Below are 56,243 nucleotides of genomic sequence, written 5' to 3'. Positions count from 1 at the left end.
TCATGACGGCCTCGGTCGCCAACCAACCGCTGAGCGTGGCGTGCCCGCGCACCCGGTCGCGGACCGGGGTGGGCGCCAGGTCGGTCATCTCGACCATCGCGACGGTCTCTCGCTGGTGCGCGAGGTGATCGGCCAGGTGGCAGCCGACCGGCAGGTCGATCCGCAGCCGACCGTCGCTCGTCACGACGTGCCGTCCGACGACGTACGCCTCGACGCCCGGGATGTGCAGGGTGAGGGAGTCGGCGGCGACGAGCATCGATCGGATTCGGACACCTGCGTCGTCCGTGGAGTCCGCCGTGCTGGTCGAGGGCTTGCTCAAGGCGATCATCTCCTAATAAGGTTAGCCTTACCTTACTTGAAAGGCGAAGCATGAATCAGACCCGTCCCAAGGTCAAGCGCTCTCGCGCCCTGGGCATCGCACTGACCCCGAAGTGCGTGCGCTACTTCGAACGCCGTCCGTTCCCGCCCGGGCAGCACGGCCGTGCCCGACGCACCACCAGCGACTACAAGGTCCGGCTGTTGGAGAAGCAGCGGCTCAAGGCGCAGTACGACCTGCACGAGGGGCAGCTCCGGCGCGCGTTCGACCGGGCCGTGCGCCGGCCCGGCAAGACCGGCGAGGAGTTGATCGTCGAGCTGGAGAGTCGGCTGGACGCGCTGGTGCTGCGAGCCGGTTTTGCCCGCACCATCTACCAGGCCCGCCAGGTCGTCACCCATCAGCACGTCACTGTGAACGGCCGTCGCCTGGACCGGCCGTCCGCGCGGCTGCAACCCGGTGACGTCATCGAGGTGGCGGAACGCAGTCGGGGCAAGGCGCCGTTCGTCGTGGCGGCGGCTGGGGCGCATGCCCCGGAACGTCACGCCCCCTACCTTGAGGTGAGCCTGCCCGGCCTGACCGCTCGGCTGACCCGGCTCCCGCTCCGCTCGGAGGTTCCGGTGGTCTGCGACGAGCAACTCGTCGTCGAGTACTACTCACGCTGACCGAGGAGAGGGAAGGGCCCTGAGTGCGGGCATCTGCGCCGGGGCCCTCCGCGGATGATCGTGGCCCGAAAACCGTTATTCGATCTCACTTCACACGGTCGTCCCCTGACCTGCGGAGATAACGCTCTCACGGATGCTGGGAGAGTGCTTGACGCGCCCGTGATCCGACCGCAACGATGCATTCACATGTCTCGTCCCACCACCGCCTGGCGTGATCGGCGCACGCCGTCCCCCGCACCGCGAAAGGACCCCACTGTGCGCAGATCCCTGAGATCGTGGCTCGGCCTCGCGCTGAGCGCGATCCTCGTGGCGGGCGGCATCGTCGCCTCGCCACCCACTGCCAGTGCCGCACCGTTCACCGTGCTGGTCTTCAGCAAGACCGCCGGGTTCCGGCACGGATCCATCACCCCGGGCATCGCCGCGATCCAGCAACTCGGTGCGGCAAACGGCTTCACCGTCGAGGCCACCGAGGACGCCGCCCAGTTCACCGACGCCAACCTGGACCGGTTCGCCGCGGTGATCTGGCTGTCCACCACCGGTGACGTTCTCAACGCCGCCCAGCAGGCCGCGTTCGAGCGCTACATCACCGGCGGCGGTGGGTACGTCGGCGTGCACTCCGCCTCCGACACCGAGTACGACTGGCAGTGGTACGGGGGACTGGTCGGAGCGTACTTCGCCTCGCACCCGGCCGAGCAGAACGTCACGGTCAAGGTCGCCGACCAGGTGCACCCGTCCACAGCGGGGCTGCCGCAGCGGTGGAGCCGGTTCGACGAGTTGTACAACTACCGGACCAACCCCCGGGGCAACGCGCACGTGCTGGCCACCCTGGACGAGACCACCTACACCGGCGGCAGCATGGGCGCCGACCACCCGATCTCCTGGTGCCAGAACTACTCCGGCGGTCGAGCCTGGTACACCGGCCTGGGGCACACCGACGCGTCGTACACCGAGGCGAACTTCCGTCAGCACCTGCTCGGCGGCATCCGGACGGCCGCCGGCGCGGTCGACGCCGACTGTGGTCCCACCGTCACCAGCAGCTTCCAGCAGGTGGAGCTGGCCAAGGGCGCGGCCGAGACCGGTGAGCCGATGAGTCTCACCGTCCTGCCGGACCGGGGCGTGCTGCACACCTCCCGCAACGGCGTGATCCGGCACACCGACGCCGCCGGCAACACCAAGATCGCCGCCACCCTGCCGGTCTACACCGGCGACGAGGAGGGTTTGCAGGGCATCAAGGCCGACCCTAACTTCGCCACCAACCGCTGGGTGTACGCGTACTTCGCCCCACCACTGAGCACCCCTGGCGGTGGTGCGCCCGCCGAGGGCACGCCGGCCCAATTCGCCGTCTGGGAGGGTGTCAACCGGTTGGCCCGGTTCACCGTCAATGCGGACAACACCATCAACCTGGCCAGCGAGACGTTGATCCTCAACGTGCCGACCAGCCGGGGCATGTGCTGCCACGTCGGCGGCGACATGGACTTCGACGCGGCCGGCAACCTCTACCTGTCCACAGGCGACGACACCAACCCGTTCGACTCGGCCGGCTTCACCCCGATCGACGAGCGGGCGGGTCGTAACCCGGCGTTCGACGCGCAGCGCACCTCGGCGAACAGCAACGACCTGCGCGGCAAGGTCCTCCGGATCAAGCCGAGCGCGGCCGGCGGCTACACCATCCCGGCCGGCAACATGTTCGCCCCGGGCACCGCGCGGACCCGTCCGGAGGTCTACGCGATGGGCTTCCGCAACCCGTTCCGGATGAGCGTGGACAAGGCCACCGGCATCGTCTACCTCGGTGACTACGGCCCCGACGCGGGCACCGCCGACCCGAACCGGGGGCCGGCGGGCAACGTCGAGTTCGCCCGGATCGACAGGCCCGGCTTCTACGGCTGGCCGTACTGCACCGCCCGCAACGACGCCTACAACGACTACACCTTCCCGTCCGGGCCGTCCGGGGCGAAGTTCAACTGCGCCGGTGGGCCGGTGAACAACTCGCCAAACAACACCGGCATCACCCAGCTGCCGCCGGCCGTTCCGGCCTGGTTGCCGTACGGCGGCTCCGGCTCGCCGCCGGAGTTCACCGGCGGTGGCCTCTCGCCGATGGGCGGGCCGGTCTACCGGTACGACCGCAACAACACCTCGCCCGTGGCGTTCCCCGAGTACTACGACGGGACCTACTTCGCCGGTGAGTTCGGTCGCCGCTGGATCAAGAACATCAAGCTCGACGCGTCCGGCCAACCGCTGAAGATCAACCCGTTCCCGTGGACCGGCACCCAGGTCATGGACATGGAGTTCGGCCCGGACGGCGCGCTCTACGTGCTGGACTACGGTACCGGCTGGTTCAACGGCGACGCCAACTCGGCGCTCTACCGCATCGAGTACGCCCGCGAGGGCAGAGCACCCATCGCCAGGGCCTCGGCCACCCCGACCAGTGGCACCGCGCCGCTGACAGTGGCCTTCTCCTCGGCCGGCACCCTCGACCCGGACGGGGACCCGTTCACCTACGCCTGGGACTTCGACAACAACGGCACCACCGACTCGACCGCGGCGAACCCGAGCTTCACGTACACCACGAATGGAACCCGAAGCCCGACGCTGACGGTCCGGGACACCACCGGAAAGACAGCCACCGCGAGCGTGGTCGTCACTGTCGGCAACAGCGCCCCGGTGGTCACCGTCAACACCCCGTTGAATGGGCAGACCTTCACCTTCGGGGACGCGGTGCCGTTCTCCGTGACGGTCACCGACGCCCAGGACGGCGCGATCAACTGCGCCCGGGTGAAGGTGAACTACGTCCTCGGCCACGACTCGCACGGCCACCAGCTCGGCAGCGTGCAGGGCTGCACCGGGGTCATCCAGACCTCGAAGGACGGCGAGCACGACGCGGCGGCGAACATCTTCGGCATCATCGACGCCGAGTACACCGACCTGGGTGGAGGCGGCCAGCCGGCGCTGACCACGCACACCCAGGCCGTCCTGCAACCTCGGGTACGCCAGGCCGAGCACTTCGGTGACTCGTCCGGCATCCAGATCGTCGCCGGGGCAGCGGGCAACGGCGGCGCGGCGGTCGGCTACGTCGACAACAACGACTGGATCTCGTTCCGCCCGTACAACCTGACCGGCGTCCAGTCGTTCAGTGCCCGGGTCGGCGCACCGGCCGGTGGCGGCGGCACGCTGGAGTTGCGGGTCGACTCGCCCACCGGCCCGTTGGTCGGTTCGGCCACCGTCACCTCCACCGGCGGGTACGCCAACTTCGCCACGGTCACCGGTGGGGTCACCGCCCCGACCGGCACCCGGACCCTGTTCCTGGTCTTCAAGGGCGCCGGCCCGTACTTCGACATCGACGAGTTCACGCTCTCGACCAGCCCCGGCGGTCCCGGACCGGATCCGGACCCGGACCCGGACCCGGATCCCGAGCCGGGCACCAACCTGGCCCGGGGCAAGCCGGCGCGCGCGTCCAGCTTCGAGGGCGCGTTCACCGCGGCGAACGCCTTCGACGGCGTGGCCGGGACCCGGTGGGGCAGCGCCTTCGGAGACCCACAGTGGATCGACGTGGACCTCGGCGCCACGTACGCCATCAACCGGGTCAGGCTGACCTGGGAGGCGGCGTACGGCAGTGGCTACCAGATCCAGACCTCGCCGGACGGGGTCACCTTCACCACGATCCGTACGGTGACCGGCGGTGACGGCGGGGTGGACGACCTGACCGGGCTCAGCGGCTCCGGCCGGTACATCCGGCTCCTCGGCACCACCCGGGGGACCGCCTGGGGCTACTCGCTGTTCGAGTTCGAGGTGTACGGCGGCGGCGGTGGAACCGGTCCGCCCGGCGGCAACCTGCTGCTGAACAAGCCGACGTCGACGTCCAGCAACGAGGGGGCCGACGTGTCCGGCGCCCAGGCGGTCGACGGCAGCCTCACCACCCGCTGGTCGAGCACGTTCTCGGACCCGCAGTGGATCCGTGTCGACCTCGGCAGCCCCACCGCCATCGGTCGGGTCAAGCTGAGCTGGGAGGCGGCGTACAGCAGTGCGTACCAGATCCAGACGTCGATTGACGGCACCACCTGGACCACGGTGAAGACGGTGACCGGGGCCGACGGCGGCGTGGACGAGCACACCGCCCTCGGCGCCAACGGCCGTTACCTGCGGATCCTTGGCACGGCCCGGGGCACCGGTTATGGCCACTCGCTCTGGGAGTTGGAGGCCTACGCCAGCTGAACCACCACCGGTGACGTGGCCGGCACGGGGATCCGTGCCGGCCGCGTCTGTTCACGGCCTTGCATATACCGTCCATCGGTATATGCTCCCTGGCATGGCTGAGGCTCCACTGCGGGAACCGACGTTCCTGGTGCTCACCGCGCTGGCGGAGGCGCCCATGCATGGGTACGCCGTCATCGAGGACGTGCTGCGCATCTCCGACGGCCGGGTGCGCCTGCGCGCCGGCACCCTCTACGCCGCCCTCGACCGACTCCGCGCCGACGGCCTCATCGAGGTCGAGCGCGAGGAGGTGGTGCAGTCCCGACTGCGCCGCTACTACCGCCTCACCGCGTTGGGCGCGCGGCGGCTCAGCGAAGAGGCGGCCCGCCTGCGACACAACGCGGACGCCGCTCGGGTGCGGCTGCGCCGCGGCGGCCTACTGACCGGCGGGGGTGCGGCGTGAGCGGCGACGAGCTGGAGCGCGGTTACCGGCGACTGCTGGCCGTCTATCCCTGGGAACACCGGCGGGTGTACGAGGACGAGATGCTGGCCGTGCTCCTCGCTGGTGCGCGACCGGGTCAGCGGCGACCTGACGCCGCCGACGTGCGGAATCTGGTCGGTGCCGGCCTGCGGGCGCGGCTGCGGGTGGGCGCACGGGGGTTCACCGAGCCGAGCTGGGCCGACGCGGCGACGGTGACCGGCCTGCTGATCGGGGTCGTCCTGCTGGCCCTCGCCGCGAAGGGACTGCTCAACCAGCTCGTCCGTGCGCCAGGCCTGCCGCCCGGGTTCGCGCCGAGCGGCCCGGATCTCGTCGACTGGCTGCGCGTCGCCGGCTGGGCGGGCGTCTGCGCCGCGGTGCTGATCGGGTGGCGTTGGCTCGCCGCCGGTCTGGCCTGGGCCGGCGTGCTCGGCTGGGGTGCGCTCGTCGCCCCGCAGACCGGTGACAACCCGACGTACGTGGTGGACATGCTCCCGCAGCTCGCCCTCGCCGTGGTGGGTGCCGTCGCGCTCACCGTGCCGGCGCCGCGTCGCCGGGCGATCGCGCTGCTGGGCGTACGCCGACTGCTGGCACTGGTGCTCGCGCCAACCGCGATGGTCGCGCTGTTGGTGGCGAACCGGGTGGGCAGTCCCACTTTCGACTTCTCTGCCGATGGGGCGTCCTACCAGGTCTTGTACAGCCTTGAGGCGAGCAGTGAGCTGGTCCTCTGGCTCTACGTCGCGGGCCTGGCGGCCGCCGCGTCGGCCATGGTGATCGCGGTGGTCACGCTCCCTGCGGAGGTACGCCGACGGATCGTCGTCATGCTCCTGCCCGTGGCGGCCCTCGCCCTGGTGATCGACAGCGCCCTGGCCGGGTGGGTCACCTCGACGATGAACATGGGGCACGCCATCCCCCTGGTGCCGGCGCAGTGGGCGATGCTGGTGCTGGTCGCGCCGGTGACCTTCCTGGCCGGGGCGTTGCTCGTGCGACGTCGGGAGGAGACCCTGCGCATGGTCGCCCTCGGCCGCAACGCGGACCGTGAGCAGCCGATGGGTGAGTGAGGCGGAGGGCTGCTCATCCGACTGCGGGTCTGCTGTCACCGTCGCGGAAAACCGCTCGGCTGAGATAGTGCCGGGACTGCAGATCGAAGCTTTCGAGCAGATCACTGGCAGCGGGCGGGACAACGGAGGTTGACGGCTCGCCGCCGGTGAAGGCCGCCACCGCAGCGAAGTCGGTGAAAGTCATCGCGGTGAGAAATTCGCTGCCCCTGGCGGGATCCAGCTCCTGCGGGGAACGACGCAGAACCCGAAGCTCCTGTAGCCCAGCCACGCCCCGGGCGAGGATCGCGGGCGCGATGTCCTGCGTCAACAACCGCTCGTAAGCGTCAGCGAGAGCGGGCTGCGTCCATCCGCTCCACAGTCGAAGAATCATGACAGCATGCTGTCATTGCAGTAGTAGGGTGTCAATCTTCCGGTAAGGTCCAGCCGGTGGAGGAACGCAAGCAGGACCGGGTCGACGCCTACCGTCTGCTGATGGCCGACGTGTACGAACTGGCAGGCGAGTCCCGGCGCTCAAGCGAGGATCTCGCCCAAGAAGAGGGACAGACCGCCGCCCGATGGCACGTGATGAGCGTGCTCTCCGACGGCTCCCGCACCGTCGCGAGTGCGGCACGCAGACTCGGCCTCGCTCGGCAGAGCGTGCAGCGGGTGGTCGACGACCTGGCCCACGCCGGGATGGTGGAGTTGCACGACAACCCCGATCACCGCCGAGCGCCACTCGTGACACTCACGGAAGCGGGGCGCGTCACGCTCAGCAAGCTCGTGAAGCGCTCGGACGCTGACCGCCGCGATGCCGTGGACCGAGCCGGCCTCAGCCGTAACGATCTTGATAATGCTCGCGCGACACTGCGGAGGTTGGTGGATGCCCTGCGGAGCCGGTGAATCGGCCGACATCCACCTCGATCGCCCGCGGGTTGTCAGTCGTCGGCGACGGACACCGGCTCCGAGCCGATGCAGCGCACCTTCAACTCGTACTCCCGATTCGCCCCCTGGAACGTGACCTCGACGTCGTCGTCCGGGCCCCGGTCCACGTCGCGGACCCGGTAGCCCTGCGCGGGCGCCCAGGAGACGAGGCGTACGCCGCCGACGCCGCACTCGGCGACGGCAGTGCCGCCGTCGGTGGCGAACCCCCGGCGGGCCCCGGAGCTGGCGCTCGGCGCGGCGCTCGTCGTGCCCGGCGGGGCCAAGGCGGTGCCTGTCGTGCCCGGTCCGGCCGTGGGCACCGGCTCTGGTGAGGCGAGCGCCCGCTCGATGTCGGCCTCGCTGCGCACCCCACCCGGGGTGCCGGTGAGACTCTCGCCCACCAACCGGATCGCGCCCAGGCCGATCACTGTGGCGATGGCGGCGGTCGCCACCCACCCGGTGGCGACGAGGATCGAACGACGGCCCATCCCCTGACTATCCCCGATCCGGCCTTGTCGTTCGCACATCCGAACGCTAAGGCGTGGTTAACGTACGCCGCACCGACGACGGCAGCGGTTAGCCTGCCAGCTGTGGCCCGCCTGTTGCTCATCGAGGACGACCTGACGATCCGTACCCCACTGATCCGGGCCCTGCGCGAACGCGGCCACGCGGTCGCGGCGGCCTCGACCGCGATGGCCGGGCTCCGCGACGCGCTGGAGGATCGACCCGACCTCGTCGTGCTCGACCTGGGCCTGCCCGACCTGGACGGCCGCGAGCTGCTGCGGATGTTGCGCGCGGTCAGCGCGGTGCCCGTCATCGTGGCCACCGCGCGCGACGACGAGACCGAGATCGTCCGGGTGCTCGACTCGGGCGCCGACGACTACGTGGTCAAACCGTTCACCGCGGCGCAGCTCGACGCCCGCGTCCGGGCGGTGCTGCGGCGGGGCCCTTCCGGCACCGAAGGGCAGGTCCCGGCGCTGGTCGTCGGTGGGCTCCGCGTCGACCCCCGGGCGCGGCAGGTGACCCTGGACGGGGTCGCGGTCGAGCTGACGCCCCGTGAGTTCGATCTGCTGCACCACCTCGCCGGCCGGCCGGGCCAGGTGGTCACCAAACGTGAGCTGCTCACGGAGGTGTGGCAGATCCCGTACGGCGGCGCCGACAAGACCGTCGACGTGCACCTGTCCTGGTTGCGCCGCAAGTTGGGGGAGAACGCCCAACAGCCTCGCTACCTGCACACGGTGCGTGGTGTCGGGGTGCGTCTGGAAGCCCCGGCGGCGCAGCCGTGAGGGCGCGTCTCGCGCTGCTGGTCGCCGCGGTCAGCGTCCTCACCCTCATCGCGTTCCTCGTGCCGTTGGCGTTGCTGGTACGCACCGTCGCCGAGGACCGGGCCACCGTGCGGGCCACCGCCGACGCGCAGAGCCTGGTGCCGGTGGTCGGCACCGCCGACGCGGCGACCATCCGGCTCACCGTCGAGCAACTCGCCGCGGAGTCAGGTCGACCGGTGAGCGTCTTCCTGCCCGACGGCACGGTGCTCGGCGCCCAGACACCGCGTACGCCAGCGGTGGCCCTCGCCGCGCGCGGACAGAGCCTCACCGGTGAGTCGGCGGCCGGCCGGGAGGTGGTCATCGCCGTGCAGGGCCGGACGGACGGCACCGGGGTGATCCGGATCGCGGTGCCGCAGCACGAGCTGACCGCCGGGGTCACCCGGGCCTGGCTGGTGCTGGCGCTGCTCGGCGTGATCCTCGTGCTGATCGGGCTGCTGGTCGCCGATCGGCTGGCGCGCACCCTGGTCCGGCCGATCAGCGACCTCTCGGCCGTCTCACACCGGCTGGCCAACGCCGAGCTGGACGCCCGCGTCACGCCGGCCGGCCCGCCCGAACTGCGCGAGGTGGCCGGTGCGCTCAACCATCTCGCCACCCGGATCCAGGTGCTCCTGGTGCAGGAGCGCGAACAGGTCGCCGACCTGTCCCACCAGCTGCGTACGCCACTGACCGCGTTGCGGCTGGAGGCGGAGTCGTTGCGTGACCCGGACGACGCCGCCCGGATCACCGCCGCCGCCGACGGGCTCGAACGCGCTGTCACCGGGCTGATCCGGCAGGCCCGGTGGCGGCACGCACCGGCGCAACCGGCCTCCTCGGACGCGGCGGCGATCGTCGCCGACCGGGTCGCGTTCTGGTCGGTCCTGGCCGAGGACACCGGCCGGGCCGTCACCCTCGACCTGACGCCCGGCCCTCTCCCCGTCGGTGTGGCCGCCGACAACCTGACGGCGGCCGTGGACGCCCTGCTCGGCAACGTCTTCGCGCACACCCCCGACGGGACGCCGTTCACCGTCCGGCTCGTCCGTGAGGCGGGGGAGGCGGGCGAGGTGGTCCTCACCGTCGCCGACGAGGGGCCGGGCATGCCCGCCGGGGCGATCCGGCGGGGCGCCAGCGCGGCCGGGTCCACCGGCCTCGGCCTGGACATCGCCCGGCGTGCCGCGCAGGCCACCGGCGGTCGTCTGGAGTTGCGGGCCGGGCCGCACGGCGGCGCGCAGGTGCTGCTCCGGCTCGGAGCGTCGACGTCGCCGCCGGACGCATAGGCCCGGCGGTGCCGGGTAGCTGCCAGTCATGGCGCGGTATACGAAACCCGAGCTCAGAGAGCAGATCAAGGAAGAGATCCAGGCCTCCGACAAGGGCGGCAAGCCGGGGCAGTGGTCGGCGCGCAAGTCGCAGCTGGTCACGCAGGAGTACAAGCGGCGCGGCGGCGGATTCCTGGGTCAAAAGGACGAACGGCAGAAGGCGCTCCAGCGCTGGGGCAACGAGAAGTGGCAGACGAAAGAGGGCGACGCCCGGGCGCGCAAGGACGGAACGACGAGCCGCTACCTGCCCAAGAAGGCATGGGACGAGATGTCGGAGAGCCAGAAGCGGGCGACCGACACGAAGAAGCGGGAAGCCTCTCGAACGGGCAAGCAGTACGTCGCAAACACCGGGCCGGCCAAACGGGCGCGTCGGGACGCCACAACGGCCGGCCGGATGACGGAGATGTCGGTCGCGGAGGCGGCCAAGCTGGTCCGTGGCCTCGACACCAGACAGCTCAAGACCGCGCTGCGTAACGAGCGCGCCAGCAAGGACCGCAAGACGCTCGTCCAGCGGCTGGAAGCCGAACTCAACCGGCGCGGCTGACCCGGCCCTTGACCGCCTTAACCCGGCCTTAGCGTCCGGACAGCGCGGTGCTATCCCGATCTGGCCGATCCTCGGAGTCGACAACCGAGGAAAGGTGGACACCACTATGAAGCGCACCAATCTGCTTCTGGCGTCGGTCGGCGGGTCGGCGGTGCTGGCGGTGGCCGGGGTCGCGCTCGGCGTCAACGCCGCGAACGACTCGCGGACCGGCGGCACGGCACTCGCCGCGGCAACCGTCGCGCCGACCGCCACCGACGCGCCGGCAATCACCGGTACGCCGTCAGTCGGCACCCCATCGGGTACGCCGTCGAGCGCAACACCGTCCGGTACGCCGTCGACCGGCAGCGCGCCCGCGGGTAGCGCGGTCGATGAGAAGCGCGCCGGTGAGATCGCGCTCGCCAAGGCCGGTGGCGGTCAGATCGTCGAGGTCGAAGCCGAGAAGGAGAACGGCCGACCGGTGTGGAGCGTCGAGATCGTCGCTGGCGACACCGAGCACGAGGTGGACGTCGACCGGGACAACGGCTCGGTGGTCAAGGCCGAGCAGGAGCCGGTCGACGACGACAACGACGCTGACGACAACGACGCTGACGACAACGACAACGACGACGACGACGACGACAACGACGACGACTGAGCGCGGTCGCCGCTCACCCCGGGTGCTGCGGTGAGCGGCGGCGCGCTGTGACGCGGTGGTCGGACTGTCCCTCCCGGGCGGATCGACCACCGCGTACGTCATGTGGCGACGCGCTGCTCCTGGACCGGCGGTCGCTCCTGTGCTGTCGATTGCTCCTGGACGGTCGGCTGCTCCTGTGCTCTCGGCTGCTCCTGGGCGAACTGGGTGCGGTACAACTCGTGGTAGCGGCCACCGGCCGCGAGCAGGTCACTGTGTCGCCCACGTTCGACGATGCGTCCCGCTTCCACTACGAGGATCTGGTCGGCGGCCCGGATGGTGGAGAGCCGGTGCGCGATGACCACGCTCGTCCGGCCGGTCAGCGCCTCGGCGAGGGCGTCCTGAACCGCCGCCTCCGAGGTGGAGTCGAGATGCGCGGTGGCTTCGTCGAGGATGACCACGCGCGGGCGAGCCAGCAGCAGGCGCGCGATGGTGAGCCGTTGCCGTTCCCCGCCGGACAGGCGGTATCCGCGCTCGCCCACGACGGTGTCCAGGCCATCGGGTAGCGAGCGGATCAGGTCGTCGAGGCGGGCCCGCCGGAGCACCTCCCACATCTCGTCCTCGGTCGCGTCCGGCTGGGCGAACGCCAGGTTGGCGCGGATGCTCTCGTGGAAGAGGTGCCCGTCCTGGGTCACCACGCCCAACGCCGCCCGGATCGACTCGGCTGACAGCTCACGGACGTCGACGTCGGCCAGCCTCACCGCGCCGTCCTCGACGTCGTACAGGCGAGGCACGAGCTGCGCGATCGTCGACTTGCCCGCCCCGGAGGAGCCGACGAGCGCCACCATCTGCCCCGCTTCGGCGCGGAACGACACCCCGTGCAGCACTTCCTCACCGCCGCGCGTATCGAGCTTCGCCACGTCCTCAAGGGACGCGAGCGACACCTTGTCCGCTGAGGGGTAACCGAACCGGACCCCGTCGAACTCGACCGCGACCGGCCCCTCCGGAAGGGGTCGGGCGTCGGATCTGTCGAGGATCAGCGGCTTGAGGTCGAGGACCTCGAACACCCGCTCGAAGCTCACCAGCGCGCTCATCACCTCGACCCGAGCACTGGCCAGCGACGTCAGCGGTGCGTAGAGCCGCGACAGGAGCAGCGCGAGAGCGACCACCGTCCCGGCGTCGAGGCTGCCCCGTAGGGCGTAGAGACCACCCAGCCCGTAGACCAGGGCCAGTGCCAGCGAGCCGACGACGGTGAGCGCGGTGATGAAGACCCACTGGAGCATCGCGGCGCGGATGCCGATGTCCCGGACCCGGCGTGCCCGAGCCGCGAACTCGGCGGACTCCTCGGCCGGCCGCCCGTACAGCTTGACCAGCGTGGCACCGGGTGCGGAGAAACGTTCCGTCATCCGGGTGCTCATGGCCGCGTTGTGCTCGGCCGCTTCACGCTGCAACTGGGCGAGCCTCGAACCCATCCGTCGGGCCGGAAGAACGAAAATGGGCAGCAAAACGAGCGCCAGCAGCGTGATCTGCCACGAGAAGGTGAGCATCACGGCCAACGTCAGCATCAACGTCACGGCGTTGCCGACCACACTCGACAGGGTGTCGCTGAAAGCCCGCTGCGCGCCGATGACGTCGTTGTTCAGGCGGCTGACCAGTGCGCCCGTGCGGGTCCGCGTGAAGAAGGCCACCGGCATGCGCTGTACGTGGTCGAACACAGCCGTGCGCAGTTGAACGATCAGCCCCTCACCAATGCTGGCGGAGAGAAATCGCGTCACCAGCCCCAGCCCGGCCTCGGCGAGGGCTATCACGGCAATCAGTACGGCCAACCGGATCACCACGCCGCTGTCGGCGCCGTCGACGATCGCGTCGACCACCCGACCGGCGAGAACGGGCGCCGCCACAGTGAGGACCGCCGTCACCACACTCAGCAGCAGGAACCTGACGATCAAGGCGCGGTGTGGCCGTGCGAACTGCGCGATCCGCTTCAAGGTGGCGCGGGACAGCGGTCGCTCGTCCTGCGCGTTCATCGCGTGGTGCAGAGACGTCCACGCGGCAAATTCCATGCTCATGCATTACCTCCGATATTGGAGGCTAGGACCTCACCCGAGCTTGAGGTCAAGTCGCCACGCGATACTGGCGATATGGACCCGGGCGTGCGCGGCGACGACGGCTGCCGTCTGTGGGCGGAACAGGCCGGCGCCGGGCCGCCTCTGGTGCTCTGTCACGGGGGTCCGGGTCTCTGGGACTATTTCGCCCCGGTAGCCCGGCTGCTCGAAGAGCATGCCCGCACCATCCGGTGGGATCAGCGCGGCTGTGGGCGCTCGGAGCGGCGTGGACCGTATGGCATCGCCCGCTTCGTGGCCGATCTCGACGCGGTACGTGACCAGTTGGCCGGTCCGCGGACAGCCCTGTTGGGCCATTCGTGGGGTGCACACCTGGCGTTGCGGTACGCCATCGAACACCCCGAACGGGTCAGCCATCTGATCTACGTGTCCGGGACCGGCATTGATGCCGATCGCGGCTGGCACCCGCACTACAAGCGCAATCTGCGGTTGCGGCTCGGGCCTCATCTGGGTCGATGGGAGGCCCTCAGCGTGCGCGACCGCACGCCCACGGAGGAACGTGAATGGGCGGTACTTCAGTGGTCGGCCGACTTCGCCGACCACGGCACGGCACTGCGCAACGCCGATCGCATGGCCACGCCGTGGCTGGGCATCAACCACGAGTGCAACCAGGCTGTCAACGCCGAGGTCAAGCAAGAGCTCAGCACATTCGACATGGCCGAGCAGTGCCGAGCGCTCGACCTGCCCGTGCTGATCATCGACGGCACCGAGGACATCCGGCCCCGCTGGGCCGTCGACTCGCTGCACCGAGCGTTGGCCAACAGCCAGCGCGTGAGCCTCTTCGGGTCCGGCCACCTCCCGTGGGTCGAGAATCCGCACGACTTTCGTCGGGCGGTGGCCGCCTTCCTGAGGCAATAGGGTCGCCAAATCTCCAGCCGGTCCTGCCGCGACCTCCCGGATCCGCGATAGCGCCGCTGCGCAGCGGGGTTGGCTCCGATGGATCGGCTCACCGATGGCTGTTCCTACGTTCGTCGGTGGTAGTGGTTGCGGCGCGGGATTTGGTCGGGGTCCAGCCAGGCGGGTGGAGTGAATTCGGGGTGTCCGTCGCGGCCGAGTTGGACGGTCCAGTCGCTGTGGTGCAGGTGTCGGTGGTGGTGGCCGCAGAGGAGGACGGCGTTTGTCAGGCTGGTGGTGCCGCCGTCGGTCCAGTGGTGGATGTGGTGGGCGTGGCACCAGCGGGGTGGGCGGTCGCAGCCGGGGAACGCGCAGCCGCGGTCGCGCAGCACGAGGGCGCGGCGCAGCGGCCCGGTGATGAGTCGGCGTTGTCGGCCCACGTCGAGGATCTGGCTGGCGCCGCCGAGGATGGTGGGCAGGATGGTGGCGTCGCAGGCGAGTCGGCGCACCGTGTCCGGTGTGAGGCTGAGGCCGATGTCGAGAGCGCCGGTGGACAGCTGTCGGGTCAGCGCGTCGTAGCTGGTGGTGATGACGATCTGGGCGGAGTCGCCACCGCTGTCGGGCAGTTCGCCGGTTCGGAGGGCGAGTCGGCAGACCTCGGTGAGGGCGTCGTGGCGGCGTTGCCCGGGGGATCGGGTGTCGTCTGGTCCGGATGGGGCGGTCAGTGGGTCGATGGCGGCGCGGAACAGGCCGGCGGTTTCGGTGTCGAGGGTGCCGGTGAGTCGCAGTCGACCGTCGGTCTGCTCGGACAACGTGAGGTGTCGGTCGCGGGTGGCGCGGCGTGCTTCGGTGTCGAGGGCGGCTTGGGCGGCGGCGTCGGCGATGTCGGGGGCGACGTGGTCGAGGATGCGGGTGCCGAGTTTGCGCAGGTGGGTGGGGTCAAATTGGCTGGCCCAGTCGGTGAGCAGGCTGACGGCCTTGTCGGCGGCCTGCATGCCGGCGGTGGCCTGGACGGTGGCGGCGGTGTCGGTGATGACCCGGGCCTGGTCGAGGCTGAGGTGCCCGTCGGCTAGCGCTTGTCGTATCCCGGGGTTACCGGTGTCCAGGGCGATGGCGAGGTCGATCAGGCGGCGGGCGGCGGGAACGGTCAGCCGCAGTCGTTCGCGGAGCCAGACCGCGGTGCAGGAGGCCCCCTGCGCGCGGGGCGTGCTGCGGCCGTCGACCTCGCGAATGAGGGTCAGGGTGACGGCGGCGAGGCGGTGCTGAAGGCGGTGCGCGGCGTCGAGTGCGGCGATCAGCTCGTGTTCCGGGAGGGCCCAGGCGGGGGCGTCGACGCACGCGGCGACCGCGTCGTCTGCCTGCGCCAACTCCTCGAGCATACCCCGACACTAGAACAGGTGTACGACATTTTCAGTCACCATGATCGATTCGCTCGACCGCTCGTCGGAGGGTTCGTCGGTGCCGAACTTCTCCCAGGTGGCGATCAGGATGGCCTGCTGCTCGGCGCGCCGAGAGCTGGTGTCGACAGCGCTGGCTGTTGCCCGGAGTGAGCGAGGGCTGGGTGTCGACGGCACCGCCCGGCCTCGGTGTGAGCGAGCGCTGGATGTCGGCGGCGCTGCCTGGTGCCCGGGGTACGAGCGAGGGCTGGGACGCTTCGCTAGGAATTTTCTGACGGGCGTCGAAGAGCCTTGGCCCAGGCAATGACGTGATCGATGGAGCTGCGGGTGAGGCCAACCGTCGGGTCGGCGGTGATCAACAGCGTGGGGCTGCTGCGTGCTGCGGCCCAGTTGTGGGCTTGCCGCGTGTGGAGGTCGTCGATCCATGCCGCAGGCCGTCGTTGGGCGTAGGCGGCGATGACCGGAATCTTGTCGCTGGGATGGAACGGTGCGGGTGGCATGGTGATCACGGGCAGGGGAGCGATGCCCAGAAGTGGAGCGAGGAGTCGGTTGGCTTCGTCGTTCCAGCTCGTGGCCCAGGCGATGTCCAGGACCGCGCTCGCCTCGGTGATCCAGCCGCCGTGGGTGGGGTTGACGCGTACGGGTTCTTCGCCGGGGAAGAGGTGGTGCTCGGTGTAGCCGGCGGGAGGTTGAGGAGTCCCGTACGGGCTGAGGACACCGTCGACGTCGAGCAGGAGCAGAGGCCGGTTCACTCGGACGATCCTGCCGTAAGCGCCGGGTGGCGGGGCCGTCGGCGAAACGAACGACGACCCCGCCACCACTCAGCGAGCTAGCCGATGCGGAACTGTTCGCCGTAGACGGCGAACGTCAGGGGCGTGTTCAGGTTGAAGTTGCCGTTGTTGAGGAACACCCGCTGGGCGGTGTCGACGCGGGAGGTGTCCGAGTGGGCTGCTTCCTTCCTCATCTCGAGGACCCGCTCGTCGAGGAAGGCGTTCAGCCAGGTCCGCTCGTCGCCGCCCTGGGCTGGCGGCTTGGCCCGGTTCAGGGCACGGCTGCGGATCTGGCGCATGCCCTCGTACCCGTGCATGACCGCCGCGTCGTAGTAGGCGAACTGGCCGAGCGCCCGGACCTGGTCGTTCTTGCCGTCGCGTACCGATGGGTTGAAGTAGACCCGGTCGCGTTCGGCCTCCTGGGCGGCCTGGAACACCGGGTCGTTGGCCGCGGTCCGCCAGTCGCGGGGGAAGTTCGGGTCGAGGCCCGAGTGCGACGGGGTGCCGTTGACGTTGCGCAGCGCTGGCAGGTAGCCGGCGAGCACGTTGCCCGGCTTGGTGCGGGTGTACGCCTCGACCAGTTCGAGCATGTCGCCGGTGCCGGAGCAGAAGCCGATGATGCCGGCGGTGTAGCCGCGCCCGTCGCCGATGTCCTCGATGTAGGAGAACTGCGCGCGCCAGTCGAGCGAGGAGTTCTCGGCGGCCGAGACGAGCTGCATGGCGACGTCCTTCTTCGCCGGGTCGTCGAGGTTGGTGCCGGTCGGGGTGGTGGGCGGGGGAGTGGTGGGAGTGCCGCCGCCCGGCAGGGTCCACCGCTGGTTCGTGGTGCCGCCGCACGTCCAGATCTGCAACCGGGCGCCGTTGGCGGTGCTCCGGTCGGTGACGTCGAGGCACTTGCCGGAGGCGGTGTTGACGAGCGCGCCGTTGCTGGCGGTCCACTTCTGCGCGCCGGTGTTGTTGCAGTCGTACAGCTGCACCTTGGCGCCGTTGGCTGTCGACGCGGCGGTGACGTCGAGGCACTTGCCGAGCGCCCGGATCGAGTTGTCGTTGTTCCCGACGGTCCACGTCTGGGCCGCGCTGCCGTTGCAGTCGTAGAGCTGGACGGCCGTGCCGTTGGCCGAGCTGGCGCCCGCGACGTCGACGCACTTGCCGCCGAGGCCGGTGATCGGGCCGGCGGTCGCGGCGCTCGCCGACGGCAGGCCGTAGCCGACGGCGGCGACGCCGATCAGCAGGGTGCCCACGACGTAGGCGGCTGTTCTCTTGTGAACCATGGGTGTTCCTCGGGGAAGGGGCGGCGTGCCGCCAGCCGGTCAGTTCGCGGTGCCCTACGGCGCCGAACTGCCGCGCCGGGCCAAGCATCAGGAAACTGTATTAACAGATACCAGTACGTCGATTCGCCGTCAATCGACGACCGCGAGGCGTGACGGCCTCTGTTCATCCCGTCGTTGGCGGGACGTACCTGCCGGTGACTATCGTCGGGCCGTAACTGATCAACGGGCCGGTCCGTCGGAACCAGCACCGTCCGACGGACAGAAGATGGTCATGGAGTCGAGTCTGCGCGCTCGGGTACGAGCCGGTGACCCCGGCGCGTTCGCCGAGCTGTTCGACGCGTACGCGCGCTCGGTGTACAACCACGCGTTCCGGCTGACCGCCGACTGGGCCACGGCGGAGGACGTCATGGCTGCGACGTACCTGCAGGCCTGGCGCTCCCGGGAGCGGGTGACCGAGGAGGGTGGGTCGCTGCGTCCCTGGTTGCTCGGCATCGCCACCAACGAGGCCCGTAACCACGCCCGCAGCAACCGTCGCTACCGCAGGGTGGCCGCCGCGCTGCTCGCCTCCGACTTCACACTGCCCGACCACGCCGACGAGGTCGCCGGCAGACTCGACGACAGCCGCCGCATCGCCGCCGCCATCGACGCGCTCGCCCGGCTGCGTCGATCCGAGCGCGAGGTGCTGACCCTGTGCCTGTGGGAGGGCCTCGACTACGAGTCCGCGGCGGAGGCGCTGGGTGTTCCGGTCGGTACGGTGCGCTCCCGGCTGTCGCGGGCCCGCGCCCGGCTCCGTACCCTCGTCGACGCGCCGCCGCGCGCCGCGCGACCGCCGGTCGTGGACACCTCGCTCGTACGGGAGGGCAGCCAGTGAGCGCGCCGGACCCGGCCGAGTGGGCGAAGATCGCCCCCCACCCCGGCGACCAGGACCTGCCGGAGGGCCGGCACGAGGTGCACCGCCGTCGCCTGCTCGCGGCGATCACGCAGGAGCCGCGTACCCGAAGAAGGGCCTTCGTGTCGTCGCGGCCCGCGCTCGCGGCGGCCGCGTTGGTCCTGGTGGTGGCGGGGATCGGCGGAGGGCTCGCGAGCCGTTCCGGCGACGCGCCCCCGGCCGCGATCCCGTCACCCGAGGCGACCCGTCCGGCCGCTCGGCCGGCACCGCCGGGCACGGCCGCCAAGAATCGTGGGTACGGCACCGTGCGCCAACTCACCGACACGGCCGACCTGGTTGTCCGCGGCGAGGTGGCGTCGGTGACAAACGGGCGGGCGGTCTACCGCGTGGCGGAGGTGCTGTACCGCGCCCCGGCCGCCCCGGTGCCCACCGAGATCATCGTGGCCGCGGAACTGGCCGGGACGGCCGGCCGGCCGAGCGTCCTCTACCTGGGCCTCGTCGACCCGGCTGCGCGCGTCTACCACCCGCTCGGCGGGGAGTTCGGGATTTTCGACCTCGCCGGGGAAACGGCCACCAGTCGGTCACCATCGATGTCGGTGACCGGTCTGCGTAGCGAGGACGCCACCGCTGCGGGTCGCGCGTTCGTCACCACGCTTGCCGAGCTTCGTCAGCTCGCGCGCGAGCGGCGCTGACCCCCGAAAAGCTGAGCCGGAAAAAAAATGGAACTCGGTGCCCGGGACGCACAGATAGAAGGCGTAAGCAGTGCCGCGTTCCGAGCGAGACGGCCCGAGACGGCACCGAGACGCGAGGAGCGTTCCATGGCAGTCGACCTTCGCCGTACCCGGCCGCTGTGGGCCACGGCCGCCGCCGTGCTGTCCGTCGCGGCCCTGGCCGCCTGCGGCAGCGGCGGTGACGCCGACCGGGCCGCCGGGCCCGCCCCGAGCAGCGCCGCCCCGAGCAGCGCCGCCCCGCCGACGGAGGTCGCGCCCCCGCCGATCAAGGGCAAGCTGCGTGGGTACGCCACAGTGCGGCAGCTCAGCGACACTGCGGACCTGGTGGTACGCGGTGAGGTCGAGGAGACCGGATTCCGGGTCGACGAGGTGCTGAGTGCGACGACCGGATCGACAGTGCGGGCCGGGGCGCGGATCACGCTCGCCCAGCTGCCCGCCGGCGTGCCGGACATGGCGCACATGTCGAAGCTCGAGGCCGGCCAGGTCGTGGTGCTCTACCTCGCCCAGGACCCGGCGGCCTCGACGTTCCGGACGCTCAGCGGCGACTTCGGCGTGTTCGACCTGAACGGGTCCGGCGCGGAGGCCGTCGCCACGACCCGCTCGCAGACCATGGCCGTCAGCGGCCTGAACGCCGAGGACCCCGCCGCCTCCGGCCGCGGTTTCCGCACCACTCTCGGCCAGCTGCGGGCCGTCGCCGCTCAGGCCAGGTAGGAGGAGTGGGCACGCGGACGGCACCCGCCGAGTGCCGTCCGCGTGGTCACTGTTCCCGGTAGGTGGCCAGGTCGAAGTCGGCGTGCACGCCGTCGCCGCCCAGGTCCTGCACCCACAGGCCCAGGAACGCCCCCGTGAAGCCCCACGCCGCCGGCTCACCGTCGATGATCAGCGCGGCGTGCTCGTCGGACAGGATGGTCGCGTCCAGCTCGACAGGTAGCCGCTGCCAACCGGCACCGATGTCGTAGTCGAAGCGCACTGCCGGCCCGTCGAAGACGGCCCGCAGGCCGACCCGGGCGACGCCGTCGACATCGACGGTCAGCTCGGGGTACGCGGTGCGCCGCCCGTTGTCGGAGCTGAGCAGCTCCAGCACCGTCCGGCCGTCGTCGGCCCGGGTCAGGTAGAGGTGGTGCCAGTTGAGCGTGTTGTAGTAGGCGGTGATCCCGGCGAGCTGACGATGGTCGGCCGGTGCGAACTCCACAACGGTCTCCAGCGAGCACTCCCTCGCGCCGACGCGCCGCCCGACCAGGCTGGGTGCCTGCCGACCGACCGGCGACTGCCCGCCGTGGACCCGCAGGTACGACGGGCGGGTGCGCAGGTCGACCCAGTCCGGGGTGGCCGGCCGACGCAGCGTGGACCAGCACCGGCCCAGCTCGGGGGCGTCGAAGTGGTCCGTCTCGGGCTCCGCCGGCCAGGGGTGCGTGGGCAGGTCGGGTGCGACGACATCGTCCGCCGGCACCCCTCCGGCGATGCGCGGCCAGCCGCCCGACGGCCACTCGACCCGCTGGATCGCTGTCTCCCGACCCAGCACGCAGTTGCCCAGCGGGGAGTACGGGCGACCAACCAGGTGGGCCAGGTACCACTCGCCGTTCTGCGTGTGGACCAGACTGCCGTGCCCCGCCTTCTGCAACCGCAGGTCGGGCCGCCCGAAGGAGGTGAGCAGTGGCCCGTCCGGGTCCACCTCGTACGGTCCGAACAGCTCCCGGGACCGCGCCACGGTGACCTGGTGCTCCCAACTGGTGCCGCCCTCGGCGGTGATCAGCCAGTACCAGCCGTCGTGGCGGTACAGGTGTGGACCCTCGGTGAGCCCGGCCGGGGAGCCGGTGAACAGGATGCGGGGGCTGCCGACCAGACGGCGTGCGGCCCGGTCGTACTGCTGTATCTCGATGCCACCGAAGCGGTCGCGGCCGGGCCGCCAGTCCGCGCTCATGCCCAGCAGCCACGTGGTGCCGTCGTCGTCGTGGAACAGCGCCGCGTCGAACCCGCGCCCGTGCAGTTTCACCGGATCGGACCAGGGGCCGCTGATGTCCTCTGCGGTGACCAGGAAGTTCTGCGGATCCCAGTAGCCGCTGGCGAAGCTGGCCACGTCGCTGTAGACGAGGTGGAACTGACCGTCGTGGTACGTCAGGTCGGGCGCCCACACGCCGTTGGAGTCGCCGCATCCGCGCAGATCGAGCAGGCGCCGGTCGGTGATGATCCCACCGAGGCTGCGCCAGTTCACCAGATCACGCGAGTGGTGCACGAGCACACCGGGATACCACTCGAAGGTCGAGGTGGCCAGGTAGTAGTCGTCGCCGACGCGCAGGATCGACGGGTCCGGGTGGAAGCCGGCGAGGATGGGATTGCGGATCGACCGGATAGCGGTCGCCACGTTAGCGATGTCGGTCGACACGAGCACTCCTCTGGACGGGCTGTCTGGAACTTCCGGAAAATCGCGGTCCTGGATCACTGGAGTCCCTGCTTACGCTAGCCGCTCTTTTCGCAATAGGACAGAGGTCTTGACCGCTGGGACAACAGCTCGTAGCGTGCCGGCCATCGATCGGCATTACCGGCGAAGCATTGAAAGTTTCGGAGATCCATAGCTCCGCAGGGGGGACCGTGGGCACGGAGAACGGCCGAAACGTCACCATCGCCATGATCGCGCGGTTGGCCGGAGTCTCGGTGCCCACCGTCTCCCGGGTCATCAACGGCCGCTCCGACGTCGCCCCCGACACCCGGGAACGCGTCGAGGAGCTACTGAACCGGCACGGCTACCGCCGCCGCTCACCGTCACGGCGTACCGACGCCGCCCTCATCGATCTGGTCTTCAACGACCTGGACAGCCCGTGGGCCGTGGAGATCATCCGTGGAGTGGAGGACGTCGGCCAGACCAGTGGCGTCGGCACCGTCGTGTCGGCCATCCACTGGCGCATCTCCTCGGCCAAGCAGTGGCTCGACAACATGCGTACGCGGTCCACCGAGGGAATCATCTTCGTGACCTCGATGGTGAACCCACCGTTGCAGGCCGAGCTGCGCCGGCTCCACCTGCCGGTCGTCATCATCGACCCGGCCGGGGTCGACCCGCAGGAGTCACCCACCATCGGCGCCACCAACTGGGCGGGCAGCCTCAGCGCCAACCAGTACCTGATCAGCCTCGGCCACCGCCGCATCGGCTTCATCGCCGGCCCGCCGCACCTGATGTGCAGCCGGGCCCGGATGGACGGCTACCGGGCCGCCCTCGGCGCCGCCGGGATCCCCATCGACGACGCCCTGATCCGCCCCGGCAACTTCTACCACGAGGCCGGCTTCACAGCGGGTACGCAACTGCTGGCCCTGCCCGACCCGCCCACCGCCATCTGCGCCTCCAGCGATCAGATGGCCCTCGGCGTCTACGAGGCGGTCCGTAAACGGGGTCTGCGGGTGCCCGACGACGTCAGCGTGGTCGGCTTCGACGATCTGCCGGAGGTGCGCTGGTGCTCGCCACCGCTGACCACCGTCCGGCAACCCCTGGCCGAGATGGGCATGCTGGCCGCGCGGACCGTGCTGCGCCTCGCCAGCGGCGAGAGGACCGAGAGCCCTCGGGTCGAACTCGCCACCGAACTCATCGTTCGCGACAGCGCCGGCCCGCCCCGCTGAGCGGCGCGGTCGGCGCGAACGCGTTCGGTGCTGACGTCAGGCGTCGCGGAGGGCGTCGTCGGCCCCCCCGTTTCCGGCGGCCGAGGTGGACCCGGGTGCCCGGAGAACCCGAAAGTCTGCCCATGCTCCTGCTGCGAACGTCGTTGTCGCGTGATGGACCCGTCAATGAAGAACGACGAGGCGCCCGGTTCGCCCATCGAAGTACTCGACAGTGCACCGACCTGAGAGTGCTGCGGCGAGTCGGCGGGCCAGCTCATGCCCTTCGGCGTAAAAATCCGCCTCCTGAGCGGCGGTGGGGAATCCAGACGATGCCGGGTCCGTATGGTCCAGGGTGTCGTCGTAGGTCTGCGCCCACCGCAACAGCGAACTCGCCAGAATGTCTGGGATGGGCAGTTCGGCCGGGTCGATGTTGTCCACCCCGTCCGGCCCGGTCAACCACGTTGGATAGCTCTCATAGTCCGCCATGACCCGCACAGTCCCAGCGTTAGCGTCCAACTGGGTTCGCCCCCACGATGAATCCGTTGTCTCCGACGGAGACAGCGAGCTTATACGTCCTGCCCTCGAAGAGCACCTCATAGATGGGACGTGTTCGTTGCGCCCCCACCACCTCGCCTCTCGTGACGGCGGCGAACACCAGCTCCGGGATCTTTTCCTCCGGTACGCCGACCCTCGCGAAGTCATCGGCGTGGCGGCTCGTGATATGGGCGAGACCGGCACGCTCATTGCCGGTCTCCAAGAAAACGATCTTCCCGTCACGATTACGGCCGATAGCGACTATCTGCTCCGGGTTGTGTTTGACGCCCGCTCTGCGGAGTTCGTCGAGTAGCGCCTCTCTCTCGCTCGGCCGGGGCCTCGGGGGCGGAGTTCCGCTGTCGCCGCCACGGAGCTTCTTCAATGCCTGCTTGAGCTTCTCGATGAGTTCGCCGAGCCGGCGGATCAACGGGATCAGCTGTCGCAGGCTGGCCAACAGTCCGCGCAGCATCCGGGCAATCCGCGCGCCCCACGACGCCACCAGCGTCGTCACCTGCTCCACCACCAGCGGAGCGGCGAGCCCACCGCTGAAGACGAGTTCGCCGGCGTACACGATGAGGCGAGAGACGCAGGTGGCGATGGCGTCGCGAACCAGGAGCCGGACGGCGGCGACGAGGCCAGCTGCGCCTTCGGTAATCGCAGCCAGGGTTTCGGCGCCTTGAGCGAGCCCGATGATGGCCTGCTGCTGCTCCCCGGCCCAGGTCCGGTAGGCGAGCCCGGCGCTGCCGCCCCAGGCGGCGACGTCGTTGCGGACGGCGACGGCGAGAGCTGCGACCTCATTGCGGAGTGAGGCCGCGACGTTGCGCCAGGTCTGGGCGTGGGCAGTGATCTCGGCGGGGTTGCCGGCGAGCCAGTCCAGAGCCTCACTGAGCGGCTTGACGTGCTCGATGAGCCAGGCGATGCCGTACTGGAGTAGGACACCGACCGGATCGGAGACGAGGGCGAGGGCGTCGAGGCCGGCGCTGACCACGCCAAGGCTGCCGTCGATCCAACTGCCGTTACTGATCTCTTGAGCGATGAGCTCGATGTCCTCGCAGATCCAGATGCCGGCCCACGCGCTCGGCGACGTGTCGGACGCGGTGGCGATGAGCGGGTTGACCGTCATCATCAGCTCCGTGTTTCACGCAGAAGCTGTTCAGCGCTGGCGTCCGAGGCGCGGTACCGGTCCGCGCTGTCGCGCAGCTTCTCGGCGGTGTCGTGCACGGATGCGACGGCGCCCGCGATGCCATCGACCGCGGTGCGTTGCAGCCCACCGAGAAGGAGGGGCATGATCGCGCAGAGCTGCCCGTATGCGTCGACGCTCAACTGGACGTGTTGACCAGCCTGGCGCGCGGTGTCCAGGCCGTCAGCGTTGCGCTCGATGTGAGCGGCGTGGGAGGTCAGGTCGTCTGGGTCGACCTGGTAGCCATCGTCATTGGCCATCTGATGGGCCTTGGTCCGGGCCAAGGCGGCGCTGGTAGGAGTCGATGATGGCCTGGCCGGTAGGGTCGCCGTCACCAAGGGTCTCGGCGGTCACCTCCGTGATCCTCTTCAGCAGATCGGCTTGGGCGGCTCGGGTGGTCGCTATGATCTGGCCGGCCGTCTGGGCCGAGGGGTACTGCCGGACGCGTTCATCGAGCCGCAGGTCAATCAGCAAACCGCTTGCATCGACGGTTACCTCGACCGAGCGATCGGGACTGGTGGCGGTGCCGCTGAGTGCCTGCGCCTGCGTGGACAGATTCTTTGCGCGGGCGGCCCGATCTGCCATCGATGTTTCCCACTCGCCAAGGCGTTGCCCTACGGCGTCCAACGCGGCTTCGTCTGCCCACATGCCAACCCCCGATGACATCGGCGGTTATCACCGCCTGGTCATCGCTACGTTACCAATCGCTGGCGCTGCGTGCCGTCCCCGTATCAGGAGCCACGCCCGTTTAGTCGATGCGCAACGCGTCGTCGACGCCCGTCTCCCGGCGGCCGAGGTGCGCCGGATCCCGACCGGAGAGCAACTCCAGCGCTGCCTTCAGACAGGCGCCGTTCTCCCGGTACGAACTGAACCACCACGTCTGGGCGTACCGCTTCGCGCTGTCGTCGCCCACGCCGTTGGCGTCGATGCCGAGGCGGCGGCACAGTGCCACGGCGCGCGGGAGGTGGAAGGTCTGTGTCACCACAGTGGCTCGCCGCACCCCGAAGATCCGCTCAGCGCGCGCACACGAGTCGTACGTGTCGAAGCCGGCGTAGTCCGGCACCACCTTGTGCGCTGGTACGCCCCGCTCCACCAGCCATTTCCGCATAGCGGCGGGCTCGTTGTAGTCGGCGTTCATGTTGTCGCCGGACACGAGGATCGCCCGCACCTTGCCGGCGTCGAACAGCCGCCGCGCGATCTCCAACCGGGCGGCGAGGACGGGTGAGGGCGTGCCGTCGGCGTCCACCTTGGTGCCCAGGACCAGGGCGACCGGGGCGTCCGGCACCTCGGACTCGCCGTAGAGGTGGCCCTCCGCGGTGTCGCGGATCCACGTCACGCTGGCCACCGTGCCGCCGGTCAGCACCACGATCCCCACCACGAGCGCGAGGACCGTACGACGGACCAACGGGTGCTCCCCGTACCAGCGTCTGGCCGCGCCGAATCGTCCCCGCATGCCGCAAGGCTATTCCGTCCGCGCTCACGACTGTCGTCGGCGGCGACCCGATGCCGTAGCCGAGTCATCGATTGTCTATGGACAATTGCTCACTGTTAACGCTAACGTGACGGACAGTCGTCAACGCTTGACCGATCTCAGGCCGCCGTGACGGAGCTGTCGCCATTGGCCCGAGGCGTGACGGATGACGATCGTGGCGTGGGGCGGGTGGCACGTGGCCGGCGCGAGACGGCCTGAGACCACCACCGGGCGACCCGCGCGCCACGCGGCCGAGGCGTGGACGGCCACCGGGATTCCAGGGCACCGCAGCAGCCGGGACAGTCGTGCGACGACCGGCCCGCCCACCTGCCCAGCGCACTTCGCTGAGCAGTGGCCCGCAGCTGGGCCGCCCTGATGGCGACCGTCGATCCCGGCCCTGGCCGCCGGTTTGCGTCCCGCTGTTCGGAGTCCGGGCCCGAGCAGCGGGACGCACACCCGCACGAACAACCGACGGTGTACGCCGCCGTCGGTCAGCGCGTCAGCTTCGGGACCACCGCTGGCTGTTCGAGCCGTTGCAGCTCGACAGGACCGCAGGGGTGCCGTTGGCGGTTCCGGCGGCGTTGGGCGTCAGGCACAGGCCGGACTGCGCGCCGGTCACCGTGCCATCGGTGTTGACGTTCCACTGCTGGTTGGTGCCGCCGTTGCAGTCCCAGATGATCACCCGCGTGCCGGGCGAGGTTCCGGCGCCCTCGGCGTCCAGGCACTTCGTGCCGTACACCTGGAGTTGTTTCGCGGCGGTCGACGTCCACTGCTGGTTGGTGCCGCCGTTGCAGTCCCACAACGTCAGTTGGGTGCCGTTGTTCTGCGACCGCGACGGGACGTCGAGGCAGCGGTTGGCGGCCGCGTTGCGCAGCGGCGCCGACGTGCCGCCGGGTGGCGGCGTGGTGGGGCTCGTGGTGTCGAAGCCGAGGAACCGGATGGCCTGCGCGGCGTCGAACGGGATGGAGTGGCCGTACCCCTGGAAGCTGATCGCCTCGACGGGTGCCGTGCCGCCGGTGCCTCCGTACCGCGTACGGGTGGCGCTGGCCTGCGGGGAGTCGGTGAAGCTGGGGGTCTGCGACACGCCCTGCACGTTGGTCCACTGCTTGATCTGCTCGCCGAAGTTGACGTAGCTCAGCGTGGTGTCCGTGGTGCCGTGCCAGATCTGGAACCGGGGACGCTTGCCGGAGTAACCGGGGTAGGCGTTGCGGACCAGGTCACCCCACTGCTGCCCGGTCCTGACGATCCGGCCGCCGGAGCACTCGCTGTTCCACTCCGCGCCGTTGGTGGTGGCGAAGCACCCGAACGGGACCCCGGAGGAGCTGAACCCGGCGTGGAACAGATCCGGGTAGAGGCCGACCATGACGTTGGTCATCATGGCGCCGGAGGAGAACCCACCCACGCCGATCCGGTTGGCGTCGACCGGGTAGCGGCTCCGGACGTGGTCGACCATGGACTTGAGGCCCACCGGGTCGCTGCCGCCGTCGCGCCGCAGGGCCTGCGGTGACGATACGTCCCAACACTTGCTGCTCCGGGTCACCGACGGGTAGATCACGATGAAGCCGTAGCGGTCGGCGAGGGTGCTCAGGCCGAAGCCGCTGTGCACCGCCGGACCGCTGCCGGTGCAGTAGTGCAGGGCGAGGAGCAGGGCCGGCTGGGCCGCGACCCGGTCCGGCACGTACAGGTGCATCTGGAGGTTCGTCGGGTTGGTGCCGAAGTTGGTCACCTGGGTGAGCGTCGCGGCCGACGCCGGGGTGGCGACCGTGACCACTGCCGTCATCGTCGCCAGGGCCGTCGCCAGCGTGGCGGCCAGCAGTGCGATCCTTGATCTCATCGGTGGTTCCTCTTGTCGTGAGTCGGGGACCCGGCGGCAGCGCGACGGTCCGGCGCAGGCGGATCGACGACGGCGCCAGGGTGGCCCCGGGGCGCGCGACGTCCGCCGCGCGTCACCGGCGGCTGCTGACGGATCCTGATGCGACGTCCACCTGCCCCGGGGACGTCCTGACCACTGAGGTCGAACCAGCGAGGGGCCTCCCGGTGAGCCGCGGACGCTGACCGCCTCGCATCGACTGTGAGCGATAACATGCCGTTCGTCAAGCTGTAACGTTCGACGACTGTCGATCTCATGTCGGGGCGTTCACGGGGCGCGGGGAGCGCGGCGAAGACGACGTCTGACGCGTCTTGAGATTGTCCAACCGACAGTGCCATTGTGGTACGTCGATGAAGAGCCGCGCGCGGGGCTGACGTCCGTCCACTGGGCAGCCGGGATCAGATGTGATCTCGGGGGGCGGTGACACGAGCAATGGACCAACCCGAGTCTGCCGTCCACGAGATCGCCCGTCACCGGTGCGCACCCTGACCGGTCGGGCGGCTCATCTGCGCGAAGGAACCCCGCCCATGCGTAAACCGAAGACCCGAGCAGCACTCCTGGCGGGCCTGCTGCTCGCCGCGAGCGCGCTCGCGGGCGTCAACCCGCCAACCGCCAGCGCGGCGGCCGACCCGGTCACCGTGACCGTCAACACCCGCGCCGGGCTGGCGAGCGTGCCGGACACCGCTCTCGGCGTCAACCACGCCATCTGGGACTCGAACCTCGGCACCGCCGAGACATCGGACCTGCTCAGAGATGCCGGTGTGCAGATGATGCGCTACCCCGGCGGCTCGTACGCCGACATCTACCACTGGAAGGACCACACCGCGCCCGGCGGTTACGTCGCGCCGGGGACCGACTTCGACACCTTCATGGCGGCGGTCCGGCGCGTCGGCGCGCAGCCGATGATCATCGCGAACTACGGCACCGGCTCGCCCGCCGAGGCAGCCGACTGGGTGCGGTACGCCAACGTCACCAAGGGCTACGACGCGCGTTACTGGACCGTCGGCAACGAGAACTACGGCAACGGCCACTACGGATCCGCGTGGGAGGCCGACGACCACCCCGACAAGAGCGCCACACAGTACGCGAGGCTGGTCGTCGAGTACGCCGACGCGATGAAGGCGGTCGACCCGAGCATCAAGGTCGGAGCGGTGCTGACCATGCCGGGCAACTGGCCGGACGGGATCACCGCCGGCAGCGACCCGGGCCCGTGGAACCAGACAGTGCTCTCCATCGCCGGCCCGAAGATCGACTTCGTGGACGTGCACTGGTACCCGGGCGGCACCGCCGCCGAGTCGCTGGCCCGCGTCAACCACCTCCCCGACGCCACCTACCTGCTGCGGCAGCAGCTCGCCAGGTACGCCGGCCCGAACGCCGACCGCATCGGCATCAGCTTCACCGAGCTGAACGTCGACGCCGGCCGGAACACCCAACCGGCCGCGCTGTTCCTCGCCGACGTCTACAGCGGTCTGCTGGAGAACGGCGTCTTCACCGCCCAATGGTGGAACGTGCACAACGGCATGGGCACCGTGACGCAGGTGGCCGGTCAGACTGACTACGGCGACTTCGGGATGCTCTCCAGCGGAGCCTGCACGGAGGACGGCTCGGTCTGCCAACCGCCGCTGAACACACCGTTCGCGCCGTACCACGGGCTGAGCATGATGAAGCTCTTCGCGAAGACCGGCGACCAGTTCGTTCGCGCTGGCACCGACGAGCCTCTGGTCACCGCCCACGCCGTCCGCCGGAGCAACGGTGACCTCGCCGTGCTTCTGGTGAACAAGGACCCGGACAACGACCACCCGGTCACCATCGACTACTCCGGGTTCACCCCGTCGACCGTCGCGCCGACGGTGTCCACCCTCACCAACGGGGCCACCGGCATCGTCACCAGCCAGTCCGGCTCGGCGACCAGCCGGACACTGCCCGCGTACTCGTTGACCACGCTCGTGCTGCGTGCGGCCGGCGCGACCGGCGGACGGCCGACGGCACCGGGCCAGCCGACCGCGAGCGGCGTCACCGACCGCGCCGCGACGATCACCTGGCCGGCGTCCGCCCCGGGCGCCAGCCCGATCGCCAAGTACGAGGTGCACCGGCAGTACGGCGCGGTCAGCGAGCAGGTCGGCGAGACGACGAGCACCTCGTTCACCGTCGACAACCTCGTGCCGGGCAGCAGGTACACGGTCAACGTGCTGGCCCGCGACACCGCCGGACGGGTCTCCTGGGCCTCACCGCCGCTCACCTTCGCCACCGGCAGCCCTGCCGCCAGTACGTGCACCGTCCGCTTCAGCGCCAACAACGACTGGGGCAACGGTTACATCGGTGGCGTCGAGATCATCAACAACGGGTCCAGCCCGATCAACGGCTGGACGCTCACCTGGACCTGGCCCACCGGTTGGCAACAGGTGAGCAGCGGTTGGAGCGCCACCTGGGAACAGGTCGGCACCGCGGTGCGGGTCACGCCCACCACCGACAACCGGCAGATCGCCGCCGGTGGCACGGTGAGTGCCGGCTTCGTCGGCGCGTACGGCGGGCCGAACGTGCTGCCCACGGCGTTCACCCTCAACGGCACCGTCTGCGCCACCGGCTGACCGATTGGCCAGGGCGTCCTTGGTCACGGTGGCTCGGCCGGCCCCTGACACTCCCCGGAGTGTGTGATGCCTGTGAGTCATCTCGATGACTCACAGGCATCACGCTCGTTTGGAAAGGGCGCCCCCCACAGCAGGCCGCCGCAGTCAGCGACCCTGACGCAGGATGATTGTGCCCGAGCCGGTGTCGTCCGCCCACGGGTCCAGCACGAGGGTGTACGTGCCGCTCTGGGGCAGCGGACCCGTCTCGAAGTGCCCCGTCCCGCCGATGACGCAGCCGCTTCCGACAGTGTCGCCGGCGGGGCCGTTCAGGAGCAGAATTCCGCACCGGTCGGGCAGGCTGGCGGCGGTTACCTCGACGGTGACGCGACGACCGGCGTCGGCGGGGAACCTCAGCCGGCTCACCGCACCCGGTCTGCTGACCGTCAGGGTGGCGGCTCGGCCGTCCGCGACGCTGTCGGCCTCCTCGTCGTGAGCGTCGCGTAGCCGTACGTCCGCCGAGCCGGTGTCGGTGGAGGTCCCGTCGATCTCCAGCACGTACCGGCCGGTGGCCGGCAGGACGAACCCGTCGACATGTCCCTGGCCGCCGATCACGCAGCCGCTGGTCACCTGTTCACCGGCCGGGTCGCGCAAGCGCAGCAGGTTGCACCGGTCCGGCACTGTGGCCTCGGTGACCTGGAGGAAGATCTTCTGACCGGCGCGGCCGTCGAAGGACAGACGGCTGACCGCGCCCGGTTGGGCGAGCGTCGCCCGGACCGCGGGCCCGTCCAGCGTGAGCGTCTTCTCCTCGTCGGTCACCGCAACGACCCGTACGGTTGCCCGACCGAGGTCGGCATCCCACGGATCGAGCACCACCTGATGGTCGCCGGTGGCCGTCAACGTGGTCGTGTCGATGAAGCCGACGCCGGAGATGACACAGCCGGTCGCCAGTTGGCGGCCCTGCGGGTCGAGCAGCAGCAACACGCCGCAGCGATCCGGCACGGTGGCGGCGGGCACCTCCACGAAGATCTTCTGACCGGCCCGTCCCGGCACCTTCGTCGCGGCCGTGGCGCCGGCCCGGGTCACCTCCAGCTCGACATCACCGGCGGCGGGCACGTCGCGCTGCGCGCGGGCGGCGTCCTCGGCGAACGCCACCTGCCCGGTGAGGCCGACGTCGAGCACACAGTCGGCGAAAATCTGCGGGTCGGTGACACCGGCCCGCCGGCAGACGAGTTCGGCGGTGGCCCGGTCGGGCAGGTCCCCGACGGTGAGCAGTCTGTCAGGGAACCGCCGGTCGGTGAACGTGGCGGTGTTCTGCCCCGGCTCGTAATCGAACAGCGACCGTTGCGCCTCGACGCGCCAACTGTCGGCGAAGCCCGGGTACAGCGCCTCGAAGGTGGGCGGCTGCGCCACCCGCTTGCCGTTGCGGACCGTCAGGTCGTCGCCGGGGTCACCGTCATGGTCGCCGAGCAGACCCTGCAGCGTCCCGGCCCAGGCAATGGGCGCGCTGACGCTCACGCTCAGCCCCCACACCCCGATCGGCTGCGCGGTCAGTCGCGCGCCGCCCGGCCACTGCACTGTCACAGTGCCGTCTCCCCAGGTGGTGACGGTGCCACCGTGCGGCAGCTTCACCCCGTCCGGAGCGGCCACCGGCGCGGCGCCGTTCACCCGGACCGCGGGACCGTCGGGTGTGGCGTACACGCCGACCCGGTCACCGGCCACCCGCGCGGCGACTGCCGAGTTGACGGCCACCACCGAACTGGCCGGGAACATCGTCTGTCGTACCTGGACCTCGAAGTCGTCGGTCGTCGAGCGGGTCAGGACGAACTCACCGGCGGCCTGGAAGTCGTAGCGCAGACCGTCGTAGGTGAGCAGGTGCGGGTCGCCGTTGCTGTTCGCGCACCGGTAACCCTTGCCGATCACCGAGATCGAACAACCACCGCCACCGGGTGGTCGGGGCCTGGGCTGGTCGCAGTCCTTGCCGTTGGACGGGAGCTTCACACCGCTGTACGTCGTGCGCAGTGGCACACCGACCGCCTTGCGGTACGCGTTCTCCGCCAGCACCGCGTGCACCTCGGCCGGGTCCGCGGTGCTGGCCTGTTGACCGCCCTGCGTGCAGAACTGGCCCCGGCGGGTGTCGTTCACCGCGTCGAGGGCATGGTTCATCTCGTGGATCAGGGTGGCGCACTGATCCTCGGTGAAACCATTTCCCTCCTCCGACAGCGCCCGCCCGTCGTTCTCCGGCACCCAGTTGATCTGCACGTCACTGCCCGGGACGTACGTCGTGGTGCTGCTCTCCTTACCGATGACGGGTCTCCGGACCTTGATTCTCTTGCCGGAGCGTTCCAGCTTGTCGAGGACGGCGCCGTTGCCGGAGCCGCGGATCTGTCCGACGCAGCCCGCGTACTCGACTTGCAGGTCGTCGTTGACGCTGACCACGGCGGACGCCGCCTGTGGGGCGAGCAGCACCAGGACGCCCGCCAGCACGACGCCCGTCCGCACTCGGCTTCTCAACCCGGTCACCCGCCCCTCACCTCGAACGCGACAGTGCCCTGCTCGGCCGTCGCGGCGCAGGCGTCCGCCGGCACACCGCGCAGCGGCGCTCGCAGGTAGCCCAGGACCAGCCGGTACGCCCCCGTTTGGTCGACCGGCCACCACGTGACGGTGGCCCCGCCCCGCCCGTCCGGCGCGGAGGTGGTCAACGCCGCGCCGACCGGGCTCTGCGGGTCGCTGCCCAGCGTCAGCTCCACCGACCCACGCGGGGGCACCCGTACCAGGTTCTCGATCAGGTACGCGGTGAAGTCCCGGTAGTAGGCCGCGCCGCCGATCGCGGGCGCCACCGCCGTGCCGTCGCGGGTCAACGACATGACCGTCACCGCCCCGTCCGGCACCCGACTGAGCTGGCACTCGGCATCGCGGTTGTTGACCAGCCTCAGCCGCAGGCTGATCTGCTCACCCACCCGGTACGACGGCTGCGACGCGTTGACCGTCAGGCCGACAGTCGCCGTGCCGCTGGTCGGTGTCGGTGACGGACGCGACCGTCTGCACCCGGCCGTGGTGGCCAACAGCAGTAGGGCGAGACCGCCGGCGAGCACCACCGTCCCTGCGCGGGGTACGCCCATGGGCCGCGAGCCTCCTCCGGGTGCCGACGGTCGGCACAGATCCCGGCCAGCCTGCGCCTAAGGGTGCCGCGAGCGCTGTCGTGATCCGGCCCGGTGGATGTCCGCTAACCGACCGGAGGGGCCGGAAATCGATCATCGTGGGCGTTATGCTGCGGGACCGGACAGGCGGGGGAGAGGTAGCCGATCATGACGCAGTCGCAGCCCGAGGTGGCCCTTCAACCGGACAGGCCGAACGCGGCGAGGATGTTCGACTACTACCTCGGCGGTAAGGACAACTTCGCTGCCGACCGAGCCGCCGCCGAGATGGTGTTGCAGGTGGCGCCGTGGATGCCCGAGGCTGCCCGGCAGGGTCGTGACCTGATCGCCCGGACGGTCCGGCACCTCGTGCAGGAGCGGGGCATCCGACAGATCATCGACCTCGGGTCCGGGTTGCCGACCCGGGACAACGTTCACGAGATCGCGCACCGCATCGACCCGGACGTGCGGGTCGTCTACGTCGACAACGACCCGGTGGTCTGCGCGCACGGCCGCGCGCTGCTCGCCGACTCGACGTCGGTGTCGGTGGTCCAGGCCGACCTGCGCGACCCCGAGCAGGTCCTCGGCCACTCGGAGATCAGCGCCGCGATCGACCTCGAAAGCCCGGTCGCGGTGCTGATGATGTTCGTGCTGCACCTGGTGCCCGACGAGCAGGATCCGCAGCGGATCGTGGCCACCTATCGTGACGCGCTCGCCCCCGGCAGCTTCCTGGCGCTGTCGCACGCCAGCACCGACACGCACCCCGACCTGATGGCCCGGATCTCCGCGATCTACGCGCGAGCGAACAGCCCCTTCGTGCCGCGCAGCCACGCGGACATCTCCCGGTTCTTCGGCGACTTCGTCCTGGAGTCGCCCGGGCTGGTCAACATGTGGCCGTACGCCGAACCGCCGGCCACCGAGGACCCACAGGTCGCCCGCACCGGCTACAGCGGTGTCGCCCGCAAACCGTAATGCCCCTCGACTGCAGATCTTGGACAGTTTCCGTTACGCCGTAACGGAAACTGTCCAAGATCTGCACAGGCCCCGGCGCGAACGCCGCCGCCGTGTTTCGGGTCCTCTCACCAGCCGCGCCGGTGGTTACACTCCGCTGGGCAGGCAGCTACGTTCAGGTAGTGCTCGCCGGATCGAGTGGAGCTGACGAAGCGTTCCACGCCGGGTAGCGGTGTGAGTAGTTGTGGGGGGAACACAGAATGGCCGACTTGCCACACCCGCTCGCCGCGTTCATCGTTGCCGAGATTCGCCGCGCCCGAGGGGCTTCCGGGATGACCCAGGATGCCTTCGGCCGGGGCGCGGGCTTCAGCGCCTCCCACGTCAGCGCCGTGGAGAGCGAGACGCGGGCCCTGACGTTGGACTTCATCAAGGGTGCCGACCGGGCGTTCAAGAACGGCGGCCTGTTCGAGCGCATGGTCGCGAAGCTGGGGGCACCCTCCTGGTTCCTGCCATGGTTGGACGCCGAACGCGTCGCGACTCAGCTCCGGTCCTGGCAACCGTCCCTGATTCCCGGCCTACTCCAGACCGAGCACTACGCGCGAGCGGTCATTCGCTGCGACGACACGCTCAGCGATGAGGAAGTCGACAAACGACTTGCGGCTCGGCTCGACCGACATTCGATCCTCACTCAGCCGAAGGCACCACAGTTTGTTGCGGTCATCGGTGAGGAGGTGCTGCGACGGGCCGGCGAGGACTTTCGGGGAATCATGGTCGGTCAGCTCACGCATTTGTTGACCTTGACCGAGCGCCCGAACATCAGTGTCCACGTCGTGCCAAGTGACGTGAGCATGCACGCCGGGCTGACCGGCCCGTTCATCCTGGCTCGGGCCGTCGACGGCAAATGGGTCGGCCAGTTGGAGAACCAGCTGGGCGGGGCGGTCATCGACAACGACGATGACGTGGCTACGCTTTTGTCGAAGTGGGAGACCGTACGGAACGAGGCCCTACCTCGGCGGCAGTCAACTGACCTGATGAAGGAAGTGGTGACGTCATGGACCTGATCGACGCAAGGTGGCGCAAGTCCAGTCGCAGCGGCTCCAGCGGCGGCGACTGCGTCGAGGTCGCGGACAACTCGCCGGGCATCGTCGGTGTGCGGGACTCGAAGGATCCCGAGGGGCCGGCCCTGGTCTTCGGGCCAGCTTCGTGGCGGGCGTTCGTCGCCCAGGTCGCCCGACGCGCGTAACCCGCGCCAGGACGCGCCGAAGCGCCCGACCCCGACGCCGCGAGGGGACGGGCGCTTCGCCGTGCACGGGTTGGTCAGCCCACCACCGACCGCAGTGGCACCTTGGCGGCGTTCAGCGCGCGGACCAGATCCCTGGCGAACGGATGTTCGTCCACCTGGAGCCCCTGCGGGTTCGGGATCACGACGTACGCCGAACCGTTCTTCTCGGACGCCTGCGCGTCGGTGGTGAAGCGTTCGACGATCGCCCGGGTGCGGGGCAGGTCGCCGGCCGCCACCTGGATGGTGATCGGCCGCCAGCCGCCGCCCAGGTCCGGCGTCACCGGCGCGGCGGCGGCGCTGGCGCGCGCCGCGTCGACGCCGGCCGGGCGCCGGGCGTCGGGCGCGGGGGTCGCCGGGTAGAGCAGCGCGTTGGCGACCAGGTGCAGGCCATTTTCGTTGTACGCGCGGAAGAGCGGATTGAACGCGAACAGCACCGCCCGACCGGCGCCGGTCGGTTCGTCGACGACGGCCGCCGTGCCCTTCAACGTCTCCGCGCCGACGGTGAAACCGTTGGCCCAGAAGGTGTCACCCGTCGGGTAGGTGAGCACGTTCGTCCCGGTGGTGCTCGGGGTGAGGATCGGGTCGCTGTTGTTGAACTCGAAGTCCTCCGCCGGGCGACCCAGCGCCACCGGGCTGTCCTGGTCGACGTCGACGCGCAGGTGCGAGCCGATCACCAGGTAGTCAGCGGGCTTCGTCTTCTCGGTGGTCGAGGTGAGCCCGGCGGCGCGGGCGACCCGGGTGCCCTCGTTGCGCAGCCCGAGGTAGGTGTGGCCCCGGCCGATCCAGTCGCGCAGGTTGGCCTGCCCGGCGGCGGTCAGGCCGCCGGTGGCGCTGCTGCCGTCCGGCACCAGCAGCACCGTACGCCCGGTGAACGCCTCGGTGTTGTCGTTGATGTCGGCCGTGGTGACCGGTGTGAGGTCGAGCCCCCACCGCTTGCCGAGCACGTAACGGGCCTCGCCGTGCGAACCGGAGGTCGTGGAGATGCCGGTGCCCTGGAACAGCCCCACGTCGGGCAGGTCGAGGCGGGTGCCGGAGGGCCGACCGCCCGGCGTGAGGGTGACACCGAGCCCCTTGGCCAGCTCGTCCACGGTCCGGCTCACCGTGGTGGCCGGGATGGCGACCCTGCTGGTCGTGAGGTCACGGACCAGGGGTACGCCACGGCCGAGCAGGGTGAAGGTGAACTCCGCCGCGGCGGCCGAGTCCAGCGGGTACGTGTACGAGCCCCAGGGCCACGCCGCACCGGTGCGACCGCCGGAGACCTTGCGCACCAGTTCGGCCCTCGGCCGGACGGTGTCTCCGGTGTAGATGGTGTTGATGCCCATCAGCAGCGGGTTGCTCCAGGACGACACGTCGTAGAAGTACGGGAACGGGACGTACGGGTCCTCGCCCATGACGGCCTGGATCCAGTGCTTCTGCGGCTGGTCCATCGGAATCCAGTACGCGCCCTTGGGCACTGTCACGTTCGTGGCGCTGCGCCCGCCGAAGATCCGCGCGGTGGGCACCCGGGTCGCCTTCTGCACCTCGTACACCTCGACGTCCATCCGGCGTAGCCGCTCGACGAGTTGGCGGACGTCGGCGAGCTGCCGGTCGGGCAGCAGGAAGTACGAGCGGATGGTGAGGTCCGGCACCGGGAACTGCACCTCGTTGGTGGGCTGCACCACCTCGTTCGGCTCCAGGGTGCCCGCCCTGCCCTGGGCGAGCGCGTCGGTCCAGATGTCGAAGTAGCCGTCCAGCACCTCGCGCTTGTTAGCGGCGGCCCAGCCGAGCGTCGACCACTGGGTGTGGAACTGCTGCTGGACCCGGTCTGCCACCGCCGACGCGCTGCCCTTCTCGTACGTCATGCCGGCCGCGCCGAAGCCGGTGGTCGGCACGGTGTCGCCGTAGCCCATGAAGAACATGTCGTACGTGTCGTAGTTGAAGTAGCACTCGGTGGTGACGGTTTCGTCGCAGGCTCCGTTGAAGCCGAAGCCGGCCTTGTTGGCTTCGCCGATGCGGTTGATCCAGTCCACCGCCTCACCGGCGATCTCGTGGTGGATCGGATCGGCGTTGGGCGGGAAGAAGTACTGCCGGCCGCCCATCTCGTGTGCGTCGATGAACACCTGCGGTGGGTAGCGACGCAGCAGTTCGAGCTTGCCGTCGGTCTCCTGTTGGGTGCGGGCGAACCAGTCCCGGTTCAGGTCGAAGCCGAACTCGTTCTGCCGGCGGGTCGCGTCACGGCCGTCCGGGTTCTGGGTGGGGACGATGATGGTGACCAGGTTGTCGTTGCGCTGGGCGACAGCGCAGGACAGACCCGCTGCCAACTCGTAGAGCGTCTTGAGCGCCGCGTCGGCGCCGCTCTTCTCTCCGCCGTGCACGTTCGCGGTGACCCAGACGATGGCCGGGCTGTCCTTCGCCGTCCGGGCGGCCGTTCGCGCGCTGGTCCGGCGCGGGTCGCGCAGGTCCCGGATGTCGTCGGCGATCTCGCGGAGCGCGGCGGGCCGCACGTGGCGTTCGTTGGACACCACCGCGTACGGCAACGGCTGGCCGAGCACACTGGTGGTCATCACGCCGGTCACGACCCGGTTCGAGGCGCGATCGACCGCCCCGAGGTAGGTCCGGACCTCGTCGTTGGTGACGACCCGCTCCTGTCCCGCGCCGAGCGGGAAGCCGAGCACGGCGTCCGGGCTGGGCACTGTGGTCAGCCGGGCGGTCGGGTCGCTGCTGCAGGGGGTCGGCCGGGCGGCGCTCGCGGCTGCCGGGCCGCTGAGCAGGGGAGTCATACCGAGCAGGAGCGCGATCGTGGCGGCGTTGGCCAGCCGCTTCGCAGGGAGGGTCCAGAACGGACGCGACGATGGGGCCATGTCTCGGGTTCCCTTCTTGGGGGAAAGCCTCGCAATGGCCGGAGCCTATGGACGGGCGGACGCGACGGTCAAGCTCTGATCGACTTCGGTGACTGCGAGGGCTGCCGAGGGCCACGCCGGCTGGCAGGATGACGGAGTGGGGTTGGCCTTCGCCGGAAGGAGAAGACGTTGCCCGCGTCTCAGGAGACGATCACGCTGTCGGTCTGTCCGGATCTTCCCTCTGCCGATGCTCGACGTTCTCTGGGGTCCTGGCTTCGCGCCGAGGACCGGCTCCGTGACAGTGTGACCACCGCGCCCGTCGCGGGTGCCACCGACGTGCTGGTGGTCGCCGTCGACGGTGGCGGCGCCGTCATGGTGCTGGTGCAGGCGATCGCCGGCTGGTTGACCCACCGCCGCGAGGACGTGACGGTGCGGCTCACCGGTGCGGACGGCTGGTCGGCCGAGTTGGATGTTCGCGGTGCCCGTGACATGGATCAGGTGACAGCGCTCATCGAGGCTGCGGTGCGTGCTCTGGCCGATCAGCGACCGACGGTCGAGACGAACGACCGCTGAGCCGCTCCGGCCCGACCAGGTCGACCGGTTGCCCGCACCCGGCAGTCGTCGATGTACCACCCGCCTCGACGATGACCGATATCGATCGCTGCACGATCACCCGACTACGCGCTCCGAAGTGGATCCATGTCGGGTTCTCGACCCAGCGCTACCGCCCGAATCCCCTTGCCCGGACAGTGCACTGCGCCGGAGGAGGTGGGGAAGTTGGGGCAACCGACGGGCGAGACCGTCATGATCCGGGACTGGTTCAGTGTGCCGCGGGTGTCCGCCGAGAACCGGGCGGCGGTCTACGGCGTACGGACCCAGGATCCGCGGGTGGAGTTCGTCGCGCTGACCGTACGGTACTGGGTGGACGCGCACGCCACCCGCTCGATGACCCGCGACCGGGTGTTGCAGGCGATGACCGGCCGGATCTCCGCCGACAACGTCTGGGACCTGGTCGCGATGCTGGCAAGGCTCGGGCTGGCCGAGGAGTTCTTCGACCTGGCGGCCTCCGACGTCGACGCGGACGGCGCGTTCCGACGGTTCCTGCTCGGCCTCGACCCCGCGCTGCTCGACGCGATGCGCCACTACGCGGCCTGGAACGGCATCAATCCGAAGCTGTTCCTCGACGGCTTCCTGGTGGGCGTCGGAGAGTCGTTGGCGACTGTGGTGGTCGACCTCGGCAAACTCGTCCAGCTGGTCGGTCGGCTCCAGCAGGAGCAGTTCACCACCCTGATCGTGCTCACCGTGGACCCCCGGGCCGGCCTGCGACGTCTTGCCGAGCAGGCCACCGTCGTCCGCGAGGCGCTGGCCGGCGTCGTGGCCGCGCTGGACCCGAGCACCGTGCCCGAGCGGCTGCTGACGCTCTGGCGCGGCTGGGCGACGGAATTCGGGCGGCACCTGGAGGATCTCGATCCGTTCGCCGCCGGCCGGCTGCTCGGCCGGATCGCCGGCGACCTGTTCCAGGTGCTGACCGGCCTGGTCCACCTGGTCCGGCTACTCGGTGGCGTGGCGGTGCGCGCCGCTATCCGGTACGTGCCGCTGCTGATCGTGGGCGCCCGGGAGGCCGCCGCCGAGGTCCGTCTCCTGACCACTCAGATCGCCGCGCTGCTCGTCGCGATCGGCCGGGCGGCACTGCTCGCCACGCCGCAGGTAGGCCTGGCGGTGCTGCGTACCCTGTTCCCCCCGAAGGTGCTCGACGCGTTGTTCCGGCAGGGCCGGGCGCTGCTCGTCGATGCCGAGCTGACCCTGACGGTGTTCAACCAGGCCGCGCACGCCGAGGCGTTCGCCGGGGCGGGTGCGGGCGCCCGGCTCAGCGCGCTGATCAGCGCCGACGGCAAGCCGGTCCTGATGGCGTGCATGTCGGAGACCGTGTCGTCGGCCGGTCGTTCGGCCAGTCGAGCGGAGCTGAACCAGGCGCTTGACGAGATCATCAAGCGGGTCGAGGACCTGCGCGAGCTCAAACCGCCCAAGACTCCCCGCGACATTCGGGCCGCCGCGGTGCGGGCCGCCATCGCCCGACAGCTCGAGCAGCGCCTGACCACCGTGTTCAACCGGGCGTTGCAGACCGCCGCGTACGAGGAGTTCCGCGCGCTGCGGAAGGCCGGGCAGGCGCAACCGTGGCGGCTCGGCCAACAGGTACACCGGCGGATGGCGGCCGAGACCGCCCAGTTGGTCGCCCGCTCGCCGGGGTTGCAGCCGTTCGCGGAGAAGTCGCTCGCCACTGTCGTCGAAGCGGTCCGCGCGGCCAACCCGGAGCTGGCTGCGGCCCTGCGTGGCTCCGACGCGGTGCTACGACAGACGGTCGCCCAGCTCCTGCTCAGCCACCCGGACCGGGACCTGCTGCTGCGTCTCGTCGGGTTCACCAGGAGCCCGGCTGCGGCCGGCGCGGAAAAGGCGTTGGCCACCCACCTCGCCGAACGGTTCGGCTGGAAGGCGTCCACCACCGTCGGTGAGCTTCGCAGCGACCTGCTGTTGGTCGATTCGGAGGCGGCCCGGGTCACCAACGTGGACTGGACCGCGTCGACGAAGCTGGAGCGCTTCGAGAAGACGTGGGGCACGGTCGCCGACGACCTCGGCGAGGCGTTCGACGGTCGCTGGGAGGCGATCGCGGACGCCTACCAGCGGGTCAGCAAGGGCGGGGTGCCGGCTGAGGTCGTCGCCGGCCTGGAGGAGCTGACGGCGCACGCGGTGCGGGAGACCGTCGTCCGGCAGGCCGCCCTCAGCCAGTTGTTTCCCGGGTTCTTCGTCACCTCGCACGAAATGACCTACCAGGGTCTGCACGCCCTTTACAAACTGCCACTTTAGAGGAGCACCGATGGGTGAAGTCGTCGTCGCCGAGGCGGACCTGGCGACGCTGGGGTTCAGTACCGCGCACTCCGACCGCTACGTCTACTCCAACTACTTCGTGCCGGTCCAGCTCACCTTCGACGACGGGCAGACGCCGCTGTTGCCCTTCTACGTCAAGCAGGCGTTGATCGAGGCGATGCGGTACGGCGGGCTCTCCCAGGACCGGCTGCCGCACCTGCTCAAGGAACTCGGTCTGTCGGGGGTGTGGAAGGCCAACGACATGGACGCCGCCGATGCGGCGCTGCCGGGGCAGGACTCCGGCATGATCTACCGGGAGCCGCTGGCTCGGCGCCAGAGCATCCTCGGCGACCAGGAGGCGGAGTTCGTCGCCGGCCTGCTCCAGTCCGACGTGGGCATCGCGTTCCTCGACCGGACCCGGATCCGGCCGGTGGGCTTCGCGCTCGGCGAGCACGTCTACGCGTTGGCGCTCGCGCCCGGCGAGGAGGCGGTGCTGGAGCAGCGCACCTACACCAAGCGTGAGCTGACCCTGGAGGAGCAGGACGAAACCGAGAGGCAGACGGACGTCGAGCTGACCAGCGCGCTCACCACGGAACTGCAGGAGGGCTTCGAGCGGCAGAAGTCGCTCACCGACACCTGGGGGCTCAACGCCAGCCACACCGGCCAGTACACCAGCCCGACCGGCGTCTGGGGCACCTTCAACGCCAGCCACACGATCGGCTACACGCGCAGCGTGACGGCGGCCAGCCAGGAGACCAGCCGCCGTGCGGTGAAGGACAGTCAGACCGCCACCTCCAAGGTCGCCGCCCGCTATCGCACCCAGCACAAGACCGACTTCAAGTTGGTGAGCGAGACCGGCATGGAGTCGACCTCGAAGCGGACCGTCCGCAATCCCAACCGGGTAACGCCGATCACGCTGCACTACTTCAAGGTGCTGCAACGCCTGGAGCTGGCCCACGAACGGTACGGCGCCCGGGTGTGCTGGGCGCCGACGGTGAGGGACCCGGCGCTGGCATTCGCCAAGAAGATCACCGACGGGCGCCAGCGGATCAGAGACAACGCTCTCGCCGCGCTGCCCGCCATGCCGGTCAAGCCGGTGCGCCCCGCACCCGGCGTGCCGGCCGCCGTGGAGACCCGCACCATCCACTCCCCGGTGGTCACACTCGACAAGTGGGGCTTCACCGGCGACATGAGCGCCGACTACGACATCGACGTCACCTTCGACAGCGGGTGGGAGTGGGACGGCGACATCGAGAGCATTCGGCAGAGCCTCAACCTGATCACCCGCCGGCCGCCGACGGGCATCGCGGCTCGGGTGGTCGGCGTTCCGGTGGTCACCGACGCCAACGGTCAGCCGGCACTGCGGGTACGCATCCACGTCGGCGCGGCCAGCTGGCTGGCCGGTCCCGGCGCCGACGTGCAGCTCGCCGCCACGTTCCGGCGTACCCCGACGCTGGTCGACCAGAATGCCGACGACGCCGCCTACAACGCGCTGGTGGCTGGCTATCTCACGGATCTGCAAGCCTGGCAGGACACGCGCGGCGCGGCGCTGGCGGCGGCCGAGGAGGCCGGGGACGAGTTCGAGGCGCGGCTGCGCGGCGGCTACTCACCGGTCAACGAGATGGTCTCGCAGATCGTCGAGGCGCACTTCCCGGCCAGCGTGCGGGACGAGGCGTGGGAGATCGACTTCTGGCACCGCGTCTTCGACTGGGAGCGCGCCTCGTTCGTGTCGTACCCCGGCTGGTGGTCAGCCGGTGACGCCCGTGCCCCCGAGCGCGACCCGAGTGACTTCCTCAACGCCAGCTGGGCCAAGCTCTACCTCCCGGTGCGGGCCGGTATGGAACTTGCCGCGCTGCGGTGGATCTTCGGCAAGGCGGTGGCGACCCGGCTCGCGCCGGCGGTGGAGGAGCAACTGGCCGCGTTCGTCGACGAACTGGCCGCGTTCCGCACCAGTCACCTCGGCACCGGCGACGAGATGCCCGACCTGACCAGCGAGTGCCAGGAGGTGCCGGAGCGGGTCTACTGCCTTGCCAAGTGGGCCGATCTGATGCCCACCGACGGCACTCACCTGGAGGTCGTGCAGGGCGCGACAACCGCGGCCGACGCGGTTACCAGCAGGGAGATCACGGACGCGGAGGCTCTGCGGGCGGCACTGCTCGACGGCGAGCTGCAGACCAACCGGCTCAAGACCAGGGCGTACGACCAGATGACCGGAGCCGCGGACGTCGACATCCACCTCGGCACGTCGGGTAACAGCAGCCCGACGGCGTGACGCAGTGGCGGTTCGCCGCCGGCCCGCCGCCAGCCGAGGAGTCGGCCGGCGGCGGGCCGGGTGGATCGGGTACGGCTACCAGGTCGTCAGACCGAGGCCGATCGTCTTGGTCAGCGTGGCATTGTCGTCGTCGCCGTCGAGCGACCAGATCATCGCGCCGGCCAGGCCGGCCCGTCGGATGTAGAGCGTCTTCTGCAACACGACCGCTGGATCGTCGTACGTCCACAACGTCGTACCGTCGAACAACCAGGCGTGTCCGGCGCGCAGGTCGCGGTGCACGGTGTAGCCGTTACCGGCCAGGGTCTTGAGGTTCTTGTAGTCCTCGTACCCGGCCTCGAAGGTGGCCGGTGCGGGCCCGGTGGCCGGCTGGAACAGACCGTTGCCGCCGCCGGTGATGCCGGTCCAGCCGCGACCGTAGTACGGGATGCCGAGCACGAGCTTGTCGCGCGGCGCTCCACGGGCGATCCACCCGTCGATGGCGACCTCGACGGAGAAGTCCGGGTTGTCAGGGGCGCCAGCCGGCACGCGGAGCGCTGACTGCTGGTTGGCCCGTGCGTCCCAGCCGCCGTGGAAGTCGTACCCCTGCACGGTGGCGAAGTCCAGGTACTTGAAGATCTTGCGGCCCTCGTAGCCGGCGTCCATGGTGGTCGGGCTGGCCGGCAGGAACGCGGTCAGCGGGTGATGCGCGCGGGTCGTGCGCCCGTACCCGTCGAGCTGCCGGCGGAACTCGGCGAGCAGCTTGGTGAAGTTCTCCCGGTCCTCCGGGCGGATGACGTTGCCGGGCTCACCGTCCGAGCCGGGCCACTCCCAGTCGAGGTCGATGCCGTCGAAGACGCCGGCCCCGGCACCGGCGGTGGTGCCCGGCAGGTTGCCCTTGAGGTAGAGGTCGATGCAGGACGTGACGAACGCCTTGCGGGACGCGTCGGTGCGGGCCGCGTTCGAGAAGTACGTCGACCAGCTCCAGCCGCCCAGCGAGATCAGCACCTTCAGCTTGGGGTGCTTGGCCTTCAGCTTGGCGAGTTGGCCGAAGTTGCCGTTGAGCGCCTGGCCCGGGGCGTCGGCGACACCGTCGACGCTCTCCTCGGCCGGGACGGGGCGCTGGTAGTCGGCCCAGGCGTCGCCCTCACCCGGCCCGCCGTCGACGTAGCAGCGACCGTCCTCGCTGACGTTGCCGAAGGCGTAGTTGAGGTGGGTGAGGCGGCTCGCCGCCCCGGAGGTTTCGAGCTTCTTGACCGGGAAGGCCCGGCCGTAGATGCCCCACTGGGTGAAGTAGCCGACCCGGTGGTAGCCGGCGCGGTCGGGTTTGGCGCCCGCGTTCGCGGCGGTCGGTGGGGCGGCGGTGACCAGAAGGGTCGTCAGAGCGACGACGGCGGTGAGACGGCGGTGACGGAATGGTCGCATCGGCACACTCCACGAGAGATCAAGCAGAATTAGTTAAGAGACTTATCTGATTGATGAAGTTAAGCCGGTCACCGTCTGCGGTCAAGAGGCGTCCGTCCGCACGGGGGATTGTGAACGCGTTACCCGGTGGTAACGATGTTGTGCCATGGACTCCGCCCTGACACTGATCGGACTACCCGTCGCACTCGGCATCATCATGCTCGGTCTGGGTCTCGGACTGACCATGGCGGACTTCCGCCGGGTGGCCCAGCACCCGCGAGCCGCCGTCATCGCCCTGGTCTGCCAGGTGCTCGTGCTGCCAGCGCTCTGCTTCTGCCTCGTCCTCGCGTTCGACCTGGCACCCGAACTGGCCGTCGGCATGATGCTGCTCGCCGCGTCACCGGGCGGCACCACCGCCAACCTCTACAGCCACCTGTTCGGCGGGCACGTGGCCCTGAACATCACCCTGACCGCCATCAACTCGGTGCTCGCCGTGTTCACCCTGCCGATCCTGGTCAACCTGTCGGCGGCGTACTTCCTGCCCGACGGCAGGAGCATCGGCCTGCAGCTCGACAAGGTGCTCCAGGTCTTCGCCATCGTGCTCGTCCCGGTCGCGATCGGCATGCTCATCCGGGCGCGGATGCCCCACGTGGCCGAGCGGTTGAACCGCCCGGTCCGGATCTTCTCCGTCGTCGTACTCGTCGCGGTGATCGCCGGCGCGGTGCTCGGCGACCGGGAGAACATCGCCGACTACTTCGTCTCGGTCGGCCTGGCCGTGCTCGCCTTCAACCTGCTCAGCCTCGCCATCGGGTACGGGGTACCGCGCCTCGCCGGCGTCGACCGGAGCGCCGCGACGGCCGCCGGCTTCGAGATCGGCATCCACAACAGCACCCTGGCCATCACGATCGCGCTCAGCCCGGCGTTGCTCAACAGCACCCAGATGGCGATCCCGGGAGCCGTCTACGGCATCGTCATGTTCTTCACCGCGGCGGCCTTCGGCTACCTGGTGACCCGCGTCGGCGCCCGGTCCGCCCCCGCCCTGACACCCTGACGGCCGGCGCCCTGTCGCCCCGACGGCAGTCGTCGCGGCGACAGGGCGTACGGCAACGGTCAGCCGACCTGGTTGTTGTCCTTCTGCGCTCCCCAACCGTGCCAGCGGTCGATCTCGATCAGGGCGCTGACCCGGGCGCGTTCCCGCCGTGGGTACGCGTTGCCCGTGTAGTGCTTCGACAACCGGTCGATGTCCGCCAGGCCCTCGTCAGGGCGCAGTTCGGCGACGTGCCCGATGATGCTGACGTGGGTGTACCAACCAGCCTCGTCGAGCACGGTGAGGGATACCCGGGGGTCGTTGCGGACGTGCTCCAACCGGCGGCGGCTCTCGTCCATGTTCACCAGGATCCGGCCGTCCTCCCACAGGTACCAGGTAGCGGCGGACACCGGCTGACCACCGTTGCGAAGCGTGGTCATGACGGCCGGGTTCGGCTTCTGCAGCATGGCGACCGCGGCCTCGGGAAGCGGTGGCTTGGACATGAAGTCTCCTCTTCGCGACAACGTTTACCCCTGCACGTTACGCACCTGCCCACCCGATCGCCCTCGGATCGCGATCGCGGCGCGGCGGGCCGATCCCACCCCGCTGCCCGGCTGCCGTCGTCGGCGGCGAAGATGGGGTCATGAGCATCTCCGCACTGCCCAGGCGTGTCGTCGTCACCGGCGCCACCGGCAAGCTCGGCCGCGCCGTCGTCGCCCACCTACGGGCCGCGGGTGTCGACGTGCTGGCAGTGGACCGCGCCGGCGGCCGCGACCCCCGCGACGTGGACGGCGAGTTCCTCCTGGTCGACCTGACCGACTACGGGCAGGTGGTGGAGGCGCTCACCGGGAGCGCCGACGAGCACGCGGGCGGCGTCGACGCGGTCGTGCACCTGGCGGCGGTCCCGGCCCCCGGGCTGATGTCGAACGCGACCACGTTCGCCAACAACTCCGCCGCCACGTACAACGTGTTCGCCGCCGCGCGGGCGGCCGGGATCAAGCGGGTCGTCTGGGCGTCCAGCGAGACGGTGCTCGGGTTGCCGTTCGACACGCCGCCGCCGTACGCGCCGGTCGACGAGGAGTACGCGCCCCGGCCCGAGTCGACGTACTCGTTGAACAAGGCACTTGAGGAGGAGATGGCCCGGCACTTCTGCCGGTGGGACCCGGAGCTGGTCATGGTGGGTCTCCGCTTCTCCAACGTGATGGACGTCGAGGACTACGCGCCGTTCCCCTCGTTCGACGCCGACCCGCAGCTGCGCCGGTGGAACCTGTGGGGCTACATCGACGCGCGCGACGGGGCCCAGGCGGTCGAGCGCGCGCTCGCGCACGACCAGCCCGGTGCCGACGTCTTCGTCATCGCCAACGCCGACACCGTCATGACCCGGTCCAGCGCCAGCCTGATGGCCGAGGTCTACCCAGGCGTCGAGATCCGCAAGGAGCTGGGTGAGCACGAGACCCTGCTCAGCATCGACAAGGCCCGCCGGGTGCTGGGCTACGAGCCGCGGCACTCATGGCGAGACCACGTGGACGTGCTGTAGGTCAGCGTGCCGCCTGGTAGGCGCGACCGACGGCGGTGGCTGTGCTGCCGGTACGGAACAGGCCGGTCTGGTCCTTGTCGGTGGCGGGCAGGCCGAACCACGCGTACCGCTGAAGCCAGGACAGCCCACCCAGCATCTTCGTCGCCGCGGTGAGGAACGCGGCCTGCTGTGCCTGGGTGGGGAAACGGACGCCGTTGGAGAAGTCGATCAGGGCGAACTCGGTGAGCCAGACCGGCAGGTTGTACCTGTCGTGCACGGCCTGGAGGTACGACTTGAGCTGGTTGACCGCGTTGGCAGTGGTGAAGTCGCCGCCGTACCAGTGCAGGGCGATGAAGTCGACCCGGTAGCCGCGCTGCTTGGCCCCGGCCATGAACCGGTCGAGCCACTCGCCCTGCCGGTCACCGCCCCAGGCCACCGCCGGGCTGCCCAGCGGCAGGCCGGTGGCCTGCAACTGCGGCCACAGCTCAAGCGCCTGCTCGACGGTCATCTCGGCCTGGCCCTTCAGGTCCGGCTCGTTGAAGCCGAGCAGGTAACGGCCGTTCTGCTTGGCCTGTTGCAAATTGCTCGCGGTGACGCTCTTCGCCCCCCAGATCATCGGGACGAACTCGGTGCCCTGCGGGCTGGTGACGCCCTGGTGCTTCACGTCCCAGGTGTAGTACCAACTCGCCCCGGAGTTGGCCAACGCCTGGCTGACGCCGTCGAAGGTCCACACGCCGACGCCCTTGCGCTTGGAGGTCACCGCGGTGGCCGCCGGGGCGACCGGACGCCCGGATGTCGGCTTCGCCGCCGGCGTCGACGGGGGAGCCGTCCCCGTCGGGCTCGCCGTGGCGGCGGGCGTGGTCGCGGCGGGTGTGCCCGGCAGCGGGCTCGTGGACGGTGACGCGTCGAGCGCCTGCGTCGCCGCCGGGGCGGGCGTCGGCCCGGTCGGCTGCACCACGACGATCACACCCGTCACCAGTACGGCGACCGCGGCGGCCACGAGCAGCGGCCACAGCAGCCGCCTCACGCCGTTCGGGAGGCGGCCGAGCATCCCGCGTCGGGGTTCCGCGTGGACGCCCCGGTTCCCCCTCGCGGCGTCCGCCTCACCCTGGCCGGTTGCGCGCATCGTCTCGACTCCCTCGTTCGGTCGTACCGCTGACTGACGGAGACGATGACGGAAGATCCGTCACCTGCCTCCCCTCAGGAGACTGGCCGGCCGCACCGGGATAACGATTTCCACAGGCCGTTACCAGCCGGCCTGCGCGGTCAGGGTCTCTCGCAGGTACGTCTTCGGCCTGGACCCCACTGTCGAGCCGACGACCTCGCCCTGACGAAACACGAGCAGCGTCGGCAGGGACATCACCCGGTAGCTACGGGTCGCTCCGGGGTTCTCGTCGGAGTTGAGCTTCGCCACGACCATCCGGTCACCGAACTCCTGGGCCAGTTCGGCGAGGCTCTTCTCGATGGCCTTGCAGGGGGGACACCAGTCCGCCCAGAAATCGACGACCACGGGTCGGTCGCTGGCCAGCACCAGCTCCGCGAATGTGTCGTCCGTGACGGTGACCAGCGAGCCTATCTGCGTCTCCTGGGGCATGTCTTCTCCCGATGTGCGATCGCTTGAGTGAGTTGACTGTGCAGTTGCTGGCGCGCCGCGCCGAGCCGGTCGATGACGGCCTCGACCTCGACGATCTTGCGCCGCAGCACCAGCACCGAGTCCGGGCAGACGTCACCTGACGTGTTGCCGGCCCGGAGGCAGGCGACGAACGGCCGGACATCGTCGAGGCCGAACCCGACGTCGAGCAGCGCCCGGATCTCCCGCACGACGCGTAGCTCCGACTCGTCATAGTCGCGGTAGCCGTTGGGGGAGCGCTGCGCCCGTACCAATCCGTGCGCCTCGTAGTAGCGCAGCGTGCGAGGGCTTGTGCCGGCCCGCTCAGCCAGCTCGCCGATCAGCATCCAACCTCCTCCATCGGCCCGTCGCGACCACGCTAAACCTTGTCGTCAGCGTCAAGGCAAGGGCCGACCGTACGAGGCGACGGTCGTCACCGACGCAGGGTCGTGGACGGCGTCTCGCCGAAGCGGCTCCGATACTCGGTCGCGAAACGACCGAGGTGCACGAAGCCGTGTTGCAGGGCAACCGTCGTCACGGACGCCCCCGGCGCGGCCGAGCGGAGCGTGCGGTGCGCCGCGTCGAGTCGGCACGCCCGCAGGTACGCGGTCGGGGTGATCTGCAGTTCACGGCGGAAGCACTCCTGAAGTGTCCGTACGCTCACCCGTAGCGCCTCGGCGACGTCGCCGACGGTCAGCGCCTCCCCGTGGTGTTCGGAGATCAGGGCGCAGGCCCGGCGGACGAGACGCCCGGGGTGGGCGTGCTGGCCCGGCTCGGCCAGCAGGTGGGAGTGGCTGTGCTGATGGGCCAGCAACAGCTTGCCGATGAGCCCCTGTTCGAAGCGGGCGGCTACCTGCGGGTGGTCGAACAGGGATGCGTCCGCCGGCTGGGACAGCTCGTCGGCGAGGAACGCCACCCCGCGCGCCCACGCCTGCGCGGTCGGCGTGGTCATGAGCATGCCGACGTCGAGGCGGACCGGGTCGTCCACCGGGTGGCCCAGCAGGCGGGCGAGTTCCCGGTCGACGGCGCGCCGGTCGGCGTAGAAGATCCGGTGGGGTGATCCCTCGGACCACCGCATGTCCGAGGAGTCGTACGGGGACAGCACCGAGGCGACGTCGGGGGTCGAGGTCACTGTCTGACCGGCGTGCCGGACCATAGTGCTGCCGGCGCTGGGGATCTGGACGAGGTAGAAGGTCTCCAGCGCTGGCGGTTGGATGCGCACCGCCTGCCCGTAGTCCAGGTCGATGACGCCCACCCCGCCCGCGCGGCGAGCCGCCATCCGCAGTTGCACGGCGTGCACACCCGCCTGCGGGGTGAGCCGGTGTGGACAGAAGACCCGACCCACCTCGGCGCGAGCCCGGTCGACGTCGTCCGTCCGGACCGTCACCGCATCCATCCGACACCTCCCGGGCGTCCCGTCGCGCTGACCGTAAGGCGTGACCGGGCCGGACCAGATCCGAAAGCCGTCGACCCGACAGGAAAGGGTCTGGCTGCGTACCGCGGACAGCGCCCGCGTCGAGCGGATAGCGACCTTCGTGGCCTGCTCGCTAGCGTGCGAGCACCGCGGGCGGTCAGCGCCGGCACGGTTCGTACGTCCTTCGGAGGAGATCATGAGGATTGCCGTCGTCGGTGCCGGATTCGCCGGTGTGAGCGCAGCCAAGGTGCTGCGGCAGAGCGGATTCGACGTCACAGTGTTCGAGCGCGCGCCCGACGTCGGCGGGGTGTGGAGTCGTACCCGGCGATACCCCGGCCTGCACACCCAGAACGACAAGGGCACCTACCACCTCTCCGACCTGCCGATGCCCGCCGACTGCCCGCAGTGGCCGTCGGGTGAGCAGGTCCAGCGGTACCTGGAGAGCTACGTGGAGAAGTTCGGGCTGGCCAGCGCGCTGCGCCTGTCCACGGAGGTCACCTCGGCCGAGTTGGTCAACGACGAGACCGGGTGGCTGGTGACCTCGCGGCCGGCGGGCGCCCCGGCCCCGTTGACCGTGGAACGGTACGACCACCTGGTCGTCGCCAACGGCATCTTCTCCGACCCGGTCGTCCCGTCCTTCGACGGGCACGCGAGCTTCGCGGCTGCCGGAGGGCGCGTCCTGGCGACGGGGGAGTTCCACGACATCGAGGCCGCCCGGGGCAGGAACGTCCTCGTGGTCGGCTACGGCAAGTCGTCCTGCGACGTGGCGGTCCCGGTGAGCGAGGTCGCCGCCCAGACCCACGTGGTGGCGCGCGAACTGCTCTGGAAGATGCCCCGCAAGCTCGGCGGAGCGCTCAACTACAAGTACCTGCTGCTCACCCGGATGGGTGAGGCGCTCTTCCGTTACCTGCACCTGAAGGGCTTCGAGCGGTTCCTGCACGGCCCGGGGAACGGTCTGCGCCAACGCATGGTCGACAGCGTCGGCTCGGTCGCGACCCGGCAGTTCAACCTGCGCGAGCTGGGTCTCGTGCCCAACGGCAGCTTCGAGGACATCGCCCGCAGCACGGTCAGCCTCGCCACCGAGGGCTTCTTCGAGCGGGTCACCGACGGCCGCATCGCCGTCCACCGGGAACAGGTGATCACCGAGTTGCTGGTCGACGGTGGCCGGCCCGCCGCGCGCCTGGCCGACGGCACGGTGCTCCCCGCCGACCTGGTGATCTGCGGTACGGGCTTCCGCCAGCACGTGCCGTTCTTCGACGACGCGTTGCACGCCCGGCTTCAGGACGACGCCGGCAATTTCATGCTCTACCGGCAGATCCTGCCGATCGGCGTGCCGCGGCTGACGTTCGCCGGCTACAACTCGTCGTTCTTCAGCCCGCTCAGCGCGGAGATGGCGGCGGTCTGGACGGCCGCGTACCTGCGGGGTGGTATCACGCTGCCGACCGAGGTCCAGATGCGCGACGAGGTGCGCGCCCGACTGTTCTGGATGACGAAGCGCACCAACGGACGGCACGCTCGGGGCACGAACATCATCCCGTTCTCGATGCACAACGTCGACGAGGTGCTCGACGAGCTGGGGCTCAACGTCGGCCCGCTGACCCGGGCCCGGCAGTGGCTGCTCCCCGTCGACCCGGGCTCGTACCGCAGGGTGACGGCACAGATGATCCGGCGTACCGCCGACCCGGTATCCGCCATCAGTGACGGAGACCCGATGAAGATGGATAAAATACGCAGATAGGGATCAGGTGGGGCCGGTCGGCGAGGGAGGCTCGGGGACGATGGCAGCGGAACGGGGTCACCACAGTGGTGCGCCCGTCTCGACGACCCTGGCCGGCTGAGCTGTCCCGCCGTCCGTGCTGACGCGCACCGAGTTCTTCCGTGGGCTCGGGGACAGCAAGAGCCCTCGTTCGGCGACCGTCCTGGAACTGCTCTTCGACATCGTCTACGTCTTCGCGCTGGCCCGCCTCGCCGGGCGGGTCGCTGACGACCTGACCATCGTCCGGCACACACTGCTGTCCGAGGCCGGCCAGACCGTCCTGTTCTTCACGGCGATGTGGATGATCTGGTCGCTCAACGCCCTGCTGGCGAGCACCTACGACCCCCGGCGCCCCGATCTGCAAGCCGTCCTTCTGGCGACGATGTTCGGCACGCTGGTGCTGGCTGTCACGCTGCCGCAGGCCTTCGGTCAACGCGGCGTCGTCTTCGCCTGCACCTACGTGGTCATCCAGGTCGGCCGACCGCTCGTCCTGGTGTTCGCCCTGCGGGGTCACGCGGGTCAGGCGTTCTCGCTCCGGGTGCTGACCTGGCACCTGGCCTCCAGCGTGCTCTGGATCAGTGGCGGCATCAGCGGTGGTCTCGGTCGGGGCGTCTTCTGGACTCTCGCGCTCGCCATCGAGCTGATCGGCGCCGCCACCACCTACCCCCTGCCCCGCATGGGCAAGCGGCAGCTCACCAGCCTGGGGGTCACCGTCTCGCAGGAGCATCTCGCCGAGCGGTACAACCAGTTCTTCATGATCGCGCTCGCCGAGGTGGTGCTCGAAGCTGGCGCCGCGGTCAGCTTCCCGGGCTTCACCACCGAGGGAACCATCGCCCTCATCGCCGCGTTCGTGGCGGTCGTCTCGTTCTGGCGGATCTACTTCTACCACGTCAGATCCGGCCACGCCTCGACCCCGAGCGGGGAGGGGATCCAGCTGTCGCGGTGGGCGAGCTACAGCCTGCTGTTGATCGTCGGTGGCATCATCTGCACCGCCGTCGGTTTCGGTCAGGTCATCGAGGATCCGCACCCGCCGATCGACTGGGCTCTGGTGGTCATCATCTTCGGCGGCCCGGTGCTGTTCCTGATCGGGCGGAGCACCCTGGAGCGGGAGGACCGTACCGCGCCGAGGTGTCGGGCGTTGTACTTCGGCGTGGTGGCGCTGATCCTGGCGGCCCCGCCGATGGTGCTGCTCCCGCCGATCGCCGTGGCGGCCGTCGCGGCCGTGATCCTGGCCGGCATCACCGTGTACGACCAGCGTGCCCACAAGCGTGGGTCGGAGACCAACCCGACGTTGTGACGATCCGTTGCGGGCTGTCGACCCCTGCGCGTATGGTCGTCGGGCACGCCGTCGAGCTGGAAGGAGGTCAGAACAATGTCCGATGTTCTGCGCCCCCTCCGCGCTCCGGCGTCCGCGCGGATCTGATCCGGGGCGCGCGCTTCCCGGAGGACCAACCCATGACTGATCTGGTCATCCGTCCGCTCGTCGCGGGCGAGGAAAACCTGTTCGACTCCATGCCTGATCCGCTGCCCCAACTGCGCCAGGTCGCGTACGCCGACGGGATCGCCGGTGGCGGCTACCGTCCCGAGAACACCTGGGTCGCGCTGCGCGCCGGCCGGGTGGTCGGTCGGGCCGCCTGGGTCCTTCCGCCGGGTGCCGTCGGTGCCCCGTGGTTGGAACGGTTCGACCTGGACGCCGAGCCGGAGGTGGGCGCCGAGCTTCTGCGCGCCGCCCACGAGGCGCTGGGCGGTCCCGGTCTGTACTACGCCGCGCTGCCGGCGCACTGGCGGCGTCGACCCGAGGTGCTGGCCGTGGTGCGGGCGCCCATGGAGGCCGCTCGCCTCGCCGGGCTGGTCGAGCGGGGGGAGCGACTCCGCTGCTCCTGGACTGGCACACCCCTGCCGGCGTCCTCCGGTCGGTACGACTTCCGCCCGCCCGTCGATGCGGCGGAGATCGATGCCCTGGTCGCCAGGATCGCCGAGCCGGACGTGCTGACCGGCGTCGAGATCGCGCGGGTGGTCGGCGGCGTCGACCTGGCCACCGACCCGCTGGCCTGGCTGGGCGACAACACCGGGCAATGGCGCGTCGCGGTGGACGCCGGTGAGCCGGTGGGCCTGGCCGGTACGGCCGGAGACGCCTGCTACCCCCTGCTCGCCTATCTCGGCCTGCTCGACGAGGCGGCCCGGCCCGAGCTGCTGGCCGAGGCGGTCCGGGTGCTGTCCGCCGGCGGTGCCCGCGAGGTCATCGCCGACGTGGACTCGCACCGGGTGGCGGTACTGGCGGAGTTGGAGCGGACCGGCTTTCGACAGTTGCGCACCCGGGTCGTCTTCGCGCCGCCGAACAGCAAGGAATAGCTGACCGGGTGCGCCCGGTCACCCGGGCGCACCCCCTCAGCCGGCGTCGAACGCGTCCCCTGTCAGCATCTGACCATGCCGGAGATCATCGCGCTCCTCGTCGGCGGGTTGGCGCTCGTCGTGGCGGCGGTCGCCGGGCTCTACCTCTGGCCGGTGGGCCGCAGTGGGTTACGGGTCGCGCCGGCCCGACCGCTCGACTTCGACACGGCCACCCGTGCCGCCGCGGCCATCATCGCCGCCGAGACGGCCGATCCGGAGGTGCGACCGGAGTCGCGCAGTCGCCTGCTGAGCCACGGTTCCCGTACCGGCCGGGCCGTGCTGCTCTTGCACGGGTACACCCTCGCGCCCGAGCAGTACGAACGGCTGGCCGAGGAGTTCTTCGACAATGGGTACAACGTCTGGGTTCCCCGGGCGCCCCGGCACGGGACCGTCGACCGGCGGGCCCACCACCGGGTCGAGGCCGGTGAGCTGACCACGTACGCCGCGCAGGGGTGGGCCGTCGCGGCGGCCCTGGGAGACGAGGTCGGCGTCGTGGGCATCTCCGGGGGCGCCGTGCTGGCCGCCTGGCTGGCTCAGGTGCCGGGAAACGTCGTACGGCATCTGCTGTTGCTGTCGCCGTTCTTTGCTCCGAATCCGCGACAGGCGCCGGCCTACGCGGTGAAACCGCTCATCACGCTGTACGGGTGTCGCGTTCTGCGGGATCGCGTCACGTCGCGGGGATACTCCCTCGCCGCCGTCACCCAGTACCTGACGATCGCGCGCACCCTGCCGAAGCCGCCGCGGCGGACCGGTCTGCGGAGTGCGGCGGTCGCGATCAGCCCCCTCGACGGCGTGGTGGACCTCAGGGCGGCGGTCGACGTGCCGCGCCGGATCGCCGACGCGAACGCGATACCACTGCGGGTGTGCACCCTGCCGGAGACGTTGGGCGTCGAACACAACACCCTCAACCTCGCCGCCCTCGGCGCTGAGGGCGACGAGCTGCGCCGGCTGTACGTGGCGCTCTACGAGGGTGCACCAGCACCAGAACCAGACCCCACACCAACCCACCGCTAAATCCCCCGCCCCCGCCCCGCCTGCCCCGCCTGCCCCGCCCCGCCCCGCCCCGCCCCGCCCGCCCCGCCCGCCCCGCCGATCTTGCACTTGCGGTTGTCGACATGAGTGGGACGCCCCTTATGTGGCGGGCTCAACCGGTGGTTGCAACACCGAGGAGCTGGGTCATTTTCTCACCTGGGGTGGCCCAGCCCAGGGTCATTCGGGGGCGGTCGTTGAGT

51 protein-coding genes (1 of these 51 running past the window's edge) are annotated in these 56,243 nt (G+C 70.1%); 27 read left to right on the top strand and 24 right to left on the bottom strand.

Annotation, left to right across the window (positions count from 1 at the left end; all coding sequences use genetic code 11):
• Positions 1-328, bottom strand: partial view of a DUF2470 domain-containing protein gene (locus ABZU43_RS10030; RefSeq protein WP_355006148.1) — the 5' end (the start) only. The gene continues 413 nt to the left of window position 1, outside the view; 328 of the gene's 741 nt are visible here — the first part of the coding sequence; its start codon is at positions 326-328; the stop codon falls past the left edge of the window.
• Between the two features lie 41 nt (positions 329-369).
• On the opposite strand from ABZU43_RS10030, the gene rpsD reads away from it, so the two are divergent.
• From rpsD to ABZU43_RS10010, 4 genes are all read left to right on the top strand, one after another.
• Positions 370-978 carry a 30S ribosomal protein S4 gene (gene rpsD / locus ABZU43_RS10025; RefSeq protein WP_355006147.1) on the top strand — a complete coding sequence of 203 codons (609 nt, stop codon included), beginning with the start codon at positions 370-372 and terminating at the stop codon, positions 976-978.
• 255 nt (positions 979-1,233) lie between these two features.
• Positions 1,234-5,187: a ThuA domain-containing protein gene (locus ABZU43_RS10020; RefSeq protein ID WP_355006146.1), complete on the top strand. Its 3,954-nt coding sequence runs from the start codon at positions 1,234-1,236 to the stop codon at positions 5,185-5,187.
• A gap of 94 nt (positions 5,188-5,281) precedes the next feature.
• Positions 5,282-5,629: a PadR family transcriptional regulator gene (locus ABZU43_RS10015; RefSeq protein WP_355006145.1), complete on the top strand. Its 348-nt coding sequence runs from the start codon at positions 5,282-5,284 to the stop codon at positions 5,627-5,629.
• Positions 5,626-6,705 (top strand): hypothetical protein, encoded by a 1,080-nt coding sequence (locus ABZU43_RS10010; RefSeq protein WP_355006144.1) that lies wholly within the window; start codon positions 5,626-5,628, stop codon positions 6,703-6,705. Before ABZU43_RS10015 ends, ABZU43_RS10010 begins: the two co-directional genes overlap by 4 nt.
• Positions 6,706-6,718: 13 nt before the next feature.
• Here ABZU43_RS10010 and ABZU43_RS10005 read toward each other — a convergent pair whose 3' ends face one another.
• Positions 6,719-7,075, bottom strand: coding sequence for a hypothetical protein (locus tag ABZU43_RS10005; protein WP_355006143.1), 357 nt, complete (start codon positions 7,073-7,075; stop codon positions 6,719-6,721).
• A 56-nt stretch (positions 7,076-7,131) separates the two neighbouring features.
• On the opposite strand from ABZU43_RS10005, the gene ABZU43_RS10000 reads away from it, so the two are divergent.
• The gene (locus ABZU43_RS10000) at positions 7,132-7,584 is read left to right on the top strand and encodes a MarR family transcriptional regulator (RefSeq protein ID WP_355006142.1); all 453 of its coding nucleotides are present in this window, start codon (positions 7,132-7,134) and stop codon (positions 7,582-7,584) included.
• A gap of 35 nt (positions 7,585-7,619) precedes the next feature.
• Here the strand turns inward: ABZU43_RS10000 and ABZU43_RS09995 are convergent, their stop codons facing one another.
• Positions 7,620-8,093, bottom strand: a complete 474-nt coding sequence (locus ABZU43_RS09995) for a septum formation initiator (RefSeq protein WP_355006141.1) — start codon at positions 8,091-8,093, stop codon at positions 7,620-7,622.
• 102 nt (positions 8,094-8,195) lie between these two features.
• On the opposite strand from ABZU43_RS09995, the gene ABZU43_RS09990 reads away from it, so the two are divergent.
• The 4 genes from ABZU43_RS09990 (at position 8,196) to ABZU43_RS09975 (ending at position 11,400) form a co-directional block, all read left to right on the top strand.
• Positions 8,196-8,891, top strand: a complete 696-nt coding sequence (locus tag ABZU43_RS09990) for a response regulator transcription factor (RefSeq protein ID WP_355006140.1) — start codon at positions 8,196-8,198, stop codon at positions 8,889-8,891.
• A complete protein-coding gene (locus ABZU43_RS09985; protein ID WP_355006139.1) occupies positions 8,888-10,183 on the top strand; it encodes a HAMP domain-containing sensor histidine kinase in 1,296 nt (431 codons plus the stop codon). Before ABZU43_RS09990 ends, ABZU43_RS09985 begins: the two co-directional genes overlap by 4 nt.
• Before the next feature lie 28 nt (positions 10,184-10,211).
• Entirely contained in the window at positions 10,212-10,766 is a 555-nt protein-coding gene (locus tag ABZU43_RS09980) for a DUF5872 domain-containing protein (protein WP_355006138.1), read from the top strand.
• 106 nt (positions 10,767-10,872) lie between these two features.
• Positions 10,873-11,400, top strand: coding sequence for a PepSY domain-containing protein (locus ABZU43_RS09975; RefSeq protein ID WP_355006137.1), 528 nt, complete (start codon positions 10,873-10,875; stop codon positions 11,398-11,400).
• Positions 11,401-11,498: 98 nt separating this feature from the next.
• Here the strand turns inward: ABZU43_RS09975 and ABZU43_RS09970 are convergent, their stop codons facing one another.
• Entirely contained in the window at positions 11,499-13,403 is a 1,905-nt protein-coding gene (locus ABZU43_RS09970; protein ID WP_355006461.1) for an ABC transporter ATP-binding protein, read from the bottom strand.
• A gap of 126 nt (positions 13,404-13,529) precedes the next feature.
• Here ABZU43_RS09970 and ABZU43_RS09965 point away from each other — a divergent pair, with 126 nt between their 5' ends.
• Positions 13,530-14,357 (top strand): alpha/beta hydrolase, encoded by an 828-nt coding sequence (locus ABZU43_RS09965; RefSeq protein WP_355006136.1) that lies wholly within the window; start codon positions 13,530-13,532, stop codon positions 14,355-14,357.
• Positions 14,358-14,461: 104 nt separating this feature from the next.
• On the opposite strand, the gene ABZU43_RS09960 is transcribed toward ABZU43_RS09965, so the two are convergent.
• The 4 genes from ABZU43_RS09960 to ABZU43_RS09945 form a co-directional block, all read right to left on the bottom strand.
• Complete coding sequence (locus ABZU43_RS09960; RefSeq protein ID WP_355006135.1) at positions 14,462-15,712, bottom strand: DUF222 domain-containing protein; 1,251 nt, start codon at positions 15,710-15,712, stop codon at positions 14,462-14,464.
• A gap of 9 nt (positions 15,713-15,721) precedes the next feature.
• Complete coding sequence (locus ABZU43_RS09955; RefSeq protein WP_355006134.1) at positions 15,722-15,907, bottom strand: hypothetical protein; 186 nt, start codon at positions 15,905-15,907, stop codon at positions 15,722-15,724.
• An 83-nt stretch (positions 15,908-15,990) separates the two neighbouring features.
• Positions 15,991-16,482 carry an HAD domain-containing protein gene (locus tag ABZU43_RS09950; RefSeq protein ID WP_355006133.1) on the bottom strand — a complete coding sequence of 164 codons (492 nt, stop codon included), beginning with the start codon at positions 16,480-16,482 and terminating at the stop codon, positions 15,991-15,993.
• A 77-nt stretch (positions 16,483-16,559) separates the two neighbouring features.
• On the bottom strand, positions 16,560-17,771 hold the full coding sequence (locus ABZU43_RS09945) for a chitosanase (RefSeq protein WP_355006132.1): 1,212 nt from the start codon (positions 17,769-17,771) through the stop codon (positions 16,560-16,562).
• A 271-nt stretch (positions 17,772-18,042) separates the two neighbouring features.
• Between ABZU43_RS09945 and ABZU43_RS09940 the strand changes: the two genes are divergently transcribed.
• The 3 genes from ABZU43_RS09940 to ABZU43_RS09930 all read left to right on the top strand — a co-directional run bounded on the left by ABZU43_RS09940 (position 18,043) and on the right by ABZU43_RS09930 (position 20,102).
• On the top strand, positions 18,043-18,642 hold the full coding sequence (locus ABZU43_RS09940; protein WP_355006131.1) for a sigma-70 family RNA polymerase sigma factor: 600 nt from the start codon (positions 18,043-18,045) through the stop codon (positions 18,640-18,642).
• A complete protein-coding gene (locus ABZU43_RS09935; protein ID WP_355006130.1) occupies positions 18,639-19,352 on the top strand; it encodes a hypothetical protein in 714 nt (237 codons plus the stop codon). Before ABZU43_RS09940 ends, ABZU43_RS09935 begins: the two co-directional genes overlap by 4 nt.
• 126 nt (positions 19,353-19,478) lie before the next feature.
• A complete protein-coding gene (locus tag ABZU43_RS09930) occupies positions 19,479-20,102 on the top strand; it encodes a hypothetical protein (protein WP_355006129.1) in 624 nt (207 codons plus the stop codon).
• A gap of 46 nt (positions 20,103-20,148) precedes the next feature.
• On the opposite strand, the gene ABZU43_RS09925 is transcribed toward ABZU43_RS09930, so the two are convergent.
• Entirely contained in the window at positions 20,149-21,774 is a 1,626-nt protein-coding gene (locus ABZU43_RS09925; RefSeq protein WP_355006128.1) for a glycoside hydrolase family 43 protein, read from the bottom strand.
• Positions 21,775-21,980: 206 nt separating this feature from the next.
• Between ABZU43_RS09925 and ABZU43_RS09920 the strand changes: the two genes are divergently transcribed.
• Positions 21,981-22,997: a LacI family DNA-binding transcriptional regulator gene (locus ABZU43_RS09920; protein WP_355006127.1), complete on the top strand. Its 1,017-nt coding sequence runs from the start codon at positions 21,981-21,983 to the stop codon at positions 22,995-22,997.
• Positions 22,998-23,159: 162 nt separating this feature from the next.
• Here the strand turns inward: ABZU43_RS09920 and ABZU43_RS09915 are convergent, their stop codons facing one another.
• The 6 genes from ABZU43_RS09915 to ABZU43_RS09890 all read right to left on the bottom strand — a co-directional run bounded on the left by ABZU43_RS09915 (position 23,160) and on the right by ABZU43_RS09890 (position 27,995).
• Complete coding sequence (locus tag ABZU43_RS09915; protein ID WP_355006126.1) at positions 23,160-23,462, bottom strand: hypothetical protein; 303 nt, start codon at positions 23,460-23,462, stop codon at positions 23,160-23,162.
• A gap of 19 nt (positions 23,463-23,481) precedes the next feature.
• Positions 23,482-24,633 carry a WXG100 family type VII secretion target gene (locus ABZU43_RS09910; protein WP_355006125.1) on the bottom strand — a complete coding sequence of 384 codons (1,152 nt, stop codon included), beginning with the start codon at positions 24,631-24,633 and terminating at the stop codon, positions 23,482-23,484.
• 2 nt (positions 24,634-24,635) lie between these two features.
• Positions 24,636-24,974: a type VII secretion target gene (locus ABZU43_RS09905; RefSeq protein ID WP_355006124.1), complete on the bottom strand. Its 339-nt coding sequence runs from the start codon at positions 24,972-24,974 to the stop codon at positions 24,636-24,638.
• Positions 24,940-25,275 carry a YbaB/EbfC family nucleoid-associated protein gene (locus ABZU43_RS09900; protein WP_355006123.1) on the bottom strand — a complete coding sequence of 112 codons (336 nt, stop codon included), beginning with the start codon at positions 25,273-25,275 and terminating at the stop codon, positions 24,940-24,942. The genes ABZU43_RS09905 and ABZU43_RS09900 overlap by 35 nt, the downstream gene beginning before the upstream one ends.
• A 163-nt stretch (positions 25,276-25,438) precedes the next feature.
• Positions 25,439-26,143 carry an ElyC/SanA/YdcF family protein gene (locus ABZU43_RS09895; RefSeq protein WP_355006122.1) on the bottom strand — a complete coding sequence of 235 codons (705 nt, stop codon included), beginning with the start codon at positions 26,141-26,143 and terminating at the stop codon, positions 25,439-25,441.
• A gap of 517 nt (positions 26,144-26,660) precedes the next feature.
• Positions 26,661-27,995 carry a PHB depolymerase family esterase gene (locus tag ABZU43_RS09890; protein ID WP_355006121.1) on the bottom strand — a complete coding sequence of 445 codons (1,335 nt, stop codon included), beginning with the start codon at positions 27,993-27,995 and terminating at the stop codon, positions 26,661-26,663.
• 563 nt (positions 27,996-28,558) lie between these two features.
• On the opposite strand from ABZU43_RS09890, the gene ABZU43_RS09885 reads away from it, so the two are divergent.
• Complete coding sequence (locus ABZU43_RS09885) at positions 28,559-30,619, top strand: cellulose binding domain-containing protein (protein WP_355006120.1); 2,061 nt, start codon at positions 28,559-28,561, stop codon at positions 30,617-30,619.
• A gap of 144 nt (positions 30,620-30,763) precedes the next feature.
• Here the strand turns inward: ABZU43_RS09885 and ABZU43_RS09880 are convergent, their stop codons facing one another.
• Entirely contained in the window at positions 30,764-33,118 is a 2,355-nt protein-coding gene (locus tag ABZU43_RS09880; protein ID WP_355006119.1) for a VWD domain-containing protein, read from the bottom strand.
• Positions 33,115-33,717 (bottom strand): hypothetical protein, encoded by a 603-nt coding sequence (locus ABZU43_RS09875; RefSeq protein WP_355006118.1) that lies wholly within the window; start codon positions 33,715-33,717, stop codon positions 33,115-33,117. The genes ABZU43_RS09880 and ABZU43_RS09875 overlap by 4 nt, the downstream gene beginning before the upstream one ends.
• A gap of 186 nt (positions 33,718-33,903) precedes the next feature.
• Between ABZU43_RS09875 and ABZU43_RS09870 the strand changes: the two genes are divergently transcribed.
• The 3 genes from ABZU43_RS09870 (at position 33,904) to ABZU43_RS09860 (ending at position 35,926) form a co-directional block, all read left to right on the top strand.
• Complete coding sequence (locus tag ABZU43_RS09870; protein WP_355006117.1) at positions 33,904-34,704, top strand: SAM-dependent methyltransferase; 801 nt, start codon at positions 33,904-33,906, stop codon at positions 34,702-34,704.
• Positions 34,705-34,943: 239 nt separating this feature from the next.
• Positions 34,944-35,744 (top strand): helix-turn-helix transcriptional regulator, encoded by an 801-nt coding sequence (locus ABZU43_RS09865; RefSeq protein ID WP_355006116.1) that lies wholly within the window; start codon positions 34,944-34,946, stop codon positions 35,742-35,744.
• Positions 35,735-35,926, top strand: coding sequence for a DUF397 domain-containing protein (locus tag ABZU43_RS09860; protein WP_355006115.1), 192 nt, complete (start codon positions 35,735-35,737; stop codon positions 35,924-35,926). The genes ABZU43_RS09865 and ABZU43_RS09860 overlap by 10 nt, the downstream gene beginning before the upstream one ends.
• A gap of 74 nt (positions 35,927-36,000) precedes the next feature.
• Here the strand turns inward: ABZU43_RS09860 and ABZU43_RS09855 are convergent, their stop codons facing one another.
• Entirely contained in the window at positions 36,001-38,805 is a 2,805-nt protein-coding gene (locus ABZU43_RS09855) for a M14 family zinc carboxypeptidase (protein WP_355006114.1), read from the bottom strand.
• A gap of 168 nt (positions 38,806-38,973) precedes the next feature.
• Here ABZU43_RS09855 and ABZU43_RS09850 point away from each other — a divergent pair, with 168 nt between their 5' ends.
• The 3 genes from ABZU43_RS09850 (at position 38,974) to ABZU43_RS09840 (ending at position 43,918) form a co-directional block, all read left to right on the top strand.
• Positions 38,974-39,357, top strand: coding sequence for a hypothetical protein (locus ABZU43_RS09850; RefSeq protein WP_355006113.1), 384 nt, complete (start codon positions 38,974-38,976; stop codon positions 39,355-39,357).
• 195 nt (positions 39,358-39,552) lie between these two features.
• Complete coding sequence (locus ABZU43_RS09845) at positions 39,553-41,646, top strand: hypothetical protein (RefSeq protein WP_355006112.1); 2,094 nt, start codon at positions 39,553-39,555, stop codon at positions 41,644-41,646.
• A 10-nt stretch (positions 41,647-41,656) separates the two neighbouring features.
• Positions 41,657-43,918, top strand: a complete 2,262-nt coding sequence (locus ABZU43_RS09840) for a hypothetical protein (protein ID WP_355006111.1) — start codon at positions 41,657-41,659, stop codon at positions 43,916-43,918.
• Between the two features lie 75 nt (positions 43,919-43,993).
• Here the strand turns inward: ABZU43_RS09840 and ABZU43_RS09835 are convergent, their stop codons facing one another.
• Positions 43,994-45,319, bottom strand: a complete 1,326-nt coding sequence (locus tag ABZU43_RS09835; protein ID WP_355006110.1) for a glycoside hydrolase family 18 protein — start codon at positions 45,317-45,319, stop codon at positions 43,994-43,996.
• 145 nt (positions 45,320-45,464) lie between these two features.
• Between ABZU43_RS09835 and ABZU43_RS09830 the strand changes: the two genes are divergently transcribed.
• Entirely contained in the window at positions 45,465-46,349 is an 885-nt protein-coding gene (locus ABZU43_RS09830; RefSeq protein WP_355006109.1) for a bile acid:sodium symporter family protein, read from the top strand.
• 59 nt (positions 46,350-46,408) lie between these two features.
• On the opposite strand, the gene ABZU43_RS09825 is transcribed toward ABZU43_RS09830, so the two are convergent.
• Positions 46,409-46,828 carry a PPOX class F420-dependent oxidoreductase gene (locus ABZU43_RS09825; protein ID WP_196926210.1) on the bottom strand — a complete coding sequence of 140 codons (420 nt, stop codon included), beginning with the start codon at positions 46,826-46,828 and terminating at the stop codon, positions 46,409-46,411.
• Positions 46,829-46,968: 140 nt separating this feature from the next.
• On the opposite strand from ABZU43_RS09825, the gene ABZU43_RS09820 reads away from it, so the two are divergent.
• Entirely contained in the window at positions 46,969-47,862 is an 894-nt protein-coding gene (locus tag ABZU43_RS09820; protein ID WP_355006108.1) for an NAD(P)-dependent oxidoreductase, read from the top strand.
• Position 47,863: 1 nt separating this feature from the next.
• Here the strand turns inward: ABZU43_RS09820 and ABZU43_RS09815 are convergent, their stop codons facing one another.
• The 4 genes from ABZU43_RS09815 to ABZU43_RS09800 form a co-directional block, all read right to left on the bottom strand.
• Positions 47,864-48,967, bottom strand: a complete 1,104-nt coding sequence (locus ABZU43_RS09815) for a glycoside hydrolase family protein (RefSeq protein ID WP_355006107.1) — start codon at positions 48,965-48,967, stop codon at positions 47,864-47,866.
• A 120-nt stretch (positions 48,968-49,087) separates the two neighbouring features.
• Positions 49,088-49,435, bottom strand: coding sequence for a thioredoxin (trxA, locus tag ABZU43_RS09810; RefSeq protein WP_355006106.1), 348 nt, complete (start codon positions 49,433-49,435; stop codon positions 49,088-49,090).
• Positions 49,414-49,797, bottom strand: coding sequence for a MerR family transcriptional regulator (locus tag ABZU43_RS09805; protein WP_355006105.1), 384 nt, complete (start codon positions 49,795-49,797; stop codon positions 49,414-49,416). The genes trxA and ABZU43_RS09805 overlap by 22 nt, the downstream gene beginning before the upstream one ends.
• Positions 49,798-49,883: 86 nt before the next feature.
• A complete protein-coding gene (locus ABZU43_RS09800) occupies positions 49,884-50,846 on the bottom strand; it encodes an AraC family transcriptional regulator (protein WP_355006104.1) in 963 nt (320 codons plus the stop codon).
• A gap of 214 nt (positions 50,847-51,060) precedes the next feature.
• On the opposite strand from ABZU43_RS09800, the gene ABZU43_RS09795 reads away from it, so the two are divergent.
• From ABZU43_RS09795 to ABZU43_RS09780, 4 genes are all read left to right on the top strand, one after another.
• Positions 51,061-52,602 (top strand): NAD(P)/FAD-dependent oxidoreductase, encoded by a 1,542-nt coding sequence (locus tag ABZU43_RS09795; protein WP_355006103.1) that lies wholly within the window; start codon positions 51,061-51,063, stop codon positions 52,600-52,602.
• 115 nt (positions 52,603-52,717) lie between these two features.
• Positions 52,718-53,917, top strand: a complete 1,200-nt coding sequence (locus ABZU43_RS09790; protein WP_355006102.1) for a low temperature requirement protein A — start codon at positions 52,718-52,720, stop codon at positions 53,915-53,917.
• A gap of 158 nt (positions 53,918-54,075) precedes the next feature.
• Complete coding sequence (locus ABZU43_RS09785; protein WP_355006101.1) at positions 54,076-54,972, top strand: acetyltransferase; 897 nt, start codon at positions 54,076-54,078, stop codon at positions 54,970-54,972.
• Between the two features lie 75 nt (positions 54,973-55,047).
• Complete coding sequence (locus ABZU43_RS09780) at positions 55,048-56,025, top strand: alpha/beta fold hydrolase (RefSeq protein ID WP_355006100.1); 978 nt, start codon at positions 55,048-55,050, stop codon at positions 56,023-56,025.
• The last annotated feature ends 218 nt before the right edge of the window (positions 56,026-56,243 follow it).

The organism is Micromonospora sp. NPDC005205, from assembly GCF_040608275.1.
Taxonomy (GTDB): domain Bacteria; phylum Actinomycetota; class Actinomycetes; order Mycobacteriales; family Micromonosporaceae; genus Micromonospora.
This window is presented reverse-complemented; position numbering and strand designations above follow the sequence as displayed.

What these genes read in the sequence shown, in the direction of transcription:
- ABZU43_RS09800 (WP_355006104.1), bottom strand. Translation starts at nt 50,846, where the DNA reads ATGGATGCGGTGACGGTCCGGACGGACGACGTCGACCGGGCTCGCGCC.
- ABZU43_RS09885 (WP_355006120.1), top strand. Translation starts at nt 28,559, where the DNA reads ATGCGTAAACCGAAGACCCGAGCAGCACTCCTGGCGGGCCTGCTGCTC.
- ABZU43_RS09780 (WP_355006100.1), top strand. Translation starts at nt 55,048, where the DNA reads ATGCCGGAGATCATCGCGCTCCTCGTCGGCGGGTTGGCGCTCGTCGTG.
- ABZU43_RS09895 (WP_355006122.1), bottom strand. Translation starts at nt 26,143, where the DNA reads ATGCGGGGACGATTCGGCGCGGCCAGACGCTGGTACGGGGAGCACCCG.
- ABZU43_RS09940 (WP_355006131.1), top strand. Translation starts at nt 18,043, where the DNA reads ATGGAGTCGAGTCTGCGCGCTCGGGTACGAGCCGGTGACCCCGGCGCG.
- ABZU43_RS09960 (WP_355006135.1), bottom strand. Translation starts at nt 15,712, where the DNA reads ATGCTCGAGGAGTTGGCGCAGGCAGACGACGCGGTCGCCGCGTGCGTC.
- trxA (WP_355006106.1), bottom strand. Translation starts at nt 49,435, where the DNA reads ATGCCCCAGGAGACGCAGATAGGCTCGCTGGTCACCGTCACGGACGAC.
- ABZU43_RS09870 (WP_355006117.1), top strand. Translation starts at nt 33,904, where the DNA reads ATGACGCAGTCGCAGCCCGAGGTGGCCCTTCAACCGGACAGGCCGAAC.
- ABZU43_RS09930 (WP_355006129.1), top strand. Translation starts at nt 19,479, where the DNA reads ATGGCAGTCGACCTTCGCCGTACCCGGCCGCTGTGGGCCACGGCCGCC.
- ABZU43_RS09860 (WP_355006115.1), top strand. Translation starts at nt 35,735, where the DNA reads ATGGACCTGATCGACGCAAGGTGGCGCAAGTCCAGTCGCAGCGGCTCC.
- ABZU43_RS09915 (WP_355006126.1), bottom strand. Translation starts at nt 23,462, where the DNA reads ATGGCGGACTATGAGAGCTATCCAACGTGGTTGACCGGGCCGGACGGG.
- ABZU43_RS09825 (WP_196926210.1), bottom strand. Translation starts at nt 46,828, where the DNA reads ATGTCCAAGCCACCGCTTCCCGAGGCCGCGGTCGCCATGCTGCAGAAG.
- ABZU43_RS09970 (WP_355006461.1), bottom strand. Translation starts at nt 13,403, where the DNA reads ATGAACGCGCAGGACGAGCGACCGCTGTCCCGCGCCACCTTGAAGCGG.
- ABZU43_RS09785 (WP_355006101.1), top strand. Translation starts at nt 54,076, where the DNA reads ATGACTGATCTGGTCATCCGTCCGCTCGTCGCGGGCGAGGAAAACCTG.
- rpsD (WP_355006147.1), top strand. Translation starts at nt 370, where the DNA reads ATGAATCAGACCCGTCCCAAGGTCAAGCGCTCTCGCGCCCTGGGCATC.
- ABZU43_RS09910 (WP_355006125.1), bottom strand. Translation starts at nt 24,633, where the DNA reads ATGACGGTCAACCCGCTCATCGCCACCGCGTCCGACACGTCGCCGAGC.
- ABZU43_RS09980 (WP_355006138.1), top strand. Translation starts at nt 10,212, where the DNA reads ATGGCGCGGTATACGAAACCCGAGCTCAGAGAGCAGATCAAGGAAGAG.
- ABZU43_RS10015 (WP_355006145.1), top strand. Translation starts at nt 5,282, where the DNA reads ATGGCTGAGGCTCCACTGCGGGAACCGACGTTCCTGGTGCTCACCGCG.
- ABZU43_RS09995 (WP_355006141.1), bottom strand. Translation starts at nt 8,093, where the DNA reads ATGGGCCGTCGTTCGATCCTCGTCGCCACCGGGTGGGTGGCGACCGCC.
- ABZU43_RS09815 (WP_355006107.1), bottom strand. Translation starts at nt 48,967, where the DNA reads ATGCGCGCAACCGGCCAGGGTGAGGCGGACGCCGCGAGGGGGAACCGG.
- ABZU43_RS09805 (WP_355006105.1), bottom strand. Translation starts at nt 49,797, where the DNA reads ATGCTGATCGGCGAGCTGGCTGAGCGGGCCGGCACAAGCCCTCGCACG.
- ABZU43_RS09855 (WP_355006114.1), bottom strand. Translation starts at nt 38,805, where the DNA reads ATGGCCCCATCGTCGCGTCCGTTCTGGACCCTCCCTGCGAAGCGGCTG.
- ABZU43_RS09820 (WP_355006108.1), top strand. Translation starts at nt 46,969, where the DNA reads ATGAGCATCTCCGCACTGCCCAGGCGTGTCGTCGTCACCGGCGCCACC.
- ABZU43_RS09830 (WP_355006109.1), top strand. Translation starts at nt 45,465, where the DNA reads ATGGACTCCGCCCTGACACTGATCGGACTACCCGTCGCACTCGGCATC.
- ABZU43_RS09875 (WP_355006118.1), bottom strand. Translation starts at nt 33,717, where the DNA reads ATGGGCGTACCCCGCGCAGGGACGGTGGTGCTCGCCGGCGGTCTCGCC.
- ABZU43_RS09865 (WP_355006116.1), top strand. Translation starts at nt 34,944, where the DNA reads ATGGCCGACTTGCCACACCCGCTCGCCGCGTTCATCGTTGCCGAGATT.
- ABZU43_RS10005 (WP_355006143.1), bottom strand. Translation starts at nt 7,075, where the DNA reads ATGATTCTTCGACTGTGGAGCGGATGGACGCAGCCCGCTCTCGCTGAC.
- ABZU43_RS09835 (WP_355006110.1), bottom strand. Translation starts at nt 45,319, where the DNA reads ATGCGACCATTCCGTCACCGCCGTCTCACCGCCGTCGTCGCTCTGACG.
- ABZU43_RS09900 (WP_355006123.1), bottom strand. Translation starts at nt 25,275, where the DNA reads ATGGCAGATCGGGCCGCCCGCGCAAAGAATCTGTCCACGCAGGCGCAG.
- ABZU43_RS09945 (WP_355006132.1), bottom strand. Translation starts at nt 17,771, where the DNA reads ATGGTTCACAAGAGAACAGCCGCCTACGTCGTGGGCACCCTGCTGATC.
- ABZU43_RS09840 (WP_355006111.1), top strand. Translation starts at nt 41,657, where the DNA reads ATGGGTGAAGTCGTCGTCGCCGAGGCGGACCTGGCGACGCTGGGGTTC.
- ABZU43_RS09975 (WP_355006137.1), top strand. Translation starts at nt 10,873, where the DNA reads ATGAAGCGCACCAATCTGCTTCTGGCGTCGGTCGGCGGGTCGGCGGTG.
- ABZU43_RS09890 (WP_355006121.1), bottom strand. Translation starts at nt 27,995, where the DNA reads ATGAGATCAAGGATCGCACTGCTGGCCGCCACGCTGGCGACGGCCCTG.
- ABZU43_RS09795 (WP_355006103.1), top strand. Translation starts at nt 51,061, where the DNA reads ATGAGGATTGCCGTCGTCGGTGCCGGATTCGCCGGTGTGAGCGCAGCC.